A 57,671-nucleotide genomic window follows, 5' to 3' on the forward strand; every position below is an offset into this window, starting at 1 on the left:
GGTGGGCGCAGGAGGATTCGAACCTCCGACCGCTCGGTTCGTAGCCGAGTACTCTATCCAGCTGAGCTATGCACCCATACTTTAAAACTTTACAAAACACGCCATTAAAAGAAATGGTGGAGAGGGAGGGATTCGAACCCTCGATAGAGCTACAAACTCTATACTCCCTTAGCAGGGGAGCTCCTTCGGCCACTCGGACACCTCTCCGTCTTGTGGGGCGTATAATAAAGATTTCAGAAAATATGTCAAACACTTTTCTACCAAAAACGACTATATGGTTATAGATTGCACATATGCTTGGTTTAAAAGTGTAATTAGTTTGAAATTTAAGCGGGTTACGTATTTTTATTTGAAGGATTAACACCTAGCACAGGAACTAAGTCATCAGTTAACTGAGCCAAATACTGTTCTTGGTAACCTAATTGTTGAAATTCAGCAATACAAGCACGGTAGTAAGCATTTCTTTCTTGCTCTGATGTGCATTCTTCTGATAAATCATCTACTCGTTTGTCTTTCATACTATTATTCTAAGTCCTTTAAGAATCTATATTTAACTGCTAAATACCAAGCAGTGTAAATTTCGTGCGTATTCTAGCTAAAACCTTTACATAAATACAACATATGTTTAAAAAACAATCATACTAAAAAGTTATAGCACTGTTAGTTTTAATATTAAAAACTGCCAATAACAATAAATTAGCGAAGCTGAATTGCACATTAACCAGCACTAATAACTACATTTAATTTTTAGTGTAGTACTTATTAATTAAAATACTAATGCAAAGCAAAAAAAACGCCGCTATTAAGCGGCGTTTATTAACTTACTTTGTTCTACCCAAAGCTTAGTCAGCTTGTGGACGCATATGCGGGAACAAAATAACGTCTTTAATTGTTGATGAGTCAGTAAACAACATTACTAAACGGTCAATACCAATACCTTCACCTGCAGTTGGCGGTAAGCCGTACTCAAGTGCGCGTATGTAGTCTTCATCGTAATGCATTGCTTCATCATCGCCTGCGTCTTTCTCTTCAACTTGGCGAGTAAAGCGCTCAGCTTGGTCTTGTGCATCGTTAAGCTCAGAGAAACCATTTGCAAGTTCACGACCGCCAACAAAAAATTCAAAACGGTCTGTAACAAATGCATTTTCGTCGTTACGGCGTGCAAGTGGAGATACTTCCCACGGGTAGCCAGTAATAAACGTAGGTTGAATAAGCATGTGCTCTGCTGTTTCTTCAAATATTTCACACAAGAACTTACCTGGGCCCCAAACACAATTTTCAGGAATTTTAACGTGCACTTGTTTAGCGTACGCTTTTAATTCGTCAAAGTGGTTTTCTGGGTCGTTAAATACCGCAGCATCAAACTCAGGGTTATATTTTAATATTGCATCGCTCATGCTTAAACGTGTAAACGGTTGGCCAAAGTCGTATTCAACTGAATCGATAACTTCGCCGTTTTCGTCTTTAGTTGTATTAACTACAACTGCACTACCTAGTACGTTTTCTGCAACCGTACGTAGCATGTCTTCGGTGATGTTCATCAGGTCGATGTAATCAGCGTATGCTTGGTAAAATTCAATCATTGTGAATTCTGGATTGTGACGCGTAGATAACCCTTCGTTACGGAAGTTACGGTTAATTTCGAATACACGGTCAAAACCACCTACCACTAAGCGCTTTAAGTAAAGCTCAGGCGCTATACGCAAGTACATATCGATATCAAGCGCGTTATGGTGAGTTACAAACGGACGCGCAGATGCACCGCCAGGTATAACCTGTAGCATTGGTGTTTCTACTTCCATAAAGTCACGGTCTGCTAAAAAGCGACGAATGCCTTCAACTACTTGTGAACGAATGCGGAATGTTTCGCGCGTTGCTTCGTTAGTAATTAAATCAACGTAACGTTGGCGGTACTTTGTTTCTTGATCTGATAAGCCATGGAATTTTTCTGGTAACGGACGAAGTGACTTAGTTAATAATTGGTACTCAGTCATTTCTACGTATAAATCGCCTTTACCTGATTTATTTAATGCGCCTTTAACACCAATAATATCGCCAGTGTCTAGTTGACCATATTTTTCTTTAAGATCTTTTTGAACATCTTTAGATGCATACGCTTGTACGCGACCTTTCATGTCTTGAATTACAAAAAACGGTCCACGCTTTGCTAAAATACGGCCAGCGATAGACACAACTTCTTGCATCTCTACTAATTCTTCTTTGCTCTTATCACCAAACTGGGCTTGCAAATCAGCCGTGTAATGCTCACGACGGAATTGGTTTGGATGACCGTTGGCTGGGCAATTTTCGCGTATAGCGTCTAACTTGCCGCGACGCTCAGCGATTAACTTGTTTTCGTCTTGGATTTTATCAGTCATTTTTTAGCTCTTTATTAGCTTGGTGGTTATAGGCCAGATTTAAGGCTGGCTTCAATAAATTTATCTAAGTTACCGTCAAGTACCGATTGGGTATTGCGGTTTTCAACGCCTGTACGTAAATCTTTAATGCGTGCGTCATCAAGTACGTATGAACGAATTTGACTACCCCAACCAATATCAGATTTAGCATCTTCTTGCGTTTGTTTTTCAGCATTTTGCTGTTGTAGCTCAAGCTCAAATAATTTAGCTTTTAACTGCTTCATCGCTTGGGCTTTATTTTTATGCTGCGAACGCTCATTTTGACACTGCACTACGGTATTTGTTGGTACGTGAGTAATACGAACCGCCGATTCGGTGGTGTTAACGTGCTGACCACCCGCGCCCGATGCACGGTAAACGTCTATACGCAGGTCTGACGGATTCATATCAATTTCAATATTATCGTCAACTTCTGGGTATACAAACGCAGAAGCAAATGAAGTATGACGACGACCACTTGAGTCAAATGGGCTTTTACGTACTAAACGGTGCACACCAGTTTCTGTGCGTAACCAACCGTAAGCGTATTCGCCAACAAAGCGGACAGTTGCGCCTTTAATACCAGCAACATCACCGTCGGTCGCTTCAACTAGCTCAACTTTAAAGCCTTTAGCCTCGCCCCAACGTAAATACATACGAAGTAGAATATTACACCAGTCTTGTGCTTCAGTACCGCCAGAACCTGATTGTAAATCAAGGTACGCATCGTTTGAGTCATGAGGACCTGAAAACATACGACGAAACTCTAAACCTTCTAACTGCTCGTTTAGATCAGTTAATTCGCTTTGCGCTTCGTCAAAGGTATCTTGATCTTCAGCTTCTACGGCAAGCTCAAGTAAGCCTTCAACATCATCAGTACCGGCTACAAGGTTGTCGATTGTTTCAACAACAGCTTCTAATGCTGATTTTTCACGGCCAAGCGCTTGTGCGCGTTCAGGCTCATTCCACACGGCTGAATCTTCAAGCTCGGCGTTAACTTCTTCTAAGCGTTCTTGTTTAAGAGCGTAGTCAAAGGTACCCCCGAAGCAATTCAGTACGTTCGCGAATTTCCTTGATTTGATTAATCACAGGATTCACTTCAAACATGTACATCACTCCAAAATGGCTAGGTAATTGCGCCCCTTTAAATGGGATTTTCGCAATAAATTATCGTCAAATGATAAAAACGCCCGATTTTAACAAAAAACCGCGCGCTTTATTAGCATTTTATGCATGATATTACATATTTTTTAGTGCACTTTTTCAAGCTCTCTAACTATTAATTGCAGCGTAAATTTACCTCTAAACTCATTTATATCGAGCTGGTACGCTACTTTTACAAACTTCGCCTCAGTATCTGGCCATTCTTTTACATCAATACCAAAAGCAATGGCATCAACTAAACGACCAGATTGGTGCTTTAACACGAGCTTTAAATGCTTTTCGCCTACTATTCGCTGCTGTATTACTTCAAAGGTGTGCTCAAACACCGGCTCAGGAAATTGCTGACCCCACGGGCCCGATTGCTTTAATAGCTGGGCAAATTCCATCGTAAAGCAGTCGTTTGGCAGCTCGCCGTCGGTAAACACAATACAGCGCTTACTTTCTTCACTCAGTTGCGCGCTAACTGCGGCATCAAACGCTTTTTTAAAGTCGTTAAAGTGCTGCTCGTTAATACTTAAACCAGCAGCCATTGCGTGGCCACCAAATTTATTAATTAAGTGTGGGTCGGCTGTATTAAGTCCTTCGAGTAAATCGCGCATGTGCAGCCCTTCAATAGAGCGGCACGAGCCTTTAATTTCACCGTTTTCGCCACCAGCAAATATAACTGTTGGGCGGTGGTATTTTTCTTTTAAGCGACCAGCCAAAATCCCAATAACACCTTGATGCCAATCGTCTTGAAACAAACAAATAGCATCAGGGATGTTATCGTCGCTAAATGCGAGTCTATCAAGCACGGCTTGCGCTTCGGCTTGCATGCCTTGTTCTATTTCGCGCCTTGCAAAGTTTAAGCTATCGAGCTCGCCGGCTATACTACGCGCTTGGTTTATATCGGTGCTAAGCAAGCACGCTATACCCAAACTCATGTCGTCCAATCGCCCTGCTGCATTTAAACGCGGCGCAAGTGAAAAGCCAAAGTCGCTTGCGCTTAAGCGGGCAGCATTGCGGTTAGCCACTTCAATAAGCGCGGTAATGCCTGGGCGTGTTTTACCACTGCGAATACGTGCTAAACCTTGGTGTACTAAGGTACGGTTATTTGCATCAAGTGCCACTACATCGGCAACCGTTCCAAGCGCTACAATGTCGAGCAAGTTAGCTAAATTAGGCGGTGGTTGTTGCTCAAAATAACCCAAATCTCGCATTACGCTTCTCAGCGCTATTAATAAGTAAAAAGCAACGCCAACGCCTGCAATAGATTTAGACGGAAAATCACATTCATGTCTATTTGGATTTACTATTGCATCGGCATTTGGCAGCTGCTCACCTTGTAAGTGGTGATCTGTTACCAACACTTTTATGCCAACCGCTTTTAAAATATCAATACCGGCAATACACGATATGCCGTTATCTACGGTGATCACTAAATCAGGTTTTATTTGTACTATTTGCTCAGCAAGCGCGGGGCTTAAGCCATACCCTAAGCTAAACCTGTCAGGAATTAAGTAATCTAAATGCTTAAAGCCAAACATCTCAAGGCCTTGCATTAATGTTGCAGTGCTTGTTGCGCCATCGGCATCAAAGTCGCCAACTATTAATATTTGGCTTTGCGCTTTTAATGCTTCAATTAATAAGTCGCTGGCTTTGTCGATGTCTTTAAACAATTTGAAGTCGTGAAGCGTAGCTACGCTGTTATTTAGCTCTTCGGCATTGAATACATTGCGGTTAGCATAAATTTGTTTAATTACAGGGTGTAAATTACTCGGCAGATGCGAGTCGTCAACGTTTTCACGCGCAATGATTAGTTTTTTCATGCAGGGTTTTAACTTATTGAGTCGTATTAAAAAGACAAAAAAAGGCCATTAAGGCCTTTTTAATAATAACTAAGCGTTTAATTACGACGCTTTGTTAGCTTCTAATGCTGCTTTTAGTGCTGCTGCTGGCTGGTAACCAGGGATCATAGTACCATCTTCTAAAATAATAGCGGGTGTGCCGCTAATACCAAAGCTTTGACCTAATTGGTAATGCTCTGCAACCGGTGCGCTACAGCCTGCAACTACTTTAGTGCTTGTGCCCGATTTAGCTTCTGTTAGTGCTTCTTGCTGATCGCGTGCACACCATACGTTCATTAAATCTGCATAACCTGAACCTTGTAAGCCACCACGTGGAAACGCTAAGTACTTAACGGTAATACCCGCATCAAGTAAATCGTCTAACTCGCGGTGTAATTTACGACAGTAACCACAGCTAATGTCGGTAAATACAGTAATGCTGTGTTTTTCGTTTGGCGCTTTGTACACAATCATCGATTCTTCGTATTCTTTAAGACCTTCAACACGCACGCCATTTAATGCTTGCTCTGTTAGGTTATTACGATTATTTAAATCAATTAACGTACCTTGCATTAAATATTGACCGTCTGGACTTGCGTAAAGCACGCCCTTATTAGTGATTAATTCTTTTAAACCCGTTACTGGACTTGGATTAATTTGCTTTACAGTTACACCAAGCTCGGCAAATTTAGTAATAATAGGATCATTAGCATCTGGTGTTACAGCAACGCCATTTGCAAATGCACTAATACTTGTGCACAACATGGCACCTGCTAACATTAATTTTTTCATAACTTCTCTCTATCCTAAAAATACTTAATATATTGACCGGCTTAATGATATTTACTTTCAAACTTACGCACGCGGGTGATGCTCTGCGTGTACCGACTTTAACCGTTCATTGGCAACATGGGTATAAATTTGCGTCGTTGATAAATCGCTATGGCCCAACATCATTTGTACCACACGTAAATCTGCCCCATGATTTAATAAGTGCGTAGCAAAAGCATGGCGCATAGTATGGGGCGATAATGGAGACTCAACTGCTGCCAAAATAGCATAGTGTTTAATTCTATGCCAAAAGGTTTGTCGCGTCATGCCTACTCCGCGTTTAGATGGGAACACAAAATCGGTGGCATGTTTTATCATTTGCGCACGCCCACCCTTTAAAAACTGCTCAAGCCAATACATGGCTTCTTCACCCAGTGGAACTAAGCGCTCTTTATTACCTTTACCTTTTACAAACACCACTGCTTGGCGCAAATTAATTTGCTCCATGCGCAGTCCAACAAGCTCACTTACACGCAAACCCGTTGCATAAAGTAGCTCTAGCATGGCTTTATCGCGCAGTCCCATCGCTTCTTCGGTATTAGGCGCATTTAATAATGCCTCAACTTCGGCCTCTGAGAGTGTTTTAGGTAACGACTGCCCTGCTTTTGGCTGAGAAATATTTAGCATGGGGGTGTCGCTAATTAGTTTTTCGCGCACAAAGTACTGATAAAAACGTTTTAGCGCACTAATACTACGTGCAGTACTGCGTGGTTTTAAGCCTAAATCGACTCGATGCGCTAAGTAACTTTCAACATCAAGCCCTGTTACCGTCATTAAATTTTCGCCCTTTAAAAATAGGCAAAACTTGTCTAAATCACTGCGATAAGCACTTAATGTGTTTTCGCTTACGCCTTGTTCTAAGTACAGGCTATCTAAAAAGGTTTCTAGGTAGTCGCTATTACTGCTCATACTGCTGTTATTTTCAAAAGAATCGTCAGATAGCGTTGTCACATTGTGCTCTCATGCTTTGCTAAGGTATCAATTAAAAATACCTTACGGTAAACTTGAGCCTATCATATCAGGCAATTACACAGTGATAAATACGATGCAAATTGGTTTATTTTTTGGTTCTACTACGTGCTACACCGAAATGGCAGCAGAAAAGATTCGCGACATTATTGGTGCCGATATAGTTACCCTGCACAATATTAAAGACGAGCCACTAAAAAATGCAGAGCAGTATGACTTTATCATCTTTGGTATTTCAACATGGGATTTTGGTGAAATACAAGAAGACTGGGAGTCAAAGTGGGACGACATAGCCGACGTAAACCTAAATGGTAAAACCATTGCTTTATTTGGCATGGGCGATCAGCAAGGATACGGGCAGTGGTTTCAAGATGCGCTAGGCATGCTACACGACGAAATAAATACGCAAATATTTACTCAACTTGGTTTTTGGCCAAACGACAGTAGTTACGAGTTTGAAGCTTCAAAAGCATTAACGCCTGATGGTAAACAGTTTGTAGGACTCGCGCTCGACGAAGACAGTCAATACGAGCTAAGCGACGACCGCATTGCAACATGGGTTGAACAGGTAATGACTGAATACGGCGAAACGCTTTAATTAATAAGCTAATAAATAAAAAGCCCGCAACTAGTTTAGTTGCGGGCTTTTTAATTAGGGCGTGTTGATCTTTGGTGGGTGAATTTGCAGCAGTATGTTTGGTTTTTTAGGCAAGGCAGAGCCTATGTAGTGTGGTTATTCCCCATAAATAGGCGATAACGCAGCATAAATGCCAAACATGCACTGCCCTCTGGGTTCTTTCTAGGGGCGATCAACTCTTTGTTGCTCGGTTTTTACTTAGCCCACTAGGTTACAAACCTCGCGCCGCGATTTAATCGCCCCTAGATTGAACAAATTTCAATCCACAAAGATCAACACGCCCTAGCAATATGAGTAATTTATTGAAACGTCATCACATTGGTTGTTTGTGGGTAGTACCCATCTGCCATAACAATGTACGGTAGTAAATTACTTAACCATTTTTGCTGCACGCTTTCGCTATAGTTTAAGTAAAGCTTACCTTCGTGAATATAAAATGCTTCTGGGTCTATACCTACAGCGTTACCTTCATCAGCCATTGCATAAGCACACCAACCACCGTATTGCGGTGCATAACGTTTTGGGTTTTCTGCAAATGTCGTTTTGTTTTCTTCACTCGAAAAGTGCCAGTTGGCACCTAAATAACTAAACGTGTATTTGTCGCTGCCTTTAACGGCTTTATTTTGCGTAAAATAAGCAACGCTGTCGTACCCTTTAATAGCCGTGTTATTAAACCAACCCGTATTTACAGCATCATCCTTTGCATTTGCCCCACCGCTTATTAACAGTGCGCTAAGCATTATTAAAGCAACTATGTACTTAATCATCTTTTTTCCTTTATTATTTACTCAAAATTGAATGCCAATTAAATATAGCTGGCTTAGTGAGTAAGAAAGGCAAAGCGCAAAAATGATTTCAGTTAATACTTAATTATTTAACGCCCAGTGATTAAATAAGTAGTAAAACTTACTCTACTTTTAGCCAATATTGGTTTCGGTAAAAAAAGCCAATGTAGCCGCGTACTTCGAGCTTTTTACCTTCATCTTGCGGGGTTAGTTGTAAAGTGTAGGTTTTACCATTTGTTGGGTCGAGTATTTCACCGTCTCCCCAAACGCCATCATCTTGTGCTTTTACACCCGTGATTATAGTCATTCCTAAAATAGACTGATCTTTTAACTCATCATCACATTTGCTGCATATATCGTTTTGTTTTGCCGGGTTAAGAATGGTTTCAACTTTGCCGCTTAATACACCGTTGGTTTGGGTAATACGTACATACGACTTAGCTTGGTTTGTATCCTCGTCAATCGTTTTCCAAAGCCCTACTGGCGTAATAGCAGCAAACACACCTTGGCTTGCAAAAATGGTGGCTGCTAACGTGCTAAGTAATGCTAATTTATTTAACTTTTTCATTGTGTTGCCTTTTAAATTAAGTGGCCAATGGCTAAATCATATCAGGTGATTTATAAACACACTATTAAAGCGCTTTACATAAAAGCAAAAAACCTAAACTAATAATCATTAGTTTAGGTTGTCATATGAGCTTTTTGCTTACTTTTAAAAACTACGAATTACTACACCTGAATTATTAAACTCAAATTTATTAATTTTTCCGCATTGCGCCATATGATTAGTACTTGTATAAAGTGGATTGTCTTGTGCAATGGCAGTCTCCCATCCTTGGCCATTTTTAATGAATGCTTTTAGTTCAAACCATCCATTAACCGCTTTACTGCAATCCATATCTACATCAAGCATCCAATAGTGTTCGCCCCATATATTTAAAGGTGTCACACCAAAACCATCTGTGTTTACCGTTTTTTCAGCGCCCCAACCTGCTGGCCAAACGTTCGTTGTCCAGTCGGTAGCAGAACCTTCTGCTTCGCTACTTTGCCCATTTTCTATACCATACCAATCAAGGTAGTTATCATTTGCTTTCCAAGGGCTTGTTGTGACATTTTTTAAATTGTTATGACGAATAGGCATTGCACACTCAAAATTACTTGTTTGGCAATTTCGACCAAGGTTTGCGTTTGCATAAGCGTGGTCAATTCCACCACGGATAAACATGTCTTGTCCGCTTTGTGTTTGTGCATTAATAAAAATAACCGTTCGCTGCCAGTCACTTTCAGTGCTTGAGGCAGAACTGGTATTTAACTTGGCATTTTTATGAATTGCCATCGCATCCCAAGCGCCAATATTAAGATTAATAGTACCGTCGGAATTAACCGTTATAACCTCACCACTACAACTTTTAGCATCAGCTGACAGTTCGCCTTTTAGCACATTACAGTATTGCCCTGACGCCATATCGGTTTGCACAGTTGCAGTAAGTGTTGAGTCTTCTTTGTTAATAGCCATATGACCCGAGCTACCTCGGCCAAATGAAATTTGATTATTTGTGTTATCCCACCAATTTGTTACTGCCCAGTTGTCGGCGGTGTTATTTCTAAAATCGACCCCGCCTGCAATATATGACCAGCGATGCTCACACTTCCAATTACTCGCAAAACACTCTAAGTTACCATTATTATGTACCGGTACATTTGGCCCACCAGCATCTGTATCACCATGAAAATCATAACTCGACATTACTTTTGGATAACCGTACGGATAAGCCAACATAAATACATTGGCTAAGTCATATAAGCGGCCATCTTCAAAGGTAATAACATTGCCAGCGCCGCCGTGCCCGCGCTGATTGTCGTGATTGTCTACAAAAACCACCGCAGAAGAGCTTGGCATAAAGCCCCACCCTTCGCCAAAATTACTCAGCCATGCAAGCGAGCCGTTTCTAAAAGTGTTACCAAGCTCAGTGCTATATTTAAATTCAGTTACTAAACCTGTGCTTAAATATTCAGAGGCACCAACAGCCTCCCCACCTTGATCGATCACTTCTTGAAAAACCACTGGCGAGCCATTTACTTTGGCCATTAAACTTTGGATATCGCTTGCTGCAACATGTTTAGAAGCATCAAACCGAAAGCCTTTTACGCCAATAGCTTGTAAGTCGTTAATATATGCTGCAATGGTATTTTGCACATAGTTTGAAGCGGTATCTAAATCGGCAAGTCCAACTAGTTCACAGTTTTGTACTCGGTAGCGATCGTTGCCATAATCAGAGTTATTAATGGTACAACTTTCATGAAAATCTTGTGGGCTATAAATAGGAAAGCTTTTATTACCAAAGCTATTTCCCGCCGTGCCTGTGCCACTTCCTGCTGCCATATGGTTAATAAGCGTATCAACGTAAATATCAACCCCAGCTGCACTACAGCGATTTACCATATCGATAAACTGTGCACGGTTTCCGCCACGACTTTGCAGTTCATAACTTACTGGCTGATAACGTGTCCACCATTGGCTTCCTGTAATGTGCTCATTAGGTGGCGAGACCTGTACTGCAGCGTAGCCTTTTGGTCCTAGGTATTGCTCACATTCTTGCGCTACATCTTGCCAATTCCATTCAAACAAATGTACAAATGTGGTGGGCGTAGCAGTCGCAATGCTAGGTAAGAGCAACCCTAGGCTTAAACCTGCGGTGGTGATTATTTTATTGAGTTTCATAGTGTGTGATCCAATTGTTGAGCGAGCAAAACAACTACTCGATTTTATTTACAAGTGGTTAACACTAGATTGGTAATTGATTAAATAAAAATTGAATACGTATGCATAATAGGTAAATTATCCTTTATTACTAGATAACCTACATAACTAGGCAATTTACATTTTCAAATAAAATGCTTTGCACAGGGCTATATAATCAGCAGTGTAGGTATTATCTAAGTTTCTAATACACAGGGTTGATGATTCTATATCGCTTTTTACGTAGCTAAATGTCATTAAACTGCGGCTAATATCTTTGTTGGGCGTGGATTTTACTTGGCAATGAGTATTTAAATAAAGCCCATTTTGAGTAGCAAGCTCAATAAATAATGCGCCTTCAACGCTTGGGAGTATTAAGCTAAAGCGAGAACCACTATGGCTTAAATGTTTAAACGCATTAATTAACTCTTCAAAACTTAGGCCGTCGGTATGGCGTGCGGTATTACGCGCAACATTATCGCCTTTTAAACTGTGATTAAAATACGGTGGATTAGAGATAACCACGTCAAATTTAACTTCACTACTAAAGCTTTGAATAGTTTGGTGCGTAATACTTATAGTTGGCCACGGGCTATTAGCTACATTTTGTAATGCTTGGGTATAGGCGCTTTCGTCAATTTCTACCGCAGTTATATCAAGCTCATTACTGCGCTGCTTACACATTAGTGCTAGTAAGCCGGTGCCGGTGCCTATATCAAGTAACGACTTTGCACCGCTTAAATTAGCCCATGCGCCAAGCAAAATGCCATCGGTAGAAACTTTCATTGCACAGTGGTCGTGTTCAACTTTAAATTGTTTAAATACAAAACCAGACATTTTTTCACCTTTTCATTCACCAAGCGCAGCATAGCGCGTATAATCAGGGTAATTGTCCCTTATTTTAGACACTCTATGCAATTTTCTGAATTTGATCTTGATAACAAGCTACTCGATGCCATTAATAAAATGGGCTACGAGACGCCAACCAGCATTCAACAACAAGCTATTCCTGAAGCACTACAGGGGCGCGATATTTTAGCATCTGCGCCTACTGGTACAGGTAAAACAGCGGCATTTTTAATTCCGGCTATTCAGTACTTACTGGATTTCCCACGTCGTGACCCTGGTTTTGCGCGCGTACTCGTTATGACCCCGACTCGTGAGTTGGCTTATCAAATTCATGAACAATGTGAACTGCTAGCTAAACGCACACACCTAAAAATTGGTGTAGTAACAGGCGGTATTAACTACGGCACGCATAAAGAAATTTTTGAAAAAAATAACGATATTTTAATCGCCACACCAGGTCGATTAATGGAATACCTAGAAACCGAAAACTTTCATGCTGAACACGTAGAAATGCTTATTATTGATGAAGCAGATCGCATGTTAGATATGGGTTTCAAAAAAGAAATGAGCCGTATTTGTGACGAAGCTAAAAATCGTCGCCAATGTTTTTTATTCTCAGCAACACTTGAAGGTGACAGCGTAGAAAGGTTTGCTGAAAAAACATTAAACGACCCAGCTCTATTAGAAGCCGAATCGTCACGTAAAGAAAAAGCTAAAATTCACCAATGGGTACATTTAGCCGACGATTATCATCACAAACTTGAATTATTAGTTAATACGCTAAAAAACCCTGACGTAACTAAAGCGATTGTGTTTGTTAAAACTCGCGAACGCTTAGAAACATTGATTGGCGAACTTACAACTAATGATGTAAAAGCGGCGTGGTTACGCGGCGAAATGCCACAAGACAAACGTATGAAAGCCATGGAAAACTTCCACAGTGGCAAAACAAGCATATTAGTTGCTACCGACGTAGCTGCACGTGGTATTGATGTATCTGACATCAGCCACGTTATTAACTTTGATATGCCGCGTACTGCCGACGTATATGTACACCGTATTGGTCGTACTGGCCGTGCTGGTAAAAAAGGGATAGCAATATCGCTAGTTGAAGCACACGATATTGGTATTTTATATAAAGTAGAGCGCTACGTTGAACAAAAATTAAAACGCCGTGTAATTAGAGGTGTTGAGCCACAGCATAAAGAAGCTAAGCCACCAGCTAAAAAGCGTAAAGATCCAGTAAAAATGAAAGCCAAGAAAAAGGCTAAGGTTAAAAAGAAAAAGTAACCTAAAACATTTTTATACTAAGCCGACTTTTGTCGGCTTTTTAATGCAAGCCTTGCAGGCTCTGCTGTATGTACCTGTTACATATGTAACCCAAGCATGTAACTCATACTCATTTAAATGTAATTTTTGCCCACCTGAATTCCCACTTAATAAAATTCCCTTATATTTCATAGCGTTAATATTGGCACCGAAATTGTAACTACAAAGATAACCTAGCCGATGGAATTTCCATATTGTGGCTGCACTATTCACCGTAATGTAAGGATTAAGTTATGAACCGCTTCAAGTTAACTATCGCTTTAGTATCATTTTGTTGTTTATTTTTATTAGCTTGCGCTACAAAAGTAAGTGCAGCAACCAACATGGCCGTAGTAAGCAGTGTAGCCACTCAACCTAACTTACAACAAGCTATCACCAACACCCTACGAACTAATCCTAACCTAGCGTTAAGTGATATTCGTGTGCAGGTAAAAAATGGGGTAGTAGATTTATACGGTGAAGCACAAACTGGTTTTCAGCGCGCACTGGCTCAAAAGTTTTTAGAAAATATGGATGGGGTTAAAATCATTCGTAATAAAATTAGTGTTATTTAATACGCACCACATAAACTTATTTGTATAACTAATTCATAAGCGCGGCTTGTTACTCCAACACAAGCTGCGCTTTTTTATGTTTATTTTTTGTAGTTATTTCAATTTATCTAGTTGTTGAATAACATCACTTAATTTAAAACTACTTTTTTGTGAATTAAAACTTTCAACAAAAACTTCTTTAAAACTGCTTACCGTAGAATCTTCATTTAGCTCAAAAGGAAAACCCTTAAGTTCCTTTGTTTTTGGGTTAAACTTATAAACAAAATTGTCACCACTTAAACCCGCTGAAAAAACGTAATGATGATTATCAACCCATCCTGCCGCGCCATGAAATAGAGCAATATTTATTTTATCGTTTTTAGTATGTACGCCGACTTTAACTACATTATTTTTATTGAATGCGGCTTTTGTTATTTCTTTACTGGGGATAAACCAAAACCCTTTTGTATTACCCACAAACACAGCTAAATATTCATTATCAGGTGACCAAGTGATAACGTTACTTTCATAACTTTTTCTAGGGCATAAAACATCATCTGAGCTGCAAAACTCTCGTAACTTCTCTTTTTCAATATATGCCGCTTTATTTGGTAAGATTAATGTAGAGGTAAGGTTTTTGTTTTTATCGAGAAAAAGTATTTCAGCGATATTGTTATCTATATTTAATTTATAACTCACATCATATTTAGCATTATATTCGTTACCTACTGAAATAAAGCTAATAACTAGGCTTGAAAATAAAATTATTTTTGTAAACCATTTAATCTTTAACTTCATTTGTTTGTAACCCTAATATCTAAAAAAATACACCTTGTATAACCAATAATTGCATAATAAATAGATAAAAGGGAAACTTACCTTATAAAAAATACGTTACAAAATCTGCTGGAGAAAATAATTAATGAATAAAGAAAAGTGACTTGAACTAATTAAAAAGCGCATTTTTACTCTGTAAAAATGCGCTGTTGGTAAGTAACTATTTCCCAATCCTTTTACCTAATGAGCTTTAACTAAATCACTCACTTTGGCTAGAGTCAGCACCGTCGCTACTGTCTTTATTTGATGACTGCTGGCTTATTTTATCGCTAATCATGGCATCGAGTTTTTCGCCCCCTTTAATACCAAAATCTAAAGTGCGAATTGGGAATGGAATGCTAATGTCCGCCTCGTCTAGTGCTTGCTTAACGGCAACTATACCTTTATGGCGTACCGTCATAAAGTCAGGCTCGCCTGGGTATTTAATCCAAAACCACACCAGTAAGTTGATGCTGCTGTCACCAAAGCCTTCAGCGTATACGGCGGTTTCGTCTTTGCGTATTACAAAGTCAAATTCGTTAATTTTTTCGACTATAACGTCTTTTGCTTTTTCTATGTCATCGCCGTACGAAATACCTACGGGTACTTCTATACGTCTTATACCTAGCGTGGTGTAATTTTTTAGTACATTTCTAAATAATACTTTGTTTGGTACAAGTATTAGTTGCCCGTAAAAGCTCTCTATTAGCGTGTTACGCAAGTTTATTGAATGTATTGAACCAAACACGTCATCGGACTCAACAACATCACCTGTTTTAAATGGCTTACGTACGCCCATTGCTATACCAGCAATTAGGTTTTCGGTCATGTCTTGAAACGCAAAACCAATGGCTAAACCCACAATACCTGCACCAGCAAGTAGCGAAGTAACGGTGCCTTTTAAGCCAACAAAATCGAGCGCTATAAATAAACCTATACACAACACAATAACTTTAAAAATTGACGCCATTAAGTCGGCAATTTGTTTTGAGTCGAGTGAACGGCGTAATACGTTTTTCATCAGCTTGCCAGCAAAGCGTGCCAATATTGAAAAAACAATTGCGATCAGTATCGCAACTATAAAATTAGGGATATGACTTATTACAACATCAAACCACCCTCCGAGCTTTTCTTCTATTAGTTTTTCGGCTTCGTCAATTGACGGAATGCTGATCATTTTATTTGCACCTATTTAATTAGTGTTCTCATTAATATTAGATGAGATTGCAAATATAACGCCAACATCAAAAAAGCCATGCAATGCATGGCTTTTAAATTTTTTATTTAAGCTTATAAACCTAATTTTGTTCGTCGCGCATAAATACCGGCTCAAGCTCTTTAACTGTTGCCTCTGGGCTAAAGTAATAACCTGCTACCGTAAACTCTTTAAGTTGGCTTAACTGCGTTACTTTATTTTCGATAATGTAGCGCGCCATCATGCCGCGTGCTTTTTTAGCGTAAAAGCTAATTACTTTGTATTGACCGTTTTTACAGTCTTTAAAGTGTGGGGTAATAATTTGCGCATTTAATGCTTTCTTATCTACCGCTTTAAAGTATTCGTTTGAAGCAAGGTTAACTAAATATTGTGCGTCTTGCGCTTTTAATACGTCGTTTAGTTTATTCGCTATTACGCTGCCCCAAAACTCGTATAAGTTTTTGCCACGCGAATTTTCAAGCTTGGTGCCCATTTCAAGACGGTAAGCTTGCATTAAATCAAGTGGTTTTAATAAGCCGTATAAACCCGAAAGGATACGTAAATGGTTTTGTGCGTAATCAAGCTCGCTAGCTTTAAGCGTACTTGCATCTAAACCGCCATATACATCACCATTAAAGGCAAGTGCGGCTTGTTTAGCATTACTTTGTGTAAACGGCTGCGCCCACTCACTAAAGCGTGCTGCGTTAAGCCCAGATAGCTTGTCGCTAATTTTCATTAAACTGCCAATTTGCGCTGGTGTTAGTTCACGGCATACTTTCATGAGCTCTTCGCTGTGCTCTAGTAATTCAGGCTGAGTGAACTTGTCTGTTGCGGGTGGCGTTTCGTAATCAAGATTTTTTGCAGGTGAAATAACAGTGATCATAGTTAGCTATTGACTTGTAATTTATTTAGTGTCAATTTCAACATTAAATGAAACGAAAAGCACGTTTTGTTTAAATAAATCCTCTCTTAATAACCCATGCATTGCCGTTTTTTTATTGATCAGGACATAAGACCTATCAAGCATTGTCACACTGTTGCAGTATGGATTAGATATATTAAGAGTGATTAGATTTTTCTTTTAACTTGCTTGGAATGAGGAAAGCAAATGACTTCAGCTCTACAAAGGCTAAAACAACATTCATCTATTGTGGCCGACACTGGTGATATTGAAGCTATTAAAAAGCATCAACCAGAAGATGCAACTACAAACCCGTCGCTTTTATTAAAAGCGAGCGAGATTGAAGCATATAAGCCTTACTTAGATAAAGCTTGGAGCTACGCAAAAGAAACCGAGCAAGAGCCTGCTAAACAACTTGAACTAGCATGTGATTACTTTGCCGTATTACTAGGTAAAGAAATTAGCGCTATTGTACCTGGTTATATTTCTACTGAAGTAGATGCACGCCTTTCGTTTAATACGCAAGCTACGATTGATAAAGCACATACCCTACTTAGCCTTTACGAAAAAGAAGGTGTAAGCAAAGACAAAATTTTAATTAAAGTAGCGTCTACATGGGAAGGTATTAAAGCCGCTGAGCAGCTAGAAAAAGAAGGGACTAAATGTAACCTTACTTTATTATTTAGCGATGCCCAAGCTCGCGCATGTGCCGATGCAAACGTATTTCTAATTTCGCCATTTGTTGGCCGTATTTTAGATTGGCATGTTGCTAACGGTATGGAAAAACCAACCGATCCGCTACAAGATCCAGGTGTTCAGTCTGTACGCAGCATTTTTGAATTTTACAAACGCCATGACTACAAAACAGTTGTGATGGGTGCAAGTTTCCGTAATACAGGCGAAATTATTGCACTTACCGGTTGTGACAAGCTAACTATTAGCCCTAATCTTTTAGAAGATTTAGGTAACCTTGAAGGCGCACAAGAATACTTGCTTGAAAGCGATGTTCCACAAGAGCCAAAACCAGAGCCATTAACAGAAGCACAGTTCCGTTGGTTACATAACCAAGATGCTATGGCTACTGAAAAACTAGCTGAAGGTATTCGCTCTTTTGCTGATGCACAAGAACAACTAGAGGCGCGCTTTAAAGCAATGTAATTTGCTATAATCGTGTTTTAAAAACGTCGCAATAGCGGCGTTTTTTTATGCCTAAAATACGCTATCCCTCTATATAATCTTCATATCGACTTCATATAATCTTCGTATAAACCTTCATCAATTAATCACACTTATGTAACATAACTGTCACTTTTTTATTCTATTTTAACTAGGCCTGTGGTATAGGTATTCTTGAGGTCAATAAAATCAATAGGAGAAGTTCATGGATAGCCTAAACGATATATTAGAGATATTAGAAGGACCAGATACAACAAGGAAAACCTCTCAGAAAAATAAAAAAAGAAAATGGCGGGAAATAGAAGCAATTAAAGACAAGCACCGCTTACGTAAAGAATTACAAGAATATGATTTTTTTGCAGACAGTATTGCGATTGAAGAGCTCGATTTTTAATTCAATACGCCCCAACTAAACAAAAAGGCTTCCGATATATGGAAGCCTTTTTTAATGCGCTGAAAATAGCTGCATGAGATAAATTTATTATTCAGAGCCCAGGTTATTTACACCTGCCAGTTAATCGGTTTTTCATCTTGGGCTTGTAATAGCTCATTCGTTTTTGAAAAATGCTGACAGCCAAAAAAGCCTCTATGCGCCGAAAGCGGCGATGGGTGCGGCCCTTTTAAAACATGATGGCGAGCGCTATCTATGCCTTTACCTTTTTTTTGTGCGTGTGCACCCCATAAAATAAATACCACACCTTCGCAGTGTTTATTAATATGCGCTATTACATTATCGGTAAATTGCTCCCATCCTAAATGCTTATGGGAATGCGCTTGCCCTTGCTCAACGGTCAATACTGTATTGAGTAAAAACACGCCCTGATCTGCCCAGCTTTGCAGGAACCCGTGCTCAGGAACAGTAAAACCGCTGATATCGGTAGCTAACTCTTTGTACATATTTTTAAGCGACGGCGGCAGCTTTTTTACATCAGGCAATACCGAAAAACACAAGCCATGCGCTTGCCCTTCTCCGTGGTATGGGTCTTGTCCTAAAATTACAACGCGGATGTCATTTAGTGCTGTGGCATCAAAAGCACTAAATACTTGAGGTTCAGGCGGATAAACAGCAACACCTTCATTGCGGCGATTAGCCACATACTCTAACGTTTGCTGCATGTAAAGTTGCTGTAATTCACTTTCTAAAAATGTAGCCCAATCGCTCATTGTGTACTCTTAATCTGTTTACGTGATGCGTCTATTTTATCACACATATCCGCGAGTCCATCTAGCATGCGCGGAGTAAAACGATGTAATAAATCGGCATTTACGCTAATAAATTGATCGTTTTTAACTGCAGGCACTTCTGGCCACTTTTGCCAATTAACAACCGGCTGTGGCGTTTTTGATTTTTCATCAGGGATAATAATAACTTGTGGCTTAGTAACAATGACATTTTCGATACTAATTTGCGGGTAATCTGTAACGCTCTGTGCAAATACATTACTTACATGGCATGTTTCAATCAGTTGGCTTATCCATGTATTTTTACTTACTGTCATCATGGGCTCAGCCCATAACTGATAAAACCCGGTAATATTTTTTTTATCTTGCTGGCTTTTAACAATACCATTTAGCTTATGTTTAAATGCGCTTGCCGCTTGCTGGCTTTGCTTAATGTTCCCTGTAAATTCACCAAAAGTAAGTAACTCGTCGGCTACACCAGCGATTGTGGTGGGGTTACTCAAATATACTTTTATGCCAAGGTGCTCTATTTGGGCTAAATCTTCGCTTTGATTTCCGCTTTTCCATGCAATAACTAAGTCGGGTTTAAGCGCCAATACTTTTTCAAGCGAGATACCGTAATAACCGCCTATGCGCTCAATACTTTGGGCCTCAGCAGGGTAGTCGGCGTAATCAACCGTGCCCACAATATTATCGCCCGCCCCTATGGCAAATAGGTTTTCGACTATATGTGGTGCAAGCGCGATTATTCGCAGTTTTTTAGAATCATTAACTTGCTCTGCAAGTGCATCACCCGATACACTAAAAAGCAGCCCCCCAATAAAAAACGCTTTAAGCATTAGTAATCAAACCCTTCAAGCGCTTTTATACCTGAGTCGAATGCATGTTTTACATTACGCACTTCGCTTACAGTGTCGGCAAGGTCGGTTAAAGTACGATGCGCTGCACGCCCTGTAATAATAACTGACTGCATTGGTGGGCGGTTATTAAGCGCCGTTACTACTTCATCTAAATCAACGTAGCCGTAGGTCACCATATACGTAAGCTCATCGAGTAATACTAAATCAATACTGCTATCAGCAAGCATGCGTTTTGACTCTTGCCATGTTGCTTGGGCGGCCGCTGTATCGGCTTCTTTATTTTGTGTATCCCAGGTAAAACCGGTGTTCATTACAACAAACTCAACGCCTGCACCTTGTAATAAATTACGCTCGCCACATTCCCAAGTGCCTTTAATATATTGGCAAACGGCTGCTTTTTTACCATGCCCTACGCAGCGTGCTACAACGCCAAAACCCGAGGTTGATTTACCTTTACCATTACCCGTAATCACCTGAAAAATACCTTTTACATCTTGTGCTGCAGCAACGCGCGCATCCACTTGTTCTTTTACTTTTTGTTGGCGCTGCTTGTGCTTATCGTTGTTTTGTTCAGTCATTATTGTGCCCTTCATAAATCGAGATAATTTGCTGTATATTTAAATGCGTTTCGCACATGGTTGCTAATCGTTCTAACTGCTGCTCGCGATGAGTGGCAATACTAATTGGATTAATTGAGGCGCTTGGTTTTACCCATTTTAAAATTTGCGATGTAGCATCGGCTTCATCAAATAAACCATGTAAATAGGTGCCCGCAATGGCGTTATCATCGCTAATAAAGCCATCAAACGTAAAACCATTTGGGTGGTTTTCATCAAAGGTTAAAAATGGCTTATTAAGCGCTGCACCTTGGCTAATTCCTGCATGTATTTCGTAACCACTACAGGGTGTTTGTTGGTTATTTAAAAGCAGTGTAGCGGTTATTTTAGTTAATACTTTTTGCGCTGTTAGCGTGGTTTCAAAGTCGCACAGGGCAAGTCCATTTACTTGCTTTAATGACGATTCAATACCATCGGGATCGTTGAGCGTATTGCCCAGCATTTGCATGCCGCCACAAATGCCAAGTACTTTGCCACCATAGCGTAAGTGGCGCTTAATTTGAGTGTCCCAGCCTTCATTTTTCAAAAAATTTAAATCGCCCAGCACATTTTTACTGCCTGGGAGAATTATCAGATCAACGTCTGGGATCGTTTGGGTATGGCGCACATAATTTATATTAATGTTTGGGTGCAAACGCAGTGCATCAAAATCGGTGTGGTTACTAATGTGGGGAACAAGTAGCACTGCAATATTAATTGTAGCGTTGGTTACATTATTATCAATTGCGACGGCGTCTTCAGCATCAAGCGCAAGATCGTGCAAATAAGGTAATACGCCAAGCACGGGTTTGTTTGTGTATTCTTCAAGCCAATCTAGCCCGCCTTGCAGCAAACCTATATCGCCTCTAAAGCGGTTTATAACAAAGCCTTTTACGCGCGCCTGTTCTGACTCGCTTAACAACGCAAGCGTACCTACCAAATGTGCAAACACACCACCTTTATCAATATCGGCAATAATAATGACAGGGCAATCTACCTCTTCGGCGTAACCCATATTGGCAATATCGTTTTCACGCAGGTTTATTTCAGCAGGACTCCCCTCTCCTTCAACAAGGAGTAAATCAAAACGTTTAGCTAAGCGGTTATGTGAGGTAATTACTGCATCCATCGCCACTTTTTTATAGTCGTGATATTTGCCCGCTTCCATATTGCTAATGGCTTTTCCGTGAATAATCACTTGTGCGCCCGTGTCGCTATTAGGTTTAAGTAAAATAGGATTAAAGTCTATTTCGGGCTCTACTTTAGCCGCTATTGCTTGCAAAGCTTGCGCACGACCAATTTCGCCGCCATCTTTTGTTACTGCGCTATTAAGTGCTATATTTTGTGGTTTAAAAGGCGCAACCTTTACCCCTCGCTTAGCAAACACTCTACAAAGGGCTGCAACTAGGGTACTTTTACCAGCATCTGATGTAGTGCCTTGCACCATTAAGGTTTTCATGGAATTACACCCTTCGCTTTCTAAAAAACAATAAACTCAAAAAGAACACGCTACCAATAGCAGCGGTTATAACACCTACGGGCAATTCTTGGTTTTTTAGCAATGAGCGCGAAAGTACATCAACCCACACCATAAATGTACCGCCCACTAAGCTGGTTACCAGTAAGCCAGCGATGGTGCCTTGGGATATAAAAAAGCGCACAATGTGCGGTACCATTAATCCTACAAACCCAATACCACCACACATAGCCACCAGCACAGCGGTAATTAATGAGCTCAAAACCAGCATAAGTACTCTAAAGCGCTGGACCCTAACACCTAATGTAATTGCGCTTTCATCGCCAAGTAACATCGCATTGAGTTGCCTTCTAAAGCTCAGCATTACAAACGTACACAATGTGATTACCAATAAAGGTAACCAAAGCGTAGCCCACTGCGCACGAGCAAAGCTGCCCAGTGTCCAAAATAAAATAGCGGCTACCGCCTGAGGGTCGCTCCAATAAAGCAACAAGCTGGTAAATGCACTAAATAAAAATGACAGAGCAACACCAGCTAATAACATTGATTCTACCTGTGCACTTTGCTGCCTACCTGCAATAAGTATTAATAAACTCATGGCGAGTAAGCTGCCCAGCAGTGCTGCTGCAGATAGCATAAAGCCTGCGCTAATACCTGCTAGCGCCATAAGTAACACCACGCCAAATGAGGCACCCGACGATATACCAAATAAGTAAGGATCGGCTAAAGGGTTACGTGTTACCGTTTGTAAAATAAGCCCCGCAATTGCTAAACCTGAGCCTGCTAAAAAGGCGAGTAATGTGCGTGGCATTCTTAGTTCAAAAATAATACGCGTATTAAAAGACGCATCATTTGAGAGTAAAAAACTATTAAGTACGTCTTGAAGTGAGGTCTCTGCTGCGCCAAAACTAAGTGCTGCAAATAAGCTAAATAAAGCCGCTGCAGCACTTATGAATAGCGCAAGTGATTGGCGAGTATTAACTGCGCGCATATTATTCGTAACCATAAAAGTAAGTGATATGAGGGATGCTATTTCCCGACTTCGATATTTGCGGGTGGCTATTTACTTGAGCGCAGACACCAAAAACGTCGCCTAGCATGTTTTCGGTTAATACCTCACTTGGCGCGCCTGTATGCGTAATTTCACCGTTTTTAATAACCACTAGTTCATCGCACATTGCAGAGGCTAAGTTTAAATCATGAAACGATGCAAACACCGTTACACCCAACGATTTAGCAAGCTCCATTACCTGTATTTGGTATTTAACATCTAAATGGCTAGTTGGCTCGTCCATTATTAACAGTTGAGGTTGCTGGACTATGGCGCGGGCTATCAAGGCACGTTGTTTTTCACCGCCTGAGAGCGATTCAAAGCTTTGATCACTATTCTCTGCTAATCCTACGGTATTAATAGCTTGAATAATTTTTTGTTTATCAATGTTAGTTATTGAGCTAAATAGCGATTTATGAGGCGTTAGCCCAAGCGCAATAACATCAAATACGCTTAAGTTAAATTGCGACGGGGTTTCTTGTAAAACAACCGCTACTTTTTTTGCGTACTCATCGCTTTTTAGCTGCCAAATGTCGGTGTTGTTAAACTCTACAACGCCATCACTTGGTTTATTAAAACGATATAGACAACGCAATAAGCTCGATTTACCTGCGCCATTAGGCCCAATTAAACCAACAAATTTACCTGTGGTTATTTTAAGGTTTATTTTTTTGAGAATCGTTTTATTGCCAATATCCCACGATACGTTTTTAACGTTTAGTAATGGTTTATTTAATGGCGTTTGAGTGTGCAATAGTCAGTCCTAGGCTAGGGTCTGTTGATCTTTCAAGGTTAAATTTGCAACAGTCTGTTTGGTATTTAGGCAAGGCAGAGCCTATGTAGTGTGGTTATTCCCCATAAATGGGCGATAACGTAGCATTAATGCCAAACAGGCGCTGCCCAAAGGGTTCTTCCTAGGGGCTATTTACTCTTTGTTGCTCAGTTTTTACTTAGCCCACTAGGTTACAAACCTCGCGCCGCGATTAAATAGCCCCTAGTTTGAACAAATTTTAATCCGCAAAGTTCAACAGACCCTAGGTTAAACTCACTAAAAATGCGATAAAAATACTAATGCACTACAAGAAAAAATGAGTAAACCCGCTCGTTAAAAGAATTCATACCAATTGCATTAAATTAGTGATTTATTATAGCGACAAATAAATAGCTTAATAACAAGGCGGAAATTACGACATATAGTTGTTCTATATGAATAATTTTTAACGAAGTTAGTAAGTTATTTAATTCGCTAGAAAGATCATGTTTTTAATAAAATTGGTATTATATCATTTGTATCTGACTTAAAGCTTTGCGCTAATTACAGTTGCGGGAACAGTCGAGGACTCGCACCTCATTCCAAATGAAGCTCTATTATGGGCGGCTAAGTAAATAATTTAAAGCAAAAAAAACCGCACTCAAAAGAGCGCAGTTAAAAAGGGAGTGTTTAAACTAATTTAGCGAATAGTTAAAACTTGTATTCCATACCTAAGCCTACGTAGTCTTGGTCAACGTTGTTGTCCATATCGAAGCTTGAGTAAAAGCCAAATACTTTAATGTTTTTATTTAATTTATGATCAAGACCAACTGATATTGCTGACTTATCGTCGCTGTCGTCAAAGTCCATATCTTGGTATTGCACTTTAAATGTGTTGTTACCCATGCTGTAAGCAGCATTTAGCAAGTAACCATCCGCTTCTGCGCTGCCATCTACTGCTTCTTGTGTTTGGTACATTGCGCCCAATTTAAAGTTTTCAACTTTACCTTGGATTGATGCACGCACTACGTCGTAGCCATTTACTTCGCTATCGGCTGCAATAGATGCGTATACCGCGCTCTTTTTAAGTGCCACGTCGCCGTAAGTAACCGCCATTGAGTAACCGTTATCAGCGTCTACATCATCTTCAGCTACAAAAGTAGCTAGTACTTTAAAACCTTCGTATGAGTTTGATGAATAACTAACTGTATTTCCTAAGCGGTTTTCACCTTTAAATACATTTTTAATGTCGCCTTCAAGGTCGTTAAATAAATCTAACTTACCTTGAGATTGCTTAAGCGCAGTATCGTTACGACCAATTACAACCTGACCAAACGCACCTTTTAAACCAACATATTGGTTACGCGCAGAAATATTGTCGTCGTTATCGCCTTTTGAATCAGCATCAGACACATCAACTTGAAACTCAAACTTATATACCGCTTCTAAACTATCATTTATTTTTTCAGAACCTTTAACACCAAGACGAGATGCATTACTTTTTATCTCAGTAAAAGACCCTTCGCCATCATCAGATGATTGCACTGTTACATTCGCTTTACCGTAAATGTCTACGTCGGCAAGTGCATTAAAAGATAAACCACTTAATAGTGCTAAGCATAAGCTCGATTTTACAAATTTCATGTTATTTCCTTGGATAATCACAAAAGACTAATTTTCAAAACTGCTGCATTTTGTCATTCCTAAATGACAGTAATATTACAACGGAAATATTAATGTCTTTTTTTATTAATAAAAATGCATTAAATGTGAAATCAAAATAACATGAAAGTCTAGTAAATGGTCGTACTTACTTATCTTGCTTTAATGACAAGCTTGGCGTCATTTGCGAAAGTAAATTAACTAAGGTTTCTATTAGCTCTTTTTGCTCGTTGTCTCTGTGATACGCAATAAATACGTCCCTTGAGGTGTTTTCTACCCCTTTAACATGAAACAACTCACCTTTTTCTAAATGCCCTTCAACCAATACTTGAGGTATAAATGCACTACCACCACATTGCAGTATTAAATCAAGTGCAATACGTCCCGTGCTGGTTCTAAAGTAAGGGGGTGTTTTTCCTGTAAACTGACGCGCATGCCAAAGAGAAAAAGTAGTTCCCCAATCAACATACACATATTGATTATCAAAAAAGTTTTCGTTCGTTGCAGTGTCGTATCCGCTTACGGGAATGATTGGCAACTCACAAATTCGCTCTACTACTAATTCATCTACTTTTGGTGGATCAAATAATATTGCCAAATCGAGAGTACGCTCTAATAAAAGTCGAGTGCTCTCTTGTTGTGCTTTAACTTCTGCAACCAACGACACGCCCGGCATCGCCGATACAATATTTGTTATACCAAACTGTAAAAAAGCATCCCAAATATTAGGCGTTCCTGCTAAGCTAATTTGCTTATGCATATTATCGGCAAGTGCAACATCTACTTTGGCCCGCTGCATGCCCGTAATAATCATTTGTGCATGGGGTAATAAACGCTCGCCAGGTGCTGTAAGTTGAATGTTATTACGCTGGCGAATAAACAAATTAACACCAAGTCCTTGCTCTAATTGGCGAATTCTAAAGCTCACTGCAGACTGCGTAATATAAAGGTTTTCGGCCGCTTTACCAAAGTGACGCGTACGCACTACCTCAACGAATGTTTTTAATAAATCGATATCCAATTTTTTATCCTCACGATAAAAATAATTTGTTTAATAAATTGCCAAACTTGCATCATACTCCAGCTAATTACTAAGGTATGAGGATAAAGCTATGAGCAATAACATTTCATTACTACGCCAAGCATTTGTTAGCCAACGTCAATTTTATGATGATCAAAACTTTCCACGAGGCTTTAGCCGCAGCGGAAACTTCACCTTATTAGAAGCCAGCATACTTGAACAACACGGAGTTGTTTTAAAAGGCTTATACAGTAAAACAATTGAGCCGCAAAACGAACACCAAGAACAGTTTGTAGCAGTCGTAACTGGCTCACAAGAACCTACCAACCCAATCGAACGAGCTTGGGTAAAATACTTAAAACTAACGACTTGTAAAACTAAGTTTCATACTTTATTTGGCCGCTCAAAAATGTCAGGGCCGGCACCGATTAGCCAAGAGTATTATTCAGAAGCGGATAATCTGTAAGTACTTAAGTTATTTGCTTTTTTGCGTTTTAACAGTTACAACTTGTATAAGCAAATATTTTTGCAAAATATAAACAGGGTTGTTCCGTGACGCGAAAAATACTAATAGTTGAAGATACACCTGCAATGGCGCGAGTGCAAAAGCACATCGCGCTTAAGGCTGGTTATGAAGTTGATATAGCTGAGTCATTAGCGCAAACAAAAGAGCTTATAAGTAAAAATAGCTATTTTTGCGCTGTAGTTGACTTCATATTACCTGATGCCCCATCTGGTGAAGCTGTACCTTGTACTATTAATGCAGACATTCCAACTATTGTAATGACGGGCAATATTGATAAAAAAACTCGCGACACTGTAGAAAAATACCCAATCATCGATTACATCATTAAAGAAAACAAACAAGCATACCAATACCTCGAAAAACAATTGCATCGCTTACCCCGCAACGAAAATGTAAAAGTACTGGTTGTTGATGACTCTAAATCGACTCGCCGATACATTTGCAGCCTATTAGTTCGTCACAAATATCAAATTATTGAAGCACAAGACGGAAAAGAAGCATTAAAAATGCTCGAAAATTCACCCGACATTTCAGTCATCATTACTGATAACGAAATGCCAAACATGAATGGTGATGAGTTATGTAGCGAAATTCGCCGCTTATATAGCAACGACGAAAAAGCCATTATTGGTATTTCGGGCTCTGACTATGTAGGGCTTTCTAGTTTATTTTTAAAAAATGGCGCAAACGATTATTTACATAAACCTTTTAATAGTGAAGAGTTTTACTGCAGGCTTAGCCAAAACGTCGATATGTTAGAACTTATAGCCACCATAAGGCGACAAGCCAACACGGATTATTTAACCAATTTACCAAATCGTCGTTACTTTTTTGAAGAAGCTGAAAAATCATTAAAGCAAATAAAACATACTAAAGGTGATGGTGCTTTAGCTATGCTTGATATTGATCACTTTAAATCAATTAACGATACATACGGGCACGATGTTGGCGACGAAGTATTAAAAGGACTCTCTATTTGCTTTAGTAAATATTTTAAAAAGTATTTAGTAGCCCGCTTAGGTGGTGAAGAGTTTGCCGTTTACTTTGCAAATGCGGATAAACAAGAAGCACTAAAAAGACTTGAAGGTTTTAGGTACTTTATAGAAATGAATAGCCAGGAGTTTAGTAAAGCTAAAATAAAATTCACCATTTCTATTGGTTTTGCAAACGGGCCTGTTTATCAAATTGATGAATTATTAAAACAGGCCGACTTAAAGCTTTACGACGCTAAAGAATCTGGTCGTAATAAAGTAGTTAGTTAACAGCTCTATTAGCTTAATTATACTTCTGCGGCTGTAATAGCCGCTTTTTTACGTTTGCGCGATTGATGATAAGAGTCCCAACTAAAAATAGCTAGCGCACTCCAAATACATGCAAACGTTACTAATCTCTCAGCGTCAAACACTTCACCGTAAAACACCACTGCCAATATAAACATTAGGCTTGGCCCAATATACTGAAAAAAGCCTAATGTAGTGTATTGCAAACGCTTAGCGGCGCCGGTAAAACACAGCAATGGTAATGTAGTTACAATACCTGCACTAATCAGTAATGCATTAGTATGCCAATCGTTAGCTGGCAGGCTTGATGTTGCAGAAGGTGCCATTAACCACCAATAAATGAGTGCAACAGGCAGTAATATAAGTGCTTCAAGCAAAATGCCAGGCAAGGCTTCAACGGGTAGTTTTTTACGTAACAAGCCATAAAGCGCAAACGATATAGCAAGTGAAAATGCCACTACCGGAAACGAGCCAAAACTAATTAGCTGCAGCACAACACCGGTAAAGGCAAGTGCCACTGCTACACCTTGAAACTTACGCAGGCGTTCACCTAAAAAGAGCATACCCAGTAATACATTTAAAAGAGGGTTTATGTAATAGCCCAAACTTGCATCAAGCATATGGTTATTATTTATAGCCCATATAAATAAACCCCAGTTAAACCCTAGCAATGTTGAGGTAATAACAAGCATAAGCAAAAGCTTAGGCTGAACAATAATGCGTTTAACTTTATCCCAATACTTTAAAACACTTACTACTAGTACTAAAAATACAACCGACCAAACAACCCGATGCATTAAAATTTCAAAGGCAGAAACATGCTGAATCAACTTAAAATATATTGGCGCAAGGCCCCACATAAAAAAAGCAAGACAAGCAAAAATAGCACCTTTACGCTGCTCAGTATCAATCGACATAATAAACACTTAGTGATTTAAAAGGCCGCTAGTTTACTTCCCATACACGTTTTATCCAACTAAATACGTGCCTGTCCCAAAAGCAATTTGAACTGATTGCTCATTATGTAATTCCATTCGACAAACACATACTTTATTACCTGAGCGAATAAGTGTGGCACTCGCTGTAAAGCTCTCTCCTTTACCAGGGCGCAAATAATCAGTGCGCAAGTCGATAGTCCCAAGCGTGGCTAATTTTGTTTGCACACTTGTGATATCTAAATCGGTGAGCTTATCAATCACGCTTGCTGCAGCGAGCATACCGCCTACATTATCAAGTACGGCTGAAATAACACCACCGTGCAGTATTTTTTGCGCAGGGTTACCAATGAGTACATCTTGCCACGGAAACGTAATTTTGGCCTGTTCAGGGCTTAAAGACTCAACCGATATTTGTAAAAACTGGTTGAACGGCATGCCATTTACAAATAATGCACCCACTTGTTCAATTAACATTTCTTTATTCATTATTATTCTCTATGTTTAAACTGGTACGATGAGTAAAGCATAACTTAAGCAAAACTACGAGGCTCTAGTTAAATCATTTACTTAGCAACCTAACTTTAAGAAAGCAGATCTATCTTAATAAGCGGTTTCAACACTACCAGAGTTTAATTTACTTACAATAGAGTTGAAGTTAATACCAATTAGCTTAATTAAGTGATCTATCTGGAGGTAAGAAAATAGTGTCTATAACAAGGCAAAAAACTCGTTATTTAGTTGTTCTATATCAGAAATTTTCAACGCAGCTAGCGTCAGATTTGATCCCTCAAATTGATTAAGTAGTATTGCGGATTGGTATAAGTAACTCAGCTAAAGACATCTCACTAAAAAACCACTAAAATACCCGCCAATGAATACATCAACACCACCTTCTAGCACCCTTGTGCGTAAACCCGAAACTGTCCTCAAACAAGTGTTTGGCTACAGTGAATTTCGCGACGGCCAAAAAACAGTTATTGATGCTGCTATTAACGGCCAAGACTCGCTTGTATTGCTCCCTACTGGCGGCGGAAAATCGGTTTGCTATCAAATACCCGCTTTAGTACTCGAAGGCGTAACTATTGTTATATCTCCGCTCATATCGCTAATGCAAGATCAGGTAAGTCAACTTCAAGCACTTGGGGTTAAAGCCGCTTACGTAAATAACAGCTTAGCGCGAGAAGAGCAGCAATTGGTGTATCAACAGCTTCATCAGGGGCAAATTAAGCTTTTATATGTGGCACCTGAAAAAGTATTACAACGCGAATTTTTAGAGCGTTTATCGCATTTAAATGTAAGCTTATTTGCCATTGACGAAGCGCATTGTGTGTCGCATTGGGGTCACGATTTTAGGCCTCATTACTTTCGCTTAAACGAATTAAAGCAACGTTTTGCACATGTACCCATGATGGCGCTCACTGCAACTGCCGATAAAGCCACCCGTTTTGATATAGTTGAGCAACTAAAATTACAACAGCCTTATATTCATACTGGCAGCTTTGATCGCCCCAATATTCGCTACACCATAGAAGAAAAATTTAAACCTATGGTGCAACTACTTCGCTACTTAAAAGAACAAAAAAGCCAAAGTGGTATTATTTATTGCACCAGCCGTAAACGTGTAGACGATATAGCTGAAAAAATAGCTGATGCAGGTATTAACGCCGCTGCCTACCATGCAGGTATGAGTAATGAGCAACGACAATTTGTACAAACTGGTTTTGCCCGTGACGATATACAAATAGTGGTCGCAACCGTTGCTTTTGGTATGGGTATAAACAAGCCTAACGTGCGTTTTGTACTGCATTACGATATTCCAAAAAGTATAGAGTCGTACTATCAAGAAACAGGCCGAGCTGGGCGAGATGGACTTGCCGCAGAAGCCATAATGTATTTTGACCCAGCTGATATAGGTCGCGTAAGGCGCTTTTTTGAAGACATAGACGACGAGCAACGCCGCCGTGTAGAAGAACAACGCTTTAACGCAATGGCAAGCTTTGCAGAAGCACAAACGTGTCGCCGCCAAATATTGCTTAACTATTTTAGTGAGTATCAGCGCGAACCTTGTGGTAACTGCGATATTTGTCTAAATCCACCTAAAAGCTTTGACGGTACATTAGTTGCCCAACAAGCGCTTTCTTGTGTGTATAGAGCTGACCAGCGCTTTGGTCTTGGGTACATTGTTGAATTACTACGTGGTGCAAATACTAGCCGCATACGCGATAACAATCATCATGAGCTAAGCACTTACGGCATAGGTAAAGATAAAAGCAGTGAATTTTGGCTTAGTATTTTACGCCAGCTTATTCATCAAGGCTTACTTAGCCAAGATATAACGCAAGGTGCGTCACTTAGGTTAACCGAAGCCGCGCGTGCAATTTTAAAAAGTGAGTACGCACTGCAATTAGCCGAGCCACGCCTGCAAGCCAAACACGTTTATCAAGATAAGTTAGCGCAATTCAATTACGACAAAAAACTGTTTGCTCGCCTGCGCGCACTACGTAAAGAACTTGCTGATGCCGATGATGTACCACCTTATGTGGTATTTAATGATAAAACGCTAGCCGAAATGGCGCAGCTTATGCCAACAAACGACAGTGAATTTTTAAAAGTGTCGGGTGTCGGTTTTACTAAATTAAATAAGTACGGCGGCGAATTTTTAACGGCAATTCGCAATTACCTAGCTACAAATTAAGAACCTTATGACCCAAATAGAATATGACCACGCCCATAAATACATTTTAATTACGCCAGTCGAGCCTCCACACGATGAAGACTTTGAGCTGTGGAGTACACTCTTTTTACACTCAGATGATGTAACACTCAATGAGTATTCTGCAGGCGCCGATCGCCATCAAGTCCGCTTTACCTATAATCAGCAGACCTTTAATTTAAACTATGAGCATTATAGCCAAAGTATTTGGATTAATGCCGAAGGCCATGAAGCTGAGCACTTATTAGCCGCTTTAGCATTTTATTTAAGTTAGCTTTTAATACCCCGCGCACAGGCGGTTCTAAACCAAGTTGGTTATTAACATAAGTGAATATGAGTAACAATTAATTAGTTTCAAAATCCATACCTTTTACTTACATTATAATAACAATGATGTAAGCTGATATTACGATAGTCATTTGCTACGTAGCAGTAAAGAGGTTTAATGGTGAACAAGAAATGGATAGCACAATGTTGTATTAGCTTAACGGTTTTAAGCTTTTATGTGCCTAATGCATTCGCACAACAATCTTCAATGAAAACCGATAACTGCCTTCTAGAACAGACAGATTTAAGCACAAATAAAAACTTACGCCGAGAAGTTCAAGACAAAACAACCCTCACGCACAGTAATAGTAACGCTAAAATAGCCTCAATAAAGCTCAAGCAACTTAATGTATTTAATACTGAGCTTGAAGAGGAAAATAATGCCCTATTCCGATTTGCTAACCGCGCTCATATTCAAACAGAGCCCGATGTCATTAATAACCTTTTATTATTCTCCCCAGGTGACAAGTACGATGCTAAAAAGCTTGCAGAGTCTGAGCGCCTACTTCGTAAAGAAAGCTACTTATATGATGCACAAATTAGTGCAATCGAAAACTGCGACGGCGATGTTAATGTAGAAGTGGTTACCCGTGATTTATGGACACTTTTACCTGAAGTAAACTTTAGCCGTAGCGGCGGAGAAAATAAATCGAGTATAGGTTTTAGAGAATCAAACCTGCTTGGTTGGGGGAAGCGCCTTTCGTTGTCACGCACGACCGACAGCGATCGTAGCGGTTATTTATTTGTTTACGACGATCCTAATATTTTATCTACTCGCTACCGCGGCCGTTTAGAGTACGCTGATAACAGCGATGGCAAGCGCCATTTACTTGAGCTAACCTATCCATTTTACGCGATAGACACCCCTTTTAGTTACGGTATTTTAAGCTATTCTGAGCAGCGCGAAGAGTCACTATATAAACGCGGCGAAGAGTTTAGCGAATTTGATCAAACTACTGATTTAAACCGTGCATTTATAGGACACTCTAAAGCGCTTAATAATAATTGGACCCAACGCTTAACCTTAGGTTATACCGACGAGCAGCATACCTTTGAAGCTATAGACACTACATTTGCACCACTTGCCGATGACAGAAGTTTAAGTTATCCCTTTATAAGCGGCCATTGGTTTGAAGATAACTACATAAAAGTGCGCAATTTTGACAGTATATCTCGCACTGAGGATTTAAACTTAGGTTGGAATATTAAAAGCTTAATTGGCTATTCAGACGAATCATTAAGTAATGACGACAGCCGCGCGGTGTATTCTTTTAACTTTAAAAAAGCCCACTTTACTAACGATAATACCTTATGGCGTTTTAGTGCTGATATTGATGGCTATTGGAATAAAGAACAGAAAAAACTCGAAAACTTTATGGCCACTAGCCAAGTACAATATTATTTAAATACCAGTGAAGACCAATCTTGGTATGTTAAAGCTCGGATGCAATACGCAAAAAACCTTACTGCTGATCAACAACTTACTTTAGGCGGCGAAACAGGCCTGCGTGGTTACCCTATGGATTATCAACATGGCGACCGCAGCTTTTTAGTTAATCTAGAAAAGCGCTATTACTGGGAGTACGATTTACTACAACTATTTAAAGTGGGTGGCGCAGCTTTTGTAGATGTAGGCAGAGCATGGTTTAACGATGAGAATAACGGCGAAAATTCACATGTATTAAAAAATATAGGCGTGGGTCTTCGTTTAGCACCAAGTCGTGCAAACTCAGGAACCATGATCCACATTGATATTGCAGCCCCAGTTGATAGCTACGATGACGTAGACTCAGTACAGTGGTTAGTGAGCGTTAAAAACACTTTTTAAATAATACAAACGCGTTAAACTAATACCAATTGAATTAAATTGGTATAAAAGTTCAGGGCCTAATGTGGAAATAATAGAAGTTTTAGAATTGTTTGCATCACAATATAAGTTAATTGTAACTATAATCGCTATTTTGGTTTTCCCTCTGCTATTAAAAATAACCAAAAAATTACTCGAAAAAGCAATTAAGGGGAAAGTTGATTTACACCGAAAATACCGTGCAGAGCTCTTACTAAAAATTATACTCGCCTTTGTCGTGCTGTGTTTAGTTTTAGTATTTTGGGGTATAGAGCTTCGTGGCTTATTGGTTTTAGGCTCCTCTTTATTCGCTATGTTGGGCGTAGCACTCTTCGCTGCCTGGTCATTATTAAGTAATCTCACCGCATTTTTACTAATGTTTATTCAAAACGATTGCCGTGTTGACTATTGGGTACGAATTATTGATGGTGCAAATCATGTTGAAGGGCGCATTGTTGAAATGGGCTTAATGAATGTAGTACTTGAGCATATTGATGGGCACCGTGTAATTTACCCTAATAATTTATTTGTGACACGCCCTGTCATGGTTTTAAATAAAGAACCAAAGCCAACAAAAGCTCCCGTTATAAAGCGTATTATTGGCCCTAAAAAACATAGTTAAAAAAGTAATAGTCACAAAAAAGCCGCAGAAGATAATTACCTTCTGCGGCTTTTTAATGCTTTAACTAACCAAAATTAAGACTAGGGCGTGTTGATCTTTGATGGTTGAATTTGCAGCAGTATGTTTGGTTTTTAGGCAAGGCAGAGCCTATGAAGTGTGGTTACTCCCCATAAATAGGCGATAACGCAGCATAAATGCCAAACATGCGCTGCCCTTCGGGTTCTGCCTAGGGGCGATAAACTCTTTGTTACTCGGTTTTTACTTAGCCCACTAGGTTACAAACCTCGCGCCGCGATTTAATCGCCCCTAGATTGAACAAATTTCAATCCGCAAAGTTAAACACGCCCTAGCTATTAGTTATTTAGTTCTGCTGTTTTAAGCTCGTCATCTAAATCATTTATCTCATCAATAAAGTTCTCTAGTTGCTGCTCTACTAAACTATTGTCATTTGCAAAGTAAGCAAGGTGGAATACCGCATCACCTTCATTTACTAATGGCATCGTTTGCTGACCAATAACAATACCGCCTTTAGGCGCTAAAAGCTCAAGCTCAGAGTCACCTAGTGGGCTACTAATATAAGCAAGTACTTGCCCTTTAGTTACATGCTCACCCAGTGATACTTGTGCACGCACAATACCATCAACTTCGGCACGTATCCAACTAGTTGAACCTGCAATAATAGGATCTGGTAACTTTTTAGGACGCTTGCCACGGATCATTTTTAAATGACGCATAACATAATCAACACCCTGCACACCTGCCGCAATTGCGATTGGATCAAAACGCAGTGCTTCACCAGCTTCATAGGTTATAACCGGTATACCTAGGTTTGCTGCTTCACTTCGTAATGAGCCATTACGCAATGATGCATCTATAACTGCTGGCGTGCCGAATGCTTTAGCCATTTCAGCGGTTGCTTCATCAGCTAAGTTAGCGCGAATTTGCGGTAAGTTAGTTCGATGAATAGCGCCAGTATGTAAATCAATAATGTGGGTACAATGTATTGCCACTTGATTAAAAAACATATAAGCCATACGCCCAGCAAGTGAGCCACGCTCAGAACCTGGGAAACTACGGTTCATATCGCGTCGGTCTGGTAAATAACGCGATTTATGAATAAAGCCAAACACATTCACAATAGGCACAGCGATTATTGTGCCGCGCAGTTGGCTTGGGTCTATTTTAGCAATTAACTGACGCACAACTTCTACGCCATTTAGCTCATCACCATGAATAGCCGCACACACCATAAGCACAGGACCTTCCATTACACCGTTAACCACTTCAATAGGAATATTAAGTGGTGAATGGGTATAAAGCTTAGCTGCCTCTAAGGCAAGTGTTTTACGCTCGCCTACGCCTACACTTTCACCTAATAAGGTAAAAGGACGGTTAATTTTAACCTTTGCCACGTGTTGCTGTTCCTTTACTTGAGGCATTTTTTTCGATGAAATCAATCACCATGCCTGCAATGTCTTTACCTGTTGCTATTTCAATGCCCTCTAAACCTGGTGATGAGTTTACTTCCATCACAAGTGGTCCACGAGATGAGCGAAGTAAATCAACTCCCGCTACGTTCAAGCCCATTGATTTAGCCGCCGCTACTGCCGTTTTACGCTCCTCTGGAGTAATACGAACTAATGTAGCACTACCACCACGGTGAAGGTTAGAGCGGAACTCACCTTCTTGTGCTTGGCGCTTCATAGCTGCTATTACTTTATCGCCTAATACGAAACAACGTATATCGGCACCACCCGCTTCTTTAATGTATTCCTGAACCATAATATTAGCTTTTAAGCCCATAAATGCTTCAATAACACTTTCAGCCGCTTTGCGTGTTTCAGCAAGTACAACACCAATGCCTTGTGTGCCTTCAAGTAATTTAATTACAACAGGTGCACCGCCTACCATTTCTAGTAAGTCTTTTACATCATCTGGTTTGCTAGCAAAACCTGTTACTGGCATACCAACGCCTTTGCGCGAAAGTAACTGAAGTGAGCGTAATTTATCGCGCGAACGAGAAATAGCGACTGATTCGTTTACAGGGTAAACACCCATCATTTCAAACTGACGAAGTACCGAACAGCCATAAAATGTAACCGATGCACCAATACGCGGGACGATTGCGTCAAATTCTTTTAAGTTTTCACCGCGATAGTGAATTTCTGGTTGCTCAGAGTTGATATTCATATAACAGCGCAATGCATCAATCACTTTAACTTCGTGACCGCGTGCCTCTGCCGCCTCAATTAAGCGACGTGTTGAATATAATTTTCTGTTGCGAGATAAAATACCGATTTTCATAGTTAAACCTTACGACCTAATAGTTGAGATAAAGCCGGGTCAACGACTATACGATTTTCCATGGCTGTACGCCCTAATAACATTCTAAACTTCATTGTTGCACGGCTTGTTAAAGTAAGCTCGATAGGCCAGCTGTGCTCGTCTGCATGCAATGTAGTCTCTATAAAGTAACGTAACTCTTTTTGCCCACTTGAGCTGGTTACGTACTTCATTTTTTTAACTTTTGCATTGCAAGTGACTTGCGTTTGCTCATCATCTTGCAGTGGCTGGGCCGTAAATTTAACCCATTTTTCTGAGTCAACTTCGTATTCTTCAATGTTAATTGCATGAATACATGAAGTGCGAGCGCCAGTATCAATTTTTGCTTTTATCTCGTTAATACCAAGCTCAGGTAAACTTAACCACTCACGCCAACCAACTGTGATCTTTGCTGTCATAAATGTGCCCTTAATAAAAAAGTGACTTATACGCTACAGGTAAAAAAACACCAACGAAATAAATTTATCTAGTCGATTAGTAAATTAAATTGATCTTTTTAAACAACTGGTCACACAATGCACGCCTTGCTGAATAGTACTTTATGCCACTTTACTCAGCCCAAAGGCTCTGCATATATTTTGCTATTTAAGCTTAACTTATTAAAAATAAAGGTAAGTTTAAAATAGTTAAGTAGATACACTATAGTTAACGGTATTAAAAATACACTATTATGAGAAATAATTATGATTAATGGTTTACTACATGCACTTGTACTTGATGGACAAGGCGGCGCTCGCCCTATTGAAAGCACTAATGAGCTAAATAGCTGGCAACCAAGCCACGGAAAACTTTGGGTGCACATGGACTATAGCCAAAGCGAGGCTGTTCAGTGGCTCAAGGCACAACCTCATTTAAACGACTACGAATTAGAGTCCTTAATTGCTGATGAAACACGCCCGCGTATTACATCAACTACTAACGGACATATGTTATTTTTACGTGGTGTAAATTTAAATCCAGCACAAAGCCCTGAAGACATGGTTTCAATTCGTTTATTTATTAGCGAAGACATTCTTATTACTACCCGCAAGCGTCGTTTATTATCGGTGCAAGATACGCTCGCCTGTTTAAATGAAAATAAAGGCCCATGCAATATTTCTGAGCTAGTATGCTCTATTACACAAAAACTAACTTCTCGCATGCAAAGCGTTATTGACTCACTAGATGAAACACTCGACGAGTTTGAAGAAGAAATAGATGAACCAAGTAAAAAGTTTGATAACCAAGGTTTATCACAGTTGCGCCGTCAAACAATTGCCTTAAAGCGTTATTTAAAACCGCAAAAAGAAGCCCTTAGCTCAATGGTAAATAATCACTACCCGTGGCTGTTAGATGACGATAAAGCAAAATTAAACGAAACAACTAACTTACTTATTCGTTATTTAGAGGAGCTTGATAGCTCTATTGAACGTGCGCAAATCATTCAACAAACAATCACTAACCAAGTGTCTGAGCAATTAAATCAGCGTATGTATGTAATGTCGGTTGTGGCTGCATTGTTTTTACCTTTAGGCTTTTTAACCGGCCTGTTCGGCGTAAACGTAGGAGGCATTCCGGGTACCGAGAGTCCTTATGCGTTTAGTGCTTTTGTCATATTTTTAATTGTGCTTACTGGCGGTATTGGTGTGTATTTTAAAAATAAAAAATGGTTGTAATACCAACCCGCAATAATACTTAATCAATTTGAGAGATTAAATCTGACGCTAACTGCGTTAAAAATTTCTGATATACGTCTGCATGGATGCAGGAGGTAGAGCAATGCAGGAGCAATTAGTGATAATAACTAAATAACGAAATTTTTGCTTTGTTATCGACACTATTTTCTTACCTAAAAATAGATCACTTAATTAAGCGAATTGGTATAAATTAAGTTTTTACAGTTAAAAAAGCCACTCAGCTTTAAACTAAGTAGCTTTCTAAACTACTGAATAACTAAATAATTAGTTAGTTTTACGCGTATAACTAACGTCAGTCATTGTTACTTTAGCTTTTGTAATTCCTAAATCTTTAAAGCACTCTTTAAATGAATCTGAGTTTCCTGACTCGCCACACTCATCTAGTGTATATGGGTCTTGTGATTGTAAATAATTACCAAACTTGAAGTAAGATTCTGAATCATCTTCTACCGGAATACCAAAGGTAGTACCTAGTGCAGTCACATCTACATCACCGTAATTATTAACTACTTTTAGATTGAATGAACCACCACTTCTGATAGTACCTAGTGCATGTTTTTCTTCTTTACCACTGGTGTTACGCAGGCGAACATAAACGTCAAAAATCCCGTTACCTGCTACGCTATCATCAAAACCTGATTCATCAGTATCTGAAACATATACTTTTGAAATCGTACCCGTATCGCTAGCGTGGTGCTGAGAAATAATCGTTTTACCACCATCTGACATTTCAACTTTTACAGTTGCCTCAAAAACCTCATAGGTTTCAGTCATTGCAACACGTGCACTTTCTTTTACTTTATATTCATGACGCCAGCCATTCCCGTTTGGAGTGATATGACGCGCTTCTAGAGGAACAAACTCTAAAGTGTCGCTATTTACTAATGGATGAGGATCGTTACCTTCAAGGTCAAAAATACTACCGTTGGTGATGTTGCTTGCTATACCTGAGCCACTACCAGTGTCGCCACCGCCAGTATCACCACCACCCGTGTCTCCACCGCCAGAAGAAGTTCCCTTAGTTAATGAAAAGTTGTCAAAGCGAACATCATTTGAGCTTTTGTCATGCTTAGCAAATACCTGCAATGAATTAGTACTAGCTGTGGTGAAAGTTTTAGATACTTTTGTCCACGAAGAAACGTTAAATTTCTCACTTTTAAACAAACCATTAAGATCGTTAATGCCGATTTGTCCCTTGCCAAGTACGTACGCACTTAACGTGTACTGAGTATTTCGATCTACATCTACATTCTGGTAAACACGCCCTGGGCTACCTTGAATTTTTAATGATTTAGAGCCTTTATACGAATCTGAAGATAGTGCTGCGGGCTCTGTTTCATTCCAGTTACTCCAACCATCTTCAAAACCAGAATTATCAATCGTGGCAGCATGCGCAAAAGAAGTACTCGCAGCAATTGCAGAACAAATAAGTAACTTTTTATATTTAACCATCATTTTTATTCCTTTAAATCTGTATAAATAACCTAACAGCTAACTTAGTACTAAATACCAAACTTAGCTTGAGCTTGCATCATGTAAACAGACTTTCAATTCAAAAAATTGGTAATATCAAAAATAAATTAAAATAACTCAAATTGGTATTACCAAAACATTGCCAAACCGGTAAGGCAAGGCTATATTTTTTGTATCCAATATGTCAACAAGTGAATTGTTACCATGAAATCAGCTAAACGTTCTAAAAATAATAATAAAATAAACATTAATCAATTAATAACAACAAGTTAAAAACAAACCAATTTAAAAAAACGAATGTTGTTATTTGTAAATTTCAGAAAATAGTAGTAATTAAAATAAAATGGTCTATTACCAATTTTTATTTATAGCTTAATGCTTTATGAATAAACCGAATTAAATTTTGATTAAATTGTAACTGAGAAAAACTGGTCATACCAATAAGGCACTAACACAGCTTGATTTGAAAATAGATTTAGTACGAATAATTAATTAAATGGAGCTTTAATCAACACATTTACTAGCATATTAAAGCCCTAAATATTTAGATTTATTAGTCTCTAGCTAGTCCATGTTGACCTTTGGTGGTTGAATTTGTAGCAGTATATTTATTTAATACCAATTCGTTTAATTAAGTGATCTATTTTAAGGCTGGAAAAACGTGTTGATAGCTAGGTAAAAAAATCGCTATTTAGTTGTTCTAAATGAGAATTTTTTAACGCAGGTAGCGACACGTTTAGCCCCGTAAAATGATTAAGTATTATTACGGATTGGTATAACCTCGAAAATAAACATGCCCTAGTTATAGGCATAAAAAAGCGAGTGCTTCTACAGCACTCGCTTTTAAACTAGTTAATCTAAACACTCGTTAATTACATTACTCTTGAAAGTAAGTACCCCAACCATCGTACTCAACTTCGCACTCAACGGCTAGTTGCGCTAGCTTATCAACGTCTTCCATAATAACGTCTACGTCTAGCTCAGCTTCAACTACAATGTCAAAGCTCCAAATTTTGTTACCGTCTTCAAGCTCAAGCTCTGCTGGTTCTTCAACATCGTAACCCAATTTAAAAGCAGCAAGTGCAGCTTGCTCTAACTTAGGAAAGTCTTCACACACAAAGTGGTGCTCTACTTCATAAAGTATTTCAGGGTCTGACCCATCTTCAAGTAGTGAACTTACGATGTCTTCACTTATTTCACGCCAGTTTTCCATTATTTTTCTCTCACTTGAGCATCTAATTCAGTTATTTTAGCAGCCATAATGCTATGCACGCTTTTAGCATGCTCACGCGCGCTAATTTCTTTATCAAGCGGTATAGGCGCTAACATTTCGATGTGAATTGTACCATTATCCCAACGATTTAGCTTAATGGTTTTATGTGTTGTATTCATACATACCGGAATTATGGGTACATCTGCGCTCATTGCGGTGTGAAATGCACCGGTTTTGAATGGTAGCAACCCTCTTCCGTAGCTTCGTGTACCTTCTGGAAACATCCATACAGATAAGCCATTATTTTTAATTTTTTCGGCTGCTTTTGAGATAGTTCCTGCCGCTTTGGAGCGATTCGATCTGTCTATTAATATATTACCCGACAACCAATAAAGCTGACCGAAAAATGGGATCCACTTTAAGCTCTTTTTACCCAAACTTACGCAGTTTTTTGGCACCATTGCTGGCACTGTAAATAAGTCGTAGCTATTTTGATGATTAGCAACATAAACTGCAGGACCTGGATCAACGGCATCTTTATGACGTGTTAAAACTAGCTTAACGCCAACCATTTTAGCCATTGAGCCAAACCAACCCGCTATAATATGTACATTATTAGGGTGAAATGGTCTTACAATCGAAAGTAATAAACCAAAAATACAACTGAATAATATAAACAGCAGCATAATAAAAACGCGTATAACAGCTAGCAAATGGGCTTCTCCAAAAATGAATTATAATTATTATAGCGTTATTTTGTGACACAAACGAGTCAATAGCGCACAAGTGTACGCTGAAATATTTAAGCTCTTTATTTTAAAACAAAAACGGCCTGCAAATGCAGACCGTTTTTATTTATACAAAAAAGTAATTGGCTACTCTTCGCTAATAACGTCTATTGGTTCATCATCTTGAGGGGTTAGCTCAACAACGGCTTCGTCAACACGCTGTAAGCCACGCGGTAGTTTATTACCCCTACGTCCTCGCTCACCATGATAATGCTCTAAATCACTTGGTTTAAGTGTTAGTTTACGCTTACCAGCATGAAGCGTAACACTGCTTCCTAGTGGTACAACAGCAAGCACTTTTACAAACTCTTCACGGGCTTGTACTTTAGCACCTGGTATAGAAATGATTTTATTACCTTTACCCTTACCTAATTTTGGTAAGTCTCGCAGCGGGAATAAAAGCATTCGACCTTCGTTAGAAATAGCCATACAGTAATCGCTAGCAACATCGTTCACTCTAATAGGAGAAAGTAATATTCCACCTTTAGGGACACTTACCAGCGCTTTACCGTTTTTATTTTTACTAACTAAGTCTTTAAAGTCGGTAATAAAGCCGTAACCTGCATCTGACGCCATAAGCAATACTTGCTCGTCTTCACTCATTACCACGTGCTCAAAATTAGCACCTGGTGTTAAGTTAAAGCGACCTGTCATTGGTTCGCCTTGGCTACGCGCCGAAGGTAGACTGTGCGCATCGGTTGCAAACGCCCGCCCCGCTGAATCTAAAAACACCGCAGGTTGATTACTCTTACCACGAGCAGAGGCTCTAAAGCCGTCCCCTGAGCGATAATTTAAGCCTTGTACATCTAAGTCATGACCTTTACCAACGCGTGCCCAGCCTTTGTCTGATAGCACAACAGTAACTGACTCTGATGGAATTAAATCTTTTTCGTTAAGTGCTTTCGCTTCTGAGCGCTCAATCACTGGCGAGCGACGATCGTCACCATACATTTCAGCGGCTTCTTGAATTTCTTTTTTAAGCAGTGTCGACATACGACGTTCTGAGCCCAAAATTTGCGCTAATTTATCACGCTCTTTAGCCAGTTCGTCTTGCTCACCACGAATTTTAAACTCTTCAAGTTTTGCTAAATGACGAAGTTTTAATTCTAAAATTGCTTCTGCTTGCGTATCAGTTAAATCAAAGCGCTCCATTAATACAGGCTTTGGTTTATCTTCGCTGCGAATGATTTCAATTACTTCATCAATATTTAAAAAGGCGGCTAGCAAACCCTCTAAAATATGTAGACGTGCTAATACTTTATCTAAACGATACTGCAAACGACGACGCACTGTTTCGCGTCTAAATATTAGCCACTCACTTAAAATACAGCGTAAGTCTTTAACTTGCGGGCGGCCATCTAGGCCTAGCATGTTTAAGTTTACTCGGTAATTTTTTTCAAGATCGGTGGTTGCAAATAAGTGCGCCATTAATGGCTCAGCTTTAATGCGGTTTGAGCGCGGAATAATTACAATGCGTGTTGGATTTTCGTGATCTGACTCGTCACGTAAATCGGCAATCATTGGTAATTTTTTAGCGTTCATTTGCGCTGCAATTTGCTCAAGTACTTTACCACCAGAACATTGATGCGGCAGCGCTGTAATAACAATATCACCATGCTCTTCGGTATAAACCGCACGCATTTTGATAGACCCACGACCGGTTTTATATATTTTGTGAATATCGGCTTTTGGGGTAATTATTTCAGCATCTGTTGGGTAATCTGGTGCATGTACAAGCTCAAGTAATTCTTCAAGCTCTGTTTTTGGTTTATCAAGTAATAAACAACATGCACTAGCCACTTCACGTACGTTATGTGGCGGAATATCGGTTGCCATACCTACGGCAATACCCGTTATACCATTTAGTAAAATATGCGGTAAACGAGAAGGCAGTACAACAGGTTCGTCCATTGTGCCATCAAAGTTTGGTGTCCAATCGACGGTGCCTTGGCCAAGCTCTTTAAGCAGTACTTCTGAAAACTTAGATAAACGCGCTTCGGTATAACGCATTGCTGCAAACGATTTAGGGTCATCTGCCGCGCCCCAGTTTCCTTGTCCATCCACCAAAGGGTAGCGGTAAGAAAACGGCTGCGCCATTAATACCATCGCTTCGTAACATGCACTGTCGCCGTGTGGATGGTACTTACCAAGCACGTCACCCACTGTACGGGCTGATTTTTTGTACTTAGCGTTAGCCGACAAACCCAGTTCGCTCATCGCATAAATAATACGACGCTGTACTGGTTTTAAACCATCACCTACATGCGGTAAGGCGCGGTCCATGATCACGTACATGGAATAATTTAAATAGGCGTCTTCGGTAAAACGCCCCATTGTTTGTTGCTCAATTCCTTGCATTAGCAAGGTATCTGTATCACTCATTAAAGCTTACCTAGTTTTTCTTATAGCTTACACGGTAGATTACATTGGCGTAATCATCGCTTACTAACAGACTGCCGTCACCTAATTCTGCAAATGCAACAGGGCGTCCAAATGTTGTTTCGTCTTTCATAAAGCCAGTAATAAATGGCGTATATTTAGTTACGCGACCTACTTCAATTGTTGCTAGCCCTACTTTATAACCTGACTTTTTAGAACGGTTCCATGAGCCATGTTCAGCAACAAATAATTGTTGCTTATAGCTTGCTGGAAATTGCTTACCGTTATAAAAATGAATACCTAATGGCGCTACATGCGCTGGAAGTGCAAGAGCTGGCGACGTGTAATCGGCAATATTTTTACCTTCACCAAACTCAGGGTCAATAATTGCACCGGCATGAACATACGGAAAACCAAAATGCTCACCCTCTTGCGTTGCACGGTTTAACTCATCAGGCGGAATATCATCGCCCATCATGTCGCGACCGTTATCACTAAACCATAAAGCTTGAGTAGCTGGATGAAAATCAAAACCGACGGTGTTTCTAACGCCCTTGGCTATTGTTTTTATTTGTTTTGTTTCTACATTAAGCGCAAAAATACGACCAAAACGTTCATCTTCAGCACAAATATTACACGGTACACCCACCGGAATGATTAGCTCGCCCGTTGGTGCAAAACGTAAAAATTTCCAACCATGATGACGCTCGCTCGGTAATGCGTTATAAACCACATCAAATTTTGGATCTTTTAATTGGGTATCAATATTTTTAAAGCGAATAATACGATGTACTTCGCCTACGTATAAATCGCCATCTTTAATTGCTATGCCAGAGGGCATGTTTAGGCCTTTAGCCACAACAATTTTTTTATCTGCTACGCCATCGCTATTATGATCAATAAGCGCATATACGTTGCCCGCTTTACGAGAGCCAACATACACAATACCTTTTTTGGAAACAGCTATTTGACGTGCATTTTCTACATCATTTGCAAATAAGCTTATTTCAAATCCCGGTGCTACGGTGAGCTTATCGAGTATATTTTTCGCCATTACAGGAGCGGTAGTCAGCCCAAGTAACAGCAAACTTCCTAGTAGTTTTTTCATTCGCCTCTCCTAGTGTTAAGCACAGGTAATTAAACGAGTGCCTTGTTACCATGATCTTCTAACCATTGACGACGATCAGGCGATCGTTTCTTAGCAAGCAGCATATCCATCATTTCCATGGTTTCTACTTCTTCATCAAGCGTAAGCTGCACTAAACGTCGTGTATTTGGATCCATCGTGGTTTCACGCAGTTGTAACGGGTTCATTTCACCCAGACCTTTGAATCGTTGTACGTTTACTTTTCCGCGTTTTTTCTCGGCTTCTATGCGCGCCAAAATAGCGGTTTTTTCTTGCTCATCAAGTGCGTAATAAACTTCTTTACCAATATCGATTCTAAATAATGGCGGCATTGCTACATACACATGCCCTGTTTTTACTAACTCTGGGAAATGGCGAACAAACAGTGCACATAATAGTGTTGCGATGTGTAGTCCATCCGAGTCAGCATCGGCCAATATACAAATTTTATTGTAGCGTAATGCCGACATATCGGTTGATTCTGGATCAATACCCAGCGCCACTGAAATATCGTGTACTTCTTGTGATGCTAGTATTTGGCCTGACTCAACTTCCCAGGTATTCAAAATTTTACCACGTAGCGGCATGATAGCCTGAAATTCACGGTCTCTTGCTTGTTTAGCAGAGCCACCAGCAGAATCACCTTCCACTAAAAACAATTCGGTACGGTCGTTATCGGCCGCGCTACAATCGGTAAGTTTACCCGGTAAAGCAGGACCTGCAGTAACACGTTTACGCACTACTTTTTTAGCTGCACGCAAGCGAGTTTGTGCATTTGAAATACATAACTCAGCTAATAACTCTGCGGTATCTGTATGTTCATTTAACCATAAACTAAACGAGTCTTTTACAACCCCCGATACAAACGCAGAACACGAGCGTGATGATAGTTTTTCTTTTGTTTGCCCTGCAAATTGTGGATCTTGCATTTTAACCGACAACACGTAACTACAACGATCCCAAATGTCATCAGGAGTTAATTTCACACCACGCGGTAGTAAGTTTCTAAACTCACAAAATTCACGCATTGCTTCAAGCAAGCCTTGGCGTAAACCATTTACATGCGTACCACCTTGCGCGGTAGGAATAAGGTTTACGTAGCTTTCGGCTATTGATTCACCACCTTCTGGTAGCCATACAACAGCCCAGTCAGCGCCTTCAATTGAACTTTTAAATTCGCCAACAAACGGGTCTTGCGGTAATGTTTCAAAACCTTTAATTGCTTCAACTAAATAATCTTTTAAGCCTGTTTCGTAAAACCATTCTTGGGTTTCTTTTGTTTGCTTATTAACAAACTTAATTCGCAGCCCGGGACACAAAACGGCTTTGGCTTTTAATAAATGATTAAGTTTAGTAATTGAATAATTTGGTGAATCAAAGTAGCTAACATCAGCCCAAAAACGAACCGTAGTACCGGTGTTACGCTTACCCACTGTACCAATTACGTTTAAGTCTTCTACTTTATCGCCGCTTTCAAATGCCATTCTGTATTGTTGAGCGTCGCGTCTTACTGTTACTTCTACACGCGTAGATAACGCATTTACTACCGAAATACCTACGCCGTGTAAACCACCCGAAAATTGATAGTTTTTATTAGAAAACTTACCACCGGCGTGTAATTTAGTGAAGATCAATTCAACCCCAGGGATACCTTCTTCTGGGTGAATATCAATAGGCATACCACGCCCGTCATCACTTACTTCAAGCGAATTGTCTTCGTGGAGTATTACGTCGATACGAGTAGCATGACCCGCCATAGCTTCATCGACACTGTTATCGATAACCTCTTGGCCTAAATGATTGGGACGTGTTGTATCTGTGTACATCCCTGGGCGTCGTTTTACCGGATCTAATCCATTAAGTACTTCAATGGCTTCGGCGTTATAATTTTGATCACTCATAGTTTTTGTCTTTATATCCGCTAAGGCTCTAATACGTTTTACTAGTTTTATTGTTATATGCGCTAAAGCGTTAATATAGTAACTAACCTCAGTTCAGGCTAACTAGTTTTACGTGATTTTAAGAAAATCTACAATACTTGCAAAGGTGCGTTCAAATTCAACGTAGCTATGATCGCCACCAAATTCTATCAATTGCTTGCATTGCGAATAATATTTTACTGCGTGTTGAAAGTTCAACACTTCATCGCCTGTTTGCTGTAATAAGTACAGTAACTCAGGGTATGCTAATTTATCTACAGCGAGTAATTTAAGTGCCTCAATATGACTGTTATTTAAATCGTAATGATAATCTTGATACGGATTATAATTAGGTCCAAGTAACGACTGTAATAAATTATAGGGTGCGACCGCGGGATTAATAACCACTGCAGGAATTTGATAACGCTGCGATAAATACGTGGCAAAAAAACCACCTAACGAGCTACCTAATAAAACGGTATTTGGCGTTAGTAATTGTTCAAGCTCAATTATAGCTTGTAGGGGCTCGTGGTTTAAGTTCGGTACACAATAATCAACGTCATAGTTTGCCATAAGCTCACCAAAGCGCACAGCTTTATATGATTTTTGTGAACTATTAAAGCCATGAATATAAATTACGCGTTTAGCCATACTACTTCCGTTTTTACTTCTACTTTATCTTTTTTACTCTTTATATTTAGCGTTCTGTAAGCTGGTCCCGCATTTTTTTGCTCCCACTGTGAAGTGTGCTTTACAAACTGTATTGAGCTGGCTGGGGTCGCATATATGGGCAGCCCTCTAAAACTTTGTTCGTAATCATTGTGCACATGCCCATGAAAAAGCGCAGATACATTATTACTATTAACTAAGATATTTAAAAGCTGTGGGCCATTTTCTAATAAGTGTTTATCAAGGTAGCCGTTTATTGGCAGCGGATTATGATGACAAAATATAACTTTACTATTATTCGAGTTGACTAAAGCGTCCGTTACTTCATCTAAATGCGTGCCAGTAACCCATCCTGCGGGCGTGGGCCCTTTAGAATTAATAAGAAGTAGCTCAATCCCATTAGCAATAATATGTTTAGCCGAATTTATTTGCCCACCACTTATGCGATTAAGCATTGCTAGTTCATCATGATTACCTGGCACCCAAAATACAGGGCAAGTAATGTCACTGGCATTTATAAGTTCACTAAATAATAAGTACGATTCAAAACTATGATCTTGTGTTAAATCGCCACCAAAAATAATGCAGTCTATTGATTGCTTAGCTATGTGTGCCAAGGCTTGTTCAAAATGATCTGCGGTATTTACAGTAAAGTACTCACCGCTTTTGTCTGCAAATAAATGGCTGTCAGTAATATGAGCAATTTTTAAAGATGATTTATCAAATGTATATGTATCATCAAACCAAGCCATTATTTACATCCCAATTTAACGTCGCTTGTCCGTGCTCTACACAGGCCACTAACCAATCGTATAAAAAAGCATTCAGTTGATACTTTTCATCTTTTTGATGCATTTTAGGGTTAGGGTATCCATAAGATGGTTTTATGCGTTGATGGTAATCGTGATGAACAATTTCAGCCACTTTGGCATCGTGATACATGCGTACCGTTAAATACAGTGGCGTAATCCCTTTAACCATTCCTGTTAGCTGCTTAATTGAAATATCCATGGTGTATTTTGCGCTGCCATCAATTTTTGTAGCAAACTCACTGTTGCCAAATTTAACTTCACGAATGCTTCCTATATTGCGCTCGCTCGGTAACAACTTTAATAGTCGCACATAGTTATGCTCACAAAGTGTTAAATACTTTGGGAGGCTCTGAATATATCGCTTTGTTGCTAATTGTGCTGTCAAAGTACCACCATAATATTAGTAAGAGTTTATGCCCATTTGCTTGCCATTTTTTCACGATTAAGCGCAAGCCACTGCATACAAATAACCGTTGCCGCATTATCCATTTCACCGTTATTGAGGCGCATTAGCGCATCATCAACTGATAGAATGTGAGTTTTTATATCCTCCCCTTCAGTTTCAAGACCATATACACCTGATTTCACTTGGCTTAAGTCAGTACGCGCTAAATACAAATGCAAGCGCTCAGTTGTACCACCAGGGCTTGATAGGTATGAAAGCATAAATTCAAGTTCAGTTAATTCAAGCCCAGCTTCTTCATACGCTTCTTTTTTTACAACTGATTCGTAATCCGTACTGCCGTCTGTCATTCCGGCTATACACTCTAGCAGCCAAGGCGAATGCTTGCTTTTAATAGCGCCAATACGTATTTGCTCAATTAAAAGAACAGTATCTGATATTGGATCGTAAGGGAGTACTGCAATTGCATCGCCACGTTCTAATATTTCTCGACTAATTACTTTAGATTTTCCACCCGCAAAAAGAGCATGTTCAAACTGGTATAAATCAACCTGAAAAAAACCTTTATAAAGGTTTTTTATTGGCTTTAAATTCACATCTTTATGTGTAAATTGAACGAGCTTTTTATCAACCACGTACATACCTCCTACTTATCTAAAGCTTTAAAATGCGTTAATATATTCTGTTACACTTGAACATACTGTTTTACTAATTATTTTTTTTGTTATGCAGTAAAACAGGTTAACATGCTTTTAGTACAAAAATTGTCTAAGGACCGAACCCCACATGAAAAAGAACATTCTTGCGGCGCTAGTTAGTTTATCATGCGCATTAGGTGCAACAGCAGTGAAAGCTGAAGATTTACTACAAGTTTTTGAAATAGCGACAGCTAACGATCCTACTGTTTTAAAAGCAAAAGCCCAAGCCGATGCGCAGTCTTACCAAAGCGATTTGGCGATGAGTGCACTATTACCTCAAATTGGTTTAACTATGGGTTATACAAAAAGCGATGCAACGTCGTACCAAAGCGTTGGCGACTTATCTAACCAAGTAAAAGTTGAAAGTGATACAGACCAATTCTCTCGCGGTGTAAGCTTAAGCCAAACATTATTTGATTTAGGTGCCTGGAATACGTTAGATATTGCCGACAAGCAAGCGCTTCAAGCAAGCGGCCTATACGATGCAGCTAAACAAAACTTAATTGTACGCGTTGCTGAAGGTTATTTTAACGTATTAAGTGCAAGCGATAACCTTGAATTTGTTGAAGCTGAAAAACGTGCAATTGAACGTCAACTTGAGCAAACAAAACAACGTTATGCGGTAGGCTTAACAGCAATTACAGACGTACACGAAGCGCAAGCTCAGTTTGATAACTCTGTAGCTCAAGAAATTATTGCAGGTAATGCTGTAGAAACAGCACGTGAGCAACTTCGTGAGATTACAGGTAAATATCACGAAAAATTAGACTTTTTAAATACAGATACTTTCTCAACAACTAAACCAACTAAGCGCTCAAGCGACTTTGTTAAAGTAGCTGAAGATAAAAATATAAACCTACAAGTGTCTAAAGTAACGGTTGATATTGCAAAAGATCAAATTGAATTAGCAAAAGCGGGTCATTATCCAAAGCTAACCCTTAGTGCTAGTTATGGCGATTCTCTTACAGACAATCAAATAAATGGCGCTAACTTTGATGATCAGCCACGTTCAGACTCAAGCTCTGTAGGGCTTAACTTTAGCGTACCTTTATATTCAGGTGGTGCAACAGTTGCTGCAACAAATCAGGCCCGTGCGTTTTACGTAGGTGCGAGCCAAGACTATGAAACAAATTACCGCGCAGTAACTCGCACAGTGATTACATCTTATAACCAAGTTGTTTCAGACATTGCTACTTACAAAGCGCTAGAGCAAGCCGTTGTTTCAGCTCAAAGTGCCCTTAAAGCAACTGAAGCTGGTTTTGAAGTAGGTACTCGTACCATTGTTGACGTACTAGTAAGTACGCAAAACTTATACGATGCAAAGCGTAACCTTGCTGATGTACGTTACCGTTATGTGTTATCTACCCTTCGCTTAAAACAAGCTGCGGGTACACTAACAAGTGCAGATTTAGTGGCTATAAACCAAGGTTTAAAAGCCGCTTAAATCGCATAATTCATGTAGTTAAAAACATTGGAAGCCAGCTAAATGCTGGCTTTTTGTATTTTACAGCGCTTAGCGTTAAACTATCGTTTTTATTCTCAGAGATATTTTTGTGGTCACCTCATCTCCTTTTAAAGCATCTTTTTTGGGCCCTCGATACTGGTTAACGTGGATTGGCGTTCTATTTTTATATTTAATTTCTTGGTTACCGCAAAAACTACAATTGGCAATGGGTAAACAGCTTGGTCGCTTAGTTCATAAATTTATGAAACGCCGTCGCCATATTGCAGAAGTTAACATTAAATTATGTTTTCCTGATATGAGCGCAGCAGATCAAAAAGACCTTGTGCTCAAAAATATGGAAAACACCGGTATTGCAATGGTTGAGACTGGCATGGCCTGGTGGTGGCCGCAGTGGCGAGCACAAAAAGCATTAGGGTCTTTTAAAGGGCTTGAGCACTTTGAACGCGTGCAAGCGTCTGGTAAAGGTGTTTTATTACTTGTCCCCCATATTCTGCATCTTGAAATGGCTAGCCGTATTATGGGCTTAGAGTGTCAAGGTGTTGGCTTTTATCGCCCTCATAACAATCCATTAATGGAATACTTTACGACTAATGGGCGCCTTCGCTCTAACGAATATTTAATCGGTCGAAAAGATGTAAAAGGTTTACTAAAAGCATTAAAAAATAAAAAGGTATGTTATTACTTACCCGATCAAGATTACGGTCGTAACCGCTGTGAATTTGTCCCATTTTACGCAGTACCTGACGCTGCAACTACAACGGGTACTCTTATGTTTGCAGGCAGTAAAAACTGCGAAACAATGAGTTTAATAACTCGCCGTGATGAAAATGGTAAATATCACTTAGAAATACTGCCAGAGCTTGAAAACTTCCCCAGTGGTGATAATAAGGCTGATGTAACACGTGTAAATCAACGCATGGAACAATCTGTTAATGCTGCACCCGAACAATATATGTGGCTACACCGTCGTTTTAAAACTCGACCTGATAAAAATACCCCTTCTTTTTATAAAAAGTAATGGTATAACAATAATAGGAACAAATAAGGTGGGGAATAATCATGTGGTTTTGGATTAGACATTTATCATTTGCAGCTGTACTAATAGCACTCGCCGTATATTTTTTGTTGAGTGATGGTTCTTTATTTGATATTAAAAAATCTAAAAATGCAGCTGCCGAAGGATTATCACGTTTTTACTCCTCTATTCGTAACCAAGTAAAAAGTAATAAAGAACGAGATCAATTTGTTTTAAAACTTAAAACACCAGAACAAACCTTGGATAGAGTATTGGCTGAACGTGCGCGAACAGTAGATCCAATGCCTACAAATTGGACTGGAGAAGTTGAGCCTAGACGCTTTGAAAATGGCACAACCCTTAAAGATGTACTTAATCAATATGCTAAAAATGAGGGGATTGAGCTTTACTGGTACTTAAGTAAAGATTACGTAGTTAAAGATCATTTTAGAGTAGACAGCAACTTTACTTCAGCACTTTATCAAATTGGTCGTGCTATAAATGACGACTTTGAGCATGAGGTTTACACTTACTTTTGCCACAAACAAAGAGCAGCGGTTATTACCGAGTTACCATCAGAATTTGTGCGAACAAACTGTTTAAAGCTAAAGGTTTAAGGGTTTACGCGCACAAAAAACCCAAGCAAGCGCTTGGGTTTTACAATTCAATTCAATTCAATTCAATTCAATTCAAAAATACTATTCCAAATATTCGTTACGTTAGTAATATCTTGTAAAAAAGCTTCTCGCGAGATCAATTTGCCTTTTTGATCCAAGCTCAACACGTGATAACACGAGCGATAATCAATATACGCTTTGATCAACTGCTGTTTTTGCTCTTTAGTAATACAGCCTATATTTGCTGCATCCGTTAATATTCTTACGTTATCTGAATAAACGGTAAGCTGCTCAAATTCATTAGCGTGTTTAAGTACTAAATATTGCGTAATAAACTCAATATCAGCCATACCACCAACATCTTGTTTTAAGTCAAATTGCTCAGTATTTCCCTTCGCTAGATGGTCGCGCATTTTTTCGCGCATTTTTATTACATCGGCTTTTAACACGGTATCATCTCGCTGCTGGCAAAGTATATTTTTACGAATTTGTGAAAAACGATCTATCAGATCGTTTTGACCTAAAATTAACCGAGCCCGCACAAGTGCTTGATGTTCCCACGTCCATGCTTGAGTTTGCTGATAGTGATTAAAACTCTCTAGATTGATAGCAAGTAAACCTGATGCACCTTCAGGGCGTAATCGAGTATCAAGCTCATACAAAATACCCGATGCAGTACGAGTATTAAATAAATGCATTAAGCGCTGAGCGAGTTTTAAATAAAACTGGCGAGAATCTATCGGTTTTTCACCATTGGTTTGGCTTGAGCCATCATGATTATGCACAAACACCAAATCTAAATCTGAGTCGTACCCTACTTCTAAGCCGCCTGTTTTACCATATGCAATAACAGCAAAGCCTTTGTTTTCATCATCAGTGCCAGGGGGCATACCAAAACGCTTAACGGTGTTATGCCATGCAATATTAACAGCTTGATCAACAATCGCTTCGGCCAGTACGGTTAAGTGATCGCTTACTTTCATTACATCAAGAACACCGGTTGCATCAGCAGCAGCAATTCGTAATTGATGCGTTTGCTTAAATTGCCTAAGCGACTCCATTTGCAGTTCTAAATCGTCATGCTCTATTCGTAAAAAATACTGCCTTATTTCATCTTTATAAGCGGTTAACGGTGTCGGTTTATAAAGAACAGCCGGGTCTATTAGCTCATCCAGCAATATAGGGTAGCGAGAAATATGCTCGCCTATCCATTTGCTATGACAACACAGTAAAACAAGTTGCTTTAATGCACCTTGGTTTTCGTACAGCAATTCTAAATAAGCAGTACGTGAAATTATCTTATTAAAAATTTGGCAAACCATTGTAAAAGCAGCTGCGCTGGCATTAAAGTCATTTAACTGACTCAATAAAACAGGCATTAATTTATCAAGGGTTTCACGCCCTCGGTTACCTATGTTTACCTTAGACAGTCTTAATTTAAAATCGCTAAGGGGTGTTTGCCATTCATCTCTAGCCTCTTTTAAAAAGCTCACATCACCATGATCCCAAGCACTAATAAATGCGCCTTCACAGGTATCTAGTGGCGCGGTTTCTTCACCAATAACGAGAGCAAACTCACCGTTAACTTGCTTCATTACCTTTTCAATAGTGCTTAAAGTGGCAGAAAAATCAGCTTGTTCTAATAATAAATTTAAGCGCTGCTGATTCAATTCATCATCGGGGAGTGTTTGCGTTTGCTGATCGTCAAATATTTGTAAGTACTGCTCAACTTTTCGCAAATAAAGGTAATTGCGTTTAAGCTCGCTTGCTTCTTGCTCATCTATAACTTGGATGAGGGCCAACTCATTTAATGCTTTAAGTAATGATTGAGTTTGTAGGTTAGCCTCTCGCCCACCTCGTACCATTTGCAGGGCTTGCACTATAAATTCAACTTCACGAATGCCACCAGCACCTAGTTTTATATTATTAGTTAAGCGTTTACGGCGAACCTCTTGTGCAATCATTAACTTCATTTTACGCAAAGATTCAATTACCGAAAAATCAATATACCGGCGATAAACAAACGGCTTTAAAAGCTTAATAAATTCATCCCAATATTTATTAGGTGTGCCAATTAGGCGCCCTTTTAACATTGCGTAGCGTTCCCAGTCGCGACCTTGTTCTTGGTAGTAATCTTCAATGGCATTAAAGCTCATAACCAAAGGGCCACTTTCGCCAAACGGGCGTAGGCGCATATCAACCCTAAATACCTGCCCGTCACCGGTGGCTTGGTTAAGTGATGCAATGAGCTTTTGTGCAACTTTGGTATAAAATACTTGGGCCTCAAGGCTTCTGCGGCCACCTTGGGTTTTTGTACTGCGCGGATATGCAAAAATGAGATCAATATCAGAGGAGTAATTTAGCTCTTGTCCGCCGAGCTTCCCCATCCCTAAAACCATTAATGGCATTGCTTGGTTTTGCTCATCAAGCGGCTCACCATTTACTTTTGCCACCTGTGCATGCGCCCATTGGTTAGCACTATTTATTAGCATGTCAGCCAATTGGCTTATGTAATTAATACTATCGGCAATGGGGTTATTACAGCATAAATCTAAAAAGGCGACTTTAAGCCAGTACTTTTCACGATATTGGCGAAGTACTTTATGGCACTGCACTTCATCAATGTCAGCTAAGTTGAGGTTTTTAAAAGGAGAATCTATTACTCTATTTTGTATTTCGTCTTTGCATAATAGCCAAGTATTTAAATCAGGTTGTGATTCTAAACTGCGCCAAGCAAAGTCGCTTAATGCTAATAACCTTACAACTTCACTTTGTTTACTTTGCTGCGGGTATAACTTTTCAAAGCGCATCAAGCCAAGTTTTTGTAATTGAATAGGAAGTTGCTTTACGTTACTCATCAATCCTCTCTTTTATATCATCAATAACCGTACTAGAATGATTAAAACCTAGAAAGGTTAACTTAATTAGGATCACCATGTCATATTTGTCTTTATCTAACACTAGTTTTATTGCGATTGCCATTAGTTTTGCGGTTATTTGCATAACTATTTTTTGTTTACGAGTTGTCACTCAAATTAAAGCAAAACAAGCGCTTAAAGATGAGCTAGCACAACACGACAACTTTGCCATGGGTATTAGTTTTGCATCTGAAATATCAGTTGTTATAGCCACTATGGCTTTCTTATTTGACGAAATAAGCATAAGTACCGCACAGTCAAACCCGTTAAAAGTGTTAATTATTATTATTCTTTTATTCACTTTTATAAAAGTGGGTCATTTAATTCACAGAAAATGGATACTCCACAGGTTTAACGAAGAAGCTGCCATACTAAAACAAAATGTATGTGCTGCATTGGTAGATTCAGGAATGTTAATCGCTAACTGTATTATTGCACTTGGCTTATACACGTGGACGCACACTCAAGGGTTTAGCAACTTACTTATTGCTTGTGTTAGCTTTTTTACGCTTCAGGGAATGTTTGCATTGGATAGTAAAATACGAGAACACCGTTTTGCAAAAGCAAATCAAGGAGCTTCGCTACAAAGTAACTTTAACCTAGAGAATACGTCTATTGGTATAAGGTATGCTGGCAAATCAATAGGTTTATCATTGGCTGTGTATGCTGGTTTATCTAGCGCAGCATTTCAAAACGGTAAAATGGTAGAAAACATATTTACACTCGTTATGCATTGCGGTGTAATGTGGATATTACTCTACAGCTTAACGTATGTGATAAAAATTATCTCTTTACCAAATATTGATACGGCTCTTGAAATAGACCATCAAGACAATATTGGGGTAGCGTGTATAGAGTTTGCTGTTTTTTGTGCTATTGGCTATTTACTTATTAGCATGTTTTCTCTTTAGACCTTTTTACTAAAAATACAGTCATTAAAACGTCTGCATTTAAGTAATAATGGTAATTACTTAAATGCAACAAGGTCCTACCTCTATGCCACTTGAAATAACGAACTACTTGTTAATTGACATAGACAACGAATTTAGCCGCGCATTTGCTGAGTATTACGTAAATAATAATGGCAAAACAAAAGCGAGTACGCTTATTGCTGCAGGCAGTAATACACGCCAGTTAGTAAAAATGATGTTTGACGAA

The 57,671-nt window shown here is 39.4% G+C and carries 54 protein-coding genes, 2 tRNA genes and 1 riboswitch (1 of these 57 running past the window's edge); of the genes, 17 read left to right on the forward strand and 39 right to left on the reverse strand.

Features of this window, described 5'->3' with window-relative positions; translation table 11 throughout:
- Positions 1-2: 2 nt before the first annotated feature.
- From I6E85_RS15615 to xerD, 8 genes are all read right to left on the reverse strand, one after another.
- Positions 3-76, reverse strand: a tRNA-Arg gene (locus tag I6E85_RS15615).
- A gap of 38 nt (positions 77-114) precedes the next feature.
- A tRNA-Ser gene (locus I6E85_RS15620) sits at positions 115-207 on the reverse strand.
- A gap of 128 nt (positions 208-335) precedes the next feature.
- Positions 336-518: a hypothetical protein gene (locus I6E85_RS15625; RefSeq protein ID WP_010553261.1), complete on the reverse strand. Its 183-nt coding sequence runs from the start codon at positions 516-518 to the stop codon at positions 336-338.
- Between the two features lie 324 nt (positions 519-842).
- A complete protein-coding gene (gene lysS, locus I6E85_RS15630; RefSeq protein ID WP_007583775.1) occupies positions 843-2,378 on the reverse strand; it encodes a lysine--tRNA ligase in 1,536 nt (511 codons plus the stop codon).
- A gap of 26 nt (positions 2,379-2,404) precedes the next feature.
- A protein-coding gene (gene prfB, locus I6E85_RS15635; RefSeq protein WP_096058065.1) for a peptide chain release factor 2 occupies positions 2,405-3,503 on the reverse strand; the annotation gives its coding sequence in 2 pieces (ribosomal slippage) (positions 2,405-3,427 and positions 3,429-3,503; 1,098 coding nt in all).
- A 143-nt stretch (positions 3,504-3,646) separates the two neighbouring features.
- A complete protein-coding gene (gene recJ / locus I6E85_RS15640) occupies positions 3,647-5,368 on the reverse strand; it encodes a single-stranded-DNA-specific exonuclease RecJ (protein WP_007583770.1) in 1,722 nt (573 codons plus the stop codon).
- An 81-nt stretch (positions 5,369-5,449) separates the two neighbouring features.
- Positions 5,450-6,178, reverse strand: coding sequence for a bifunctional protein-disulfide isomerase/oxidoreductase DsbC (gene dsbC / locus I6E85_RS15645; RefSeq protein WP_007583768.1), 729 nt, complete (start codon positions 6,176-6,178; stop codon positions 5,450-5,452).
- A 63-nt stretch (positions 6,179-6,241) separates the two neighbouring features.
- Entirely contained in the window at positions 6,242-7,168 is a 927-nt protein-coding gene (gene xerD, locus I6E85_RS15650) for a site-specific tyrosine recombinase XerD (protein WP_024590718.1), read from the reverse strand.
- A gap of 94 nt (positions 7,169-7,262) precedes the next feature.
- On the opposite strand from xerD, the gene fldB reads away from it, so the two are divergent.
- On the forward strand, positions 7,263-7,784 hold the full coding sequence (gene fldB / locus I6E85_RS15655) for a flavodoxin FldB (RefSeq protein ID WP_169044383.1): 522 nt from the start codon (positions 7,263-7,265) through the stop codon (positions 7,782-7,784).
- 338 nt (positions 7,785-8,122) lie between these two features.
- Here fldB and I6E85_RS15660 read toward each other — a convergent pair whose 3' ends face one another.
- From I6E85_RS15660 to I6E85_RS15675, 4 genes are all read right to left on the reverse strand, one after another.
- On the reverse strand, positions 8,123-8,590 hold the full coding sequence (locus tag I6E85_RS15660) for a YHS domain-containing (seleno)protein (protein ID WP_007583762.1): 468 nt from the start codon (positions 8,588-8,590) through the stop codon (positions 8,123-8,125).
- Positions 8,591-8,729: 139 nt separating this feature from the next.
- Positions 8,730-9,176, reverse strand: coding sequence for a DUF2147 domain-containing protein (locus I6E85_RS15665; RefSeq protein ID WP_197237127.1), 447 nt, complete (start codon positions 9,174-9,176; stop codon positions 8,730-8,732).
- Between the two features lie 144 nt (positions 9,177-9,320).
- A complete protein-coding gene (locus I6E85_RS15670; protein WP_197237128.1) occupies positions 9,321-11,330 on the reverse strand; it encodes an alpha-amylase family protein in 2,010 nt (669 codons plus the stop codon).
- Between the two features lie 156 nt (positions 11,331-11,486).
- The gene (locus I6E85_RS15675; RefSeq protein WP_197237129.1) at positions 11,487-12,185 is read right to left on the reverse strand and encodes a tRNA1(Val) (adenine(37)-N6)-methyltransferase; all 699 of its coding nucleotides are present in this window, start codon (positions 12,183-12,185) and stop codon (positions 11,487-11,489) included.
- A 75-nt stretch (positions 12,186-12,260) separates the two neighbouring features.
- On the opposite strand from I6E85_RS15675, the gene srmB reads away from it, so the two are divergent.
- Together srmB and I6E85_RS15685 are read left to right on the forward strand one after the other, a co-directional pair.
- Positions 12,261-13,487 (forward strand): ATP-dependent RNA helicase SrmB, encoded by a 1,227-nt coding sequence (gene srmB, locus I6E85_RS15680; RefSeq protein WP_007376476.1) that lies wholly within the window; start codon positions 12,261-12,263, stop codon positions 13,485-13,487.
- Between the two features lie 272 nt (positions 13,488-13,759).
- The gene (locus I6E85_RS15685) at positions 13,760-14,080 is read left to right on the forward strand and encodes a BON domain-containing protein (RefSeq protein ID WP_197237130.1); all 321 of its coding nucleotides are present in this window, start codon (positions 13,760-13,762) and stop codon (positions 14,078-14,080) included.
- A gap of 93 nt (positions 14,081-14,173) precedes the next feature.
- Here the strand turns inward: I6E85_RS15685 and I6E85_RS15690 are convergent, their stop codons facing one another.
- The 3 genes from I6E85_RS15690 to yaaA all read right to left on the reverse strand — a co-directional run bounded on the left by I6E85_RS15690 (position 14,174) and on the right by yaaA (position 16,953).
- A complete protein-coding gene (locus I6E85_RS15690; RefSeq protein ID WP_197237131.1) occupies positions 14,174-14,857 on the reverse strand; it encodes a hypothetical protein in 684 nt (227 codons plus the stop codon).
- Between the two features lie 238 nt (positions 14,858-15,095).
- Positions 15,096-16,052, reverse strand: a complete 957-nt coding sequence (locus I6E85_RS15695; RefSeq protein WP_197237132.1) for a mechanosensitive ion channel family protein — start codon at positions 16,050-16,052, stop codon at positions 15,096-15,098.
- 121 nt (positions 16,053-16,173) lie between these two features.
- Positions 16,174-16,953, reverse strand: coding sequence for a peroxide stress protein YaaA (yaaA, locus tag I6E85_RS15700; RefSeq protein ID WP_007583748.1), 780 nt, complete (start codon positions 16,951-16,953; stop codon positions 16,174-16,176).
- Positions 16,954-17,178: 225 nt separating this feature from the next.
- Here yaaA and tal point away from each other — a divergent pair, with 225 nt between their 5' ends.
- The gene (gene tal / locus I6E85_RS15705) at positions 17,179-18,129 is read left to right on the forward strand and encodes a transaldolase (protein WP_007376481.1); all 951 of its coding nucleotides are present in this window, start codon (positions 17,179-17,181) and stop codon (positions 18,127-18,129) included.
- A gap of 223 nt (positions 18,130-18,352) precedes the next feature.
- The gene (locus tag I6E85_RS15710; RefSeq protein ID WP_024607535.1) at positions 18,353-18,541 is read left to right on the forward strand and encodes a DUF3545 family protein; all 189 of its coding nucleotides are present in this window, start codon (positions 18,353-18,355) and stop codon (positions 18,539-18,541) included.
- 107 nt (positions 18,542-18,648) lie between these two features.
- On the opposite strand, the gene ung is transcribed toward I6E85_RS15710, so the two are convergent.
- From ung to I6E85_RS15750, 8 genes are all read right to left on the reverse strand, one after another.
- Positions 18,649-19,311: a uracil-DNA glycosylase gene (gene ung / locus I6E85_RS15715; protein WP_197237133.1), complete on the reverse strand. Its 663-nt coding sequence runs from the start codon at positions 19,309-19,311 to the stop codon at positions 18,649-18,651.
- Positions 19,308-20,168 carry a cobalamin-binding protein gene (locus I6E85_RS15720; RefSeq protein WP_197237134.1) on the reverse strand — a complete coding sequence of 287 codons (861 nt, stop codon included), beginning with the start codon at positions 20,166-20,168 and terminating at the stop codon, positions 19,308-19,310. The genes ung and I6E85_RS15720 overlap by 4 nt, the downstream gene beginning before the upstream one ends.
- Positions 20,168-20,767 (reverse strand): cob(I)yrinic acid a,c-diamide adenosyltransferase, encoded by a 600-nt coding sequence (gene cobO / locus I6E85_RS15725; RefSeq protein WP_007376484.1) that lies wholly within the window; start codon positions 20,765-20,767, stop codon positions 20,168-20,170. Before cobO ends, I6E85_RS15720 begins: the two co-directional genes overlap by 1 nt.
- Positions 20,760-22,244, reverse strand: a complete 1,485-nt coding sequence (locus tag I6E85_RS15730) for a cobyric acid synthase (protein ID WP_197237135.1) — start codon at positions 22,242-22,244, stop codon at positions 20,760-20,762. Before I6E85_RS15730 ends, cobO begins: the two co-directional genes overlap by 8 nt.
- Positions 22,245-22,248: 4 nt before the next feature.
- On the reverse strand, positions 22,249-23,253 hold the full coding sequence (locus tag I6E85_RS15735) for an iron ABC transporter permease (RefSeq protein ID WP_197237136.1): 1,005 nt from the start codon (positions 23,251-23,253) through the stop codon (positions 22,249-22,251).
- A gap of 1 nt (position 23,254) precedes the next feature.
- Positions 23,255-24,067, reverse strand: coding sequence for an ABC transporter ATP-binding protein (locus tag I6E85_RS15740; protein WP_197237137.1), 813 nt, complete (start codon positions 24,065-24,067; stop codon positions 23,255-23,257).
- Between the two features lie 512 nt (positions 24,068-24,579).
- Positions 24,580-24,714: riboswitch (cobalamin riboswitch) on the reverse strand.
- Positions 24,715-24,775: 61 nt separating this feature from the next.
- On the reverse strand, positions 24,776-25,708 hold the full coding sequence (locus tag I6E85_RS15745; protein ID WP_024590705.1) for a porin: 933 nt from the start codon (positions 25,706-25,708) through the stop codon (positions 24,776-24,778).
- A gap of 166 nt (positions 25,709-25,874) precedes the next feature.
- Complete coding sequence (locus I6E85_RS15750; protein ID WP_007583736.1) at positions 25,875-26,747, reverse strand: LysR family transcriptional regulator; 873 nt, start codon at positions 26,745-26,747, stop codon at positions 25,875-25,877.
- Positions 26,748-26,838: 91 nt separating this feature from the next.
- Here I6E85_RS15750 and I6E85_RS15755 point away from each other — a divergent pair, with 91 nt between their 5' ends.
- Together I6E85_RS15755 and I6E85_RS15760 are read left to right on the forward strand one after the other, a co-directional pair.
- Positions 26,839-27,213: a DUF413 domain-containing protein gene (locus I6E85_RS15755; protein WP_002961378.1), complete on the forward strand. Its 375-nt coding sequence runs from the start codon at positions 26,839-26,841 to the stop codon at positions 27,211-27,213.
- Between the two features lie 86 nt (positions 27,214-27,299).
- A complete protein-coding gene (locus tag I6E85_RS15760) occupies positions 27,300-28,535 on the forward strand; it encodes a response regulator (protein ID WP_024590704.1) in 1,236 nt (411 codons plus the stop codon).
- A 17-nt stretch (positions 28,536-28,552) separates the two neighbouring features.
- On the opposite strand, the gene rarD is transcribed toward I6E85_RS15760, so the two are convergent.
- Positions 28,553-29,470 (reverse strand): EamA family transporter RarD, encoded by a 918-nt coding sequence (rarD, locus tag I6E85_RS15765; protein WP_024607528.1) that lies wholly within the window; start codon positions 29,468-29,470, stop codon positions 28,553-28,555.
- Between the two features lie 51 nt (positions 29,471-29,521).
- Positions 29,522-29,977, reverse strand: coding sequence for a thioesterase family protein (locus I6E85_RS15770; RefSeq protein WP_024596241.1), 456 nt, complete (start codon positions 29,975-29,977; stop codon positions 29,522-29,524).
- Between the two features lie 385 nt (positions 29,978-30,362).
- Here I6E85_RS15770 and recQ point away from each other — a divergent pair, with 385 nt between their 5' ends.
- The 4 genes from recQ to I6E85_RS15790 all read left to right on the forward strand — a co-directional run bounded on the left by recQ (position 30,363) and on the right by I6E85_RS15790 (position 34,999).
- Positions 30,363-32,186: a DNA helicase RecQ gene (gene recQ / locus I6E85_RS15775; protein ID WP_024590701.1), complete on the forward strand. Its 1,824-nt coding sequence runs from the start codon at positions 30,363-30,365 to the stop codon at positions 32,184-32,186.
- Positions 32,187-32,193: 7 nt separating this feature from the next.
- Positions 32,194-32,478 carry a DUF3630 family protein gene (locus tag I6E85_RS15780; RefSeq protein WP_007583724.1) on the forward strand — a complete coding sequence of 95 codons (285 nt, stop codon included), beginning with the start codon at positions 32,194-32,196 and terminating at the stop codon, positions 32,476-32,478.
- A gap of 171 nt (positions 32,479-32,649) precedes the next feature.
- Positions 32,650-34,359, forward strand: a complete 1,710-nt coding sequence (locus I6E85_RS15785) for a BamA/TamA family outer membrane protein (RefSeq protein WP_024590700.1) — start codon at positions 32,650-32,652, stop codon at positions 34,357-34,359.
- A gap of 64 nt (positions 34,360-34,423) precedes the next feature.
- The gene (locus I6E85_RS15790) at positions 34,424-34,999 is read left to right on the forward strand and encodes a mechanosensitive ion channel domain-containing protein (protein WP_024590699.1); all 576 of its coding nucleotides are present in this window, start codon (positions 34,424-34,426) and stop codon (positions 34,997-34,999) included.
- A 353-nt stretch (positions 35,000-35,352) separates the two neighbouring features.
- On the opposite strand, the gene I6E85_RS15795 is transcribed toward I6E85_RS15790, so the two are convergent.
- The 3 genes from I6E85_RS15795 to I6E85_RS15805 are packed head-to-tail and all read right to left on the reverse strand — an operon-like array spanning position 35,353 to position 37,740.
- Positions 35,353-36,411, reverse strand: coding sequence for a succinylglutamate desuccinylase/aspartoacylase family protein (locus I6E85_RS15795; RefSeq protein ID WP_024590698.1), 1,059 nt, complete (start codon positions 36,409-36,411; stop codon positions 35,353-35,355).
- Positions 36,398-37,303 (reverse strand): 30S ribosomal protein S6--L-glutamate ligase, encoded by a 906-nt coding sequence (gene rimK, locus I6E85_RS15800; RefSeq protein WP_002961977.1) that lies wholly within the window; start codon positions 37,301-37,303, stop codon positions 36,398-36,400. The genes I6E85_RS15795 and rimK overlap by 14 nt, the downstream gene beginning before the upstream one ends.
- Positions 37,304-37,305: 2 nt before the next feature.
- Positions 37,306-37,740 (reverse strand): ATP-dependent zinc protease, encoded by a 435-nt coding sequence (locus I6E85_RS15805; protein ID WP_024590696.1) that lies wholly within the window; start codon positions 37,738-37,740, stop codon positions 37,306-37,308.
- A gap of 285 nt (positions 37,741-38,025) precedes the next feature.
- On the opposite strand from I6E85_RS15805, the gene zntB reads away from it, so the two are divergent.
- Complete coding sequence (gene zntB, locus I6E85_RS15810; protein ID WP_024590695.1) at positions 38,026-38,997, forward strand: zinc transporter ZntB; 972 nt, start codon at positions 38,026-38,028, stop codon at positions 38,995-38,997.
- Between the two features lie 285 nt (positions 38,998-39,282).
- Here zntB and I6E85_RS15815 read toward each other — a convergent pair whose 3' ends face one another.
- The 10 genes from I6E85_RS15815 to I6E85_RS15860 form a co-directional block, all read right to left on the reverse strand.
- Positions 39,283-40,470: a polysaccharide lyase family 7 protein gene (locus I6E85_RS15815; protein ID WP_024590694.1), complete on the reverse strand. Its 1,188-nt coding sequence runs from the start codon at positions 40,468-40,470 to the stop codon at positions 39,283-39,285.
- An 898-nt stretch (positions 40,471-41,368) separates the two neighbouring features.
- Positions 41,369-41,704 carry a ribonuclease E inhibitor RraB gene (gene rraB / locus I6E85_RS15820; RefSeq protein ID WP_007585369.1) on the reverse strand — a complete coding sequence of 112 codons (336 nt, stop codon included), beginning with the start codon at positions 41,702-41,704 and terminating at the stop codon, positions 41,369-41,371.
- Entirely contained in the window at positions 41,704-42,417 is a 714-nt protein-coding gene (locus I6E85_RS15825) for a 1-acylglycerol-3-phosphate O-acyltransferase (protein ID WP_024590693.1), read from the reverse strand. The genes rraB and I6E85_RS15825 overlap by 1 nt, the downstream gene beginning before the upstream one ends.
- 162 nt (positions 42,418-42,579) lie before the next feature.
- Entirely contained in the window at positions 42,580-44,874 is a 2,295-nt protein-coding gene (parC, locus tag I6E85_RS15830) for a DNA topoisomerase IV subunit A (protein ID WP_010553285.1), read from the reverse strand.
- A 10-nt stretch (positions 44,875-44,884) separates the two neighbouring features.
- On the reverse strand, positions 44,885-45,979 hold the full coding sequence (locus I6E85_RS15835; protein ID WP_024590691.1) for a sorbosone dehydrogenase family protein: 1,095 nt from the start codon (positions 45,977-45,979) through the stop codon (positions 44,885-44,887).
- 29 nt (positions 45,980-46,008) lie between these two features.
- Positions 46,009-47,898, reverse strand: a complete 1,890-nt coding sequence (gene parE / locus I6E85_RS15840) for a DNA topoisomerase IV subunit B (RefSeq protein ID WP_024590690.1) — start codon at positions 47,896-47,898, stop codon at positions 46,009-46,011.
- Positions 47,899-48,006: 108 nt separating this feature from the next.
- Positions 48,007-48,567, reverse strand: a complete 561-nt coding sequence (locus I6E85_RS15845; RefSeq protein WP_007585377.1) for a YqiA/YcfP family alpha/beta fold hydrolase — start codon at positions 48,565-48,567, stop codon at positions 48,007-48,009.
- Entirely contained in the window at positions 48,552-49,337 is a 786-nt protein-coding gene (locus tag I6E85_RS15850) for a metallophosphoesterase (RefSeq protein ID WP_024590689.1), read from the reverse strand. Before I6E85_RS15850 ends, I6E85_RS15845 begins: the two co-directional genes overlap by 16 nt.
- Entirely contained in the window at positions 49,324-49,782 is a 459-nt protein-coding gene (locus tag I6E85_RS15855) for a DUF1249 domain-containing protein (RefSeq protein WP_024590688.1), read from the reverse strand. Before I6E85_RS15855 ends, I6E85_RS15850 begins: the two co-directional genes overlap by 14 nt.
- A gap of 26 nt (positions 49,783-49,808) precedes the next feature.
- Complete coding sequence (locus I6E85_RS15860; protein ID WP_010553288.1) at positions 49,809-50,435, reverse strand: NUDIX domain-containing protein; 627 nt, start codon at positions 50,433-50,435, stop codon at positions 49,809-49,811.
- 151 nt (positions 50,436-50,586) lie between these two features.
- On the opposite strand from I6E85_RS15860, the gene tolC reads away from it, so the two are divergent.
- The 3 genes from tolC (at position 50,587) to I6E85_RS15875 (ending at position 53,595) form a co-directional block, all read left to right on the forward strand.
- Positions 50,587-51,942: an outer membrane channel protein TolC gene (gene tolC / locus I6E85_RS15865; RefSeq protein ID WP_024590686.1), complete on the forward strand. Its 1,356-nt coding sequence runs from the start codon at positions 50,587-50,589 to the stop codon at positions 51,940-51,942.
- 109 nt (positions 51,943-52,051) lie between these two features.
- The gene (gene lpxL / locus I6E85_RS15870; protein WP_024590685.1) at positions 52,052-52,981 is read left to right on the forward strand and encodes an LpxL/LpxP family Kdo(2)-lipid IV(A) lauroyl/palmitoleoyl acyltransferase; all 930 of its coding nucleotides are present in this window, start codon (positions 52,052-52,054) and stop codon (positions 52,979-52,981) included.
- Between the two features lie 41 nt (positions 52,982-53,022).
- Positions 53,023-53,595, forward strand: coding sequence for a toxin co-regulated pilus biosynthesis Q family protein (locus I6E85_RS15875; RefSeq protein WP_024590684.1), 573 nt, complete (start codon positions 53,023-53,025; stop codon positions 53,593-53,595).
- A gap of 62 nt (positions 53,596-53,657) precedes the next feature.
- Here the strand turns inward: I6E85_RS15875 and glnE are convergent, their stop codons facing one another.
- Entirely contained in the window at positions 53,658-56,453 is a 2,796-nt protein-coding gene (glnE, locus tag I6E85_RS15880) for a bifunctional [glutamate--ammonia ligase]-adenylyl-L-tyrosine phosphorylase/[glutamate--ammonia-ligase] adenylyltransferase (RefSeq protein WP_024590683.1), read from the reverse strand.
- A gap of 77 nt (positions 56,454-56,530) precedes the next feature.
- Between glnE and I6E85_RS15885 the strand changes: the two genes are divergently transcribed.
- Both I6E85_RS15885 and I6E85_RS15890 read left to right on the forward strand, forming a co-directional pair.
- The gene (locus I6E85_RS15885; protein ID WP_024590682.1) at positions 56,531-57,424 is read left to right on the forward strand and encodes a hypothetical protein; all 894 of its coding nucleotides are present in this window, start codon (positions 56,531-56,533) and stop codon (positions 57,422-57,424) included.
- 64 nt (positions 57,425-57,488) lie between these two features.
- Positions 57,489-57,671 carry the start of a hypothetical protein gene (locus I6E85_RS15890; RefSeq protein WP_081709157.1) on the forward strand. Its footprint extends 318 nt past the window's final position, so 183 of the gene's 501 nt are visible here — the first part of the coding sequence; its start codon is at positions 57,489-57,491; its stop codon lies beyond the right edge, outside the window.

Origin of the sequence: Pseudoalteromonas sp. NZS71, from assembly GCF_015864715.1 — a bacterium.
GTDB classification, from domain to species: Bacteria; Pseudomonadota; Gammaproteobacteria; order Enterobacterales; family Alteromonadaceae; genus Pseudoalteromonas; species Pseudoalteromonas arctica.

Bases quoted from the DNA above. Each gene is read 5' to 3' on its own strand.
- I6E85_RS15625 (WP_010553261.1), bottom strand. From the start codon at position 518: ATGAAAGACAAACGAGTAGATGATTTATCAGAAGAATGCACATCAGAG.
- lysS (WP_007583775.1), bottom strand. From the start codon at position 2,378: ATGACTGATAAAATCCAAGACGAAAACAAGTTAATCGCTGAGCGTCGC.
- recJ (WP_007583770.1), bottom strand. From the start codon at position 5,368: ATGAAAAAACTAATCATTGCGCGTGAAAACGTTGACGACTCGCATCTG.
- dsbC (WP_007583768.1), bottom strand. From the start codon at position 6,178: ATGAAAAAATTAATGTTAGCAGGTGCCATGTTGTGCACAAGTATTAGT.
- fldB (WP_169044383.1), top strand. From the start codon at position 7,263: ATGCAAATTGGTTTATTTTTTGGTTCTACTACGTGCTACACCGAAATG.
- I6E85_RS15660 (WP_007583762.1), bottom strand. From the start codon at position 8,590: ATGATTAAGTACATAGTTGCTTTAATAATGCTTAGCGCACTGTTAATA.
- I6E85_RS15665 (WP_197237127.1), bottom strand. From the start codon at position 9,176: ATGAAAAAGTTAAATAAATTAGCATTACTTAGCACGTTAGCAGCCACC.
- I6E85_RS15670 (WP_197237128.1), bottom strand. From the start codon at position 11,330: ATGAAACTCAATAAAATAATCACCACCGCAGGTTTAAGCCTAGGGTTG.
- I6E85_RS15675 (WP_197237129.1), bottom strand. From the start codon at position 12,185: ATGTCTGGTTTTGTATTTAAACAATTTAAAGTTGAACACGACCACTGT.
- srmB (WP_007376476.1), top strand. From the start codon at position 12,261: ATGCAATTTTCTGAATTTGATCTTGATAACAAGCTACTCGATGCCATT.
- I6E85_RS15685 (WP_197237130.1), top strand. From the start codon at position 13,760: ATGAACCGCTTCAAGTTAACTATCGCTTTAGTATCATTTTGTTGTTTA.
- I6E85_RS15690 (WP_197237131.1), bottom strand. From the start codon at position 14,857: ATGAAGTTAAAGATTAAATGGTTTACAAAAATAATTTTATTTTCAAGC.
- I6E85_RS15695 (WP_197237132.1), bottom strand. From the start codon at position 16,052: ATGATCAGCATTCCGTCAATTGACGAAGCCGAAAAACTAATAGAAGAA.
- yaaA (WP_007583748.1), bottom strand. From the start codon at position 16,953: ATGATCACTGTTATTTCACCTGCAAAAAATCTTGATTACGAAACGCCA.
- tal (WP_007376481.1), top strand. From the start codon at position 17,179: ATGACTTCAGCTCTACAAAGGCTAAAACAACATTCATCTATTGTGGCC.
- I6E85_RS15710 (WP_024607535.1), top strand. From the start codon at position 18,353: ATGGATAGCCTAAACGATATATTAGAGATATTAGAAGGACCAGATACA.
- ung (WP_197237133.1), bottom strand. From the start codon at position 19,311: ATGAGCGATTGGGCTACATTTTTAGAAAGTGAATTACAGCAACTTTAC.
- I6E85_RS15720 (WP_197237134.1), bottom strand. From the start codon at position 20,168: ATGCTTAAAGCGTTTTTTATTGGGGGGCTGCTTTTTAGTGTATCGGGT.
- cobO (WP_007376484.1), bottom strand. From the start codon at position 20,767: ATGACTGAACAAAACAACGATAAGCACAAGCAGCGCCAACAAAAAGTA.
- I6E85_RS15730 (WP_197237135.1), bottom strand. From the start codon at position 22,244: ATGAAAACCTTAATGGTGCAAGGCACTACATCAGATGCTGGTAAAAGT.
- I6E85_RS15735 (WP_197237136.1), bottom strand. From the start codon at position 23,253: ATGCGCGCAGTTAATACTCGCCAATCACTTGCGCTATTCATAAGTGCT.
- I6E85_RS15745 (WP_024590705.1), bottom strand. From the start codon at position 25,708: ATGAAATTTGTAAAATCGAGCTTATGCTTAGCACTATTAAGTGGTTTA.
- I6E85_RS15755 (WP_002961378.1), top strand. From the start codon at position 26,839: ATGAGCAATAACATTTCATTACTACGCCAAGCATTTGTTAGCCAACGT.
- rarD (WP_024607528.1), bottom strand. From the start codon at position 29,470: ATGTCGATTGATACTGAGCAGCGTAAAGGTGCTATTTTTGCTTGTCTT.
- I6E85_RS15770 (WP_024596241.1), bottom strand. From the start codon at position 29,977: ATGAATAAAGAAATGTTAATTGAACAAGTGGGTGCATTATTTGTAAAT.
- recQ (WP_024590701.1), top strand. From the start codon at position 30,363: ATGAATACATCAACACCACCTTCTAGCACCCTTGTGCGTAAACCCGAA.
- I6E85_RS15780 (WP_007583724.1), top strand. From the start codon at position 32,194: ATGACCCAAATAGAATATGACCACGCCCATAAATACATTTTAATTACG.
- I6E85_RS15785 (WP_024590700.1), top strand. From the start codon at position 32,650: ATGGTGAACAAGAAATGGATAGCACAATGTTGTATTAGCTTAACGGTT.
- rimK (WP_002961977.1), bottom strand. From the start codon at position 37,303: ATGAAAATCGGTATTTTATCTCGCAACAGAAAATTATATTCAACACGT.
- I6E85_RS15805 (WP_024590696.1), bottom strand. From the start codon at position 37,740: ATGACAGCAAAGATCACAGTTGGTTGGCGTGAGTGGTTAAGTTTACCT.
- zntB (WP_024590695.1), top strand. From the start codon at position 38,026: ATGATTAATGGTTTACTACATGCACTTGTACTTGATGGACAAGGCGGC.
- I6E85_RS15815 (WP_024590694.1), bottom strand. From the start codon at position 40,470: ATGGTTAAATATAAAAAGTTACTTATTTGTTCTGCAATTGCTGCGAGT.
- rraB (WP_007585369.1), bottom strand. From the start codon at position 41,704: ATGGAAAACTGGCGTGAAATAAGTGAAGACATCGTAAGTTCACTACTT.
- parC (WP_010553285.1), bottom strand. From the start codon at position 44,874: ATGAGTGATACAGATACCTTGCTAATGCAAGGAATTGAGCAACAAACA.
- I6E85_RS15835 (WP_024590691.1), bottom strand. From the start codon at position 45,979: ATGAAAAAACTACTAGGAAGTTTGCTGTTACTTGGGCTGACTACCGCT.
- parE (WP_024590690.1), bottom strand. From the start codon at position 47,898: ATGAGTGATCAAAATTATAACGCCGAAGCCATTGAAGTACTTAATGGA.
- I6E85_RS15845 (WP_007585377.1), bottom strand. From the start codon at position 48,567: ATGGCTAAACGCGTAATTTATATTCATGGCTTTAATAGTTCACAAAAA.
- I6E85_RS15850 (WP_024590689.1), bottom strand. From the start codon at position 49,337: ATGGCTTGGTTTGATGATACATATACATTTGATAAATCATCTTTAAAA.
- tolC (WP_024590686.1), top strand. From the start codon at position 50,587: ATGAAAAAGAACATTCTTGCGGCGCTAGTTAGTTTATCATGCGCATTA.
- I6E85_RS15875 (WP_024590684.1), top strand. From the start codon at position 53,023: ATGTGGTTTTGGATTAGACATTTATCATTTGCAGCTGTACTAATAGCA.
- glnE (WP_024590683.1), bottom strand. From the start codon at position 56,453: ATGAGTAACGTAAAGCAACTTCCTATTCAATTACAAAAACTTGGCTTG.
- I6E85_RS15885 (WP_024590682.1), top strand. From the start codon at position 56,531: ATGTCATATTTGTCTTTATCTAACACTAGTTTTATTGCGATTGCCATT.